At 61.3% G+C, this 56,069-nt stretch carries 54 protein-coding genes (2 of these 54 only partly in view); 26 read left to right on the top strand and 28 right to left on the bottom strand.

The window, feature by feature from the left end; all coding sequences use genetic code 11:
• On the bottom strand, nucleotides 1-1,058 hold the 5' portion of the coding sequence (locus AC1Z36_RS07520; RefSeq protein WP_483561896.1) for a DUF7059 domain-containing protein. It extends 532 nt beyond the left edge of the window; 1,058 of the gene's 1,590 nt are visible here — the first part of the coding sequence; the start codon lies at nucleotides 1,056-1,058; the stop codon falls past the left edge of the window.
• 73 nt (nucleotides 1,059-1,131) lie between these two features.
• On the opposite strand from AC1Z36_RS07520, the gene AC1Z36_RS07515 reads away from it, so the two are divergent.
• Nucleotides 1,132-1,710, top strand: coding sequence for a GNAT family N-acetyltransferase (locus AC1Z36_RS07515; protein WP_105656964.1), 579 nt, complete (start codon nucleotides 1,132-1,134; stop codon nucleotides 1,708-1,710).
• Nucleotides 1,711-1,764: 54 nt separating this feature from the next.
• On the opposite strand, the gene trhO is transcribed toward AC1Z36_RS07515, so the two are convergent.
• Nucleotides 1,765-2,664, bottom strand: coding sequence for an oxygen-dependent tRNA uridine(34) hydroxylase TrhO (gene trhO, locus AC1Z36_RS07510; protein ID WP_105656965.1), 900 nt, complete (start codon nucleotides 2,662-2,664; stop codon nucleotides 1,765-1,767).
• Nucleotides 2,665-2,829: 165 nt separating this feature from the next.
• Between trhO and AC1Z36_RS07505 the strand changes: the two genes are divergently transcribed.
• Entirely contained in the window at nucleotides 2,830-3,486 is a 657-nt protein-coding gene (locus tag AC1Z36_RS07505; protein WP_105656966.1) for a GNAT family N-acetyltransferase, read from the top strand.
• Nucleotides 3,487-3,584: 98 nt separating this feature from the next.
• Nucleotides 3,585-5,915, top strand: coding sequence for a DEAD/DEAH box helicase (locus AC1Z36_RS07500; protein ID WP_133833579.1), 2,331 nt, complete (start codon nucleotides 3,585-3,587; stop codon nucleotides 5,913-5,915).
• A 15-nt stretch (nucleotides 5,916-5,930) separates the two neighbouring features.
• Here the strand turns inward: AC1Z36_RS07500 and AC1Z36_RS07495 are convergent, their stop codons facing one another.
• The 7 genes from AC1Z36_RS07495 to AC1Z36_RS07465 all read right to left on the bottom strand — a co-directional run bounded on the left by AC1Z36_RS07495 (nucleotide 5,931) and on the right by AC1Z36_RS07465 (nucleotide 10,550).
• Nucleotides 5,931-6,326 (bottom strand): Rv3654c family TadE-like protein, encoded by a 396-nt coding sequence (locus AC1Z36_RS07495; protein ID WP_133833578.1) that lies wholly within the window; start codon nucleotides 6,324-6,326, stop codon nucleotides 5,931-5,933.
• Nucleotides 6,323-6,658 carry a TadE family type IV pilus minor pilin gene (locus tag AC1Z36_RS07490; RefSeq protein ID WP_105656969.1) on the bottom strand — a complete coding sequence of 112 codons (336 nt, stop codon included), beginning with the start codon at nucleotides 6,656-6,658 and terminating at the stop codon, nucleotides 6,323-6,325. The genes AC1Z36_RS07495 and AC1Z36_RS07490 overlap by 4 nt, the downstream gene beginning before the upstream one ends.
• 3 nt (nucleotides 6,659-6,661) lie before the next feature.
• Nucleotides 6,662-6,844 (bottom strand): DUF4244 domain-containing protein, encoded by a 183-nt coding sequence (locus AC1Z36_RS07485; protein WP_105656970.1) that lies wholly within the window; start codon nucleotides 6,842-6,844, stop codon nucleotides 6,662-6,664.
• 126 nt (nucleotides 6,845-6,970) lie between these two features.
• Nucleotides 6,971-7,507 (bottom strand): type II secretion system F family protein, encoded by a 537-nt coding sequence (locus AC1Z36_RS07480; RefSeq protein WP_133833577.1) that lies wholly within the window; start codon nucleotides 7,505-7,507, stop codon nucleotides 6,971-6,973.
• A complete protein-coding gene (locus AC1Z36_RS07475) occupies nucleotides 7,504-8,184 on the bottom strand; it encodes a type II secretion system F family protein (protein ID WP_133833576.1) in 681 nt (226 codons plus the stop codon). The genes AC1Z36_RS07480 and AC1Z36_RS07475 overlap by 4 nt, the downstream gene beginning before the upstream one ends.
• A gap of 3 nt (nucleotides 8,185-8,187) precedes the next feature.
• A complete protein-coding gene (locus AC1Z36_RS07470; RefSeq protein ID WP_133833575.1) occupies nucleotides 8,188-9,429 on the bottom strand; it encodes a TadA family conjugal transfer-associated ATPase in 1,242 nt (413 codons plus the stop codon).
• Nucleotides 9,426-10,550, bottom strand: coding sequence for a CpaE-like family protein (locus AC1Z36_RS07465; RefSeq protein WP_483561895.1), 1,125 nt, complete (start codon nucleotides 10,548-10,550; stop codon nucleotides 9,426-9,428). The genes AC1Z36_RS07470 and AC1Z36_RS07465 overlap by 4 nt, the downstream gene beginning before the upstream one ends.
• A gap of 87 nt (nucleotides 10,551-10,637) precedes the next feature.
• Here AC1Z36_RS07465 and AC1Z36_RS07460 point away from each other — a divergent pair, with 87 nt between their 5' ends.
• Entirely contained in the window at nucleotides 10,638-12,287 is a 1,650-nt protein-coding gene (locus tag AC1Z36_RS07460; RefSeq protein WP_483561894.1) for a bifunctional 3'-5' exonuclease/DNA polymerase, read from the top strand.
• Nucleotides 12,288-12,293: 6 nt separating this feature from the next.
• On the opposite strand, the gene AC1Z36_RS07455 is transcribed toward AC1Z36_RS07460, so the two are convergent.
• Together AC1Z36_RS07455 and nth are read right to left on the bottom strand one after the other, a co-directional pair.
• On the bottom strand, nucleotides 12,294-12,971 hold the full coding sequence (locus tag AC1Z36_RS07455; protein ID WP_105656976.1) for an NUDIX hydrolase: 678 nt from the start codon (nucleotides 12,969-12,971) through the stop codon (nucleotides 12,294-12,296).
• Nucleotides 12,968-13,762 (bottom strand): endonuclease III, encoded by a 795-nt coding sequence (gene nth / locus AC1Z36_RS07450; protein WP_105656977.1) that lies wholly within the window; start codon nucleotides 13,760-13,762, stop codon nucleotides 12,968-12,970. The genes AC1Z36_RS07455 and nth overlap by 4 nt, the downstream gene beginning before the upstream one ends.
• A gap of 203 nt (nucleotides 13,763-13,965) precedes the next feature.
• Between nth and acs the strand changes: the two genes are divergently transcribed.
• Entirely contained in the window at nucleotides 13,966-15,942 is a 1,977-nt protein-coding gene (gene acs, locus AC1Z36_RS07445; RefSeq protein WP_105656978.1) for an acetate--CoA ligase, read from the top strand.
• A 130-nt stretch (nucleotides 15,943-16,072) separates the two neighbouring features.
• The gene (gene aroQ / locus AC1Z36_RS07440) at nucleotides 16,073-16,525 is read left to right on the top strand and encodes a type II 3-dehydroquinate dehydratase (protein WP_105656979.1); all 453 of its coding nucleotides are present in this window, start codon (nucleotides 16,073-16,075) and stop codon (nucleotides 16,523-16,525) included.
• 9 nt (nucleotides 16,526-16,534) lie between these two features.
• Here aroQ and AC1Z36_RS07435 read toward each other — a convergent pair whose 3' ends face one another.
• On the bottom strand, nucleotides 16,535-17,725 hold the full coding sequence (locus tag AC1Z36_RS07435; protein ID WP_286134139.1) for a MarP family serine protease: 1,191 nt from the start codon (nucleotides 17,723-17,725) through the stop codon (nucleotides 16,535-16,537).
• A gap of 204 nt (nucleotides 17,726-17,929) precedes the next feature.
• Here AC1Z36_RS07435 and AC1Z36_RS07430 point away from each other — a divergent pair, with 204 nt between their 5' ends.
• The gene (locus AC1Z36_RS07430; protein ID WP_022874282.1) at nucleotides 17,930-18,607 is read left to right on the top strand and encodes a Crp/Fnr family transcriptional regulator; all 678 of its coding nucleotides are present in this window, start codon (nucleotides 17,930-17,932) and stop codon (nucleotides 18,605-18,607) included.
• Nucleotides 18,608-18,676: 69 nt separating this feature from the next.
• Here the strand turns inward: AC1Z36_RS07430 and AC1Z36_RS07425 are convergent, their stop codons facing one another.
• The 3 genes from AC1Z36_RS07425 to sp36 all read right to left on the bottom strand — a co-directional run bounded on the left by AC1Z36_RS07425 (nucleotide 18,677) and on the right by sp36 (nucleotide 20,317).
• On the bottom strand, nucleotides 18,677-19,591 hold the full coding sequence (locus AC1Z36_RS07425; RefSeq protein ID WP_105656981.1) for an NUDIX hydrolase: 915 nt from the start codon (nucleotides 19,589-19,591) through the stop codon (nucleotides 18,677-18,679).
• 61 nt (nucleotides 19,592-19,652) lie between these two features.
• On the bottom strand, nucleotides 19,653-20,129 hold the full coding sequence (locus AC1Z36_RS07420) for a RidA family protein (RefSeq protein WP_105656982.1): 477 nt from the start codon (nucleotides 20,127-20,129) through the stop codon (nucleotides 19,653-19,655).
• 32 nt (nucleotides 20,130-20,161) lie between these two features.
• Nucleotides 20,162-20,317, bottom strand: a complete 156-nt coding sequence (gene sp36 / locus AC1Z36_RS07415) for a Sp36 family protein (protein WP_013349841.1) — start codon at nucleotides 20,315-20,317, stop codon at nucleotides 20,162-20,164.
• Nucleotides 20,318-20,354: 37 nt separating this feature from the next.
• Between sp36 and AC1Z36_RS07410 the strand changes: the two genes are divergently transcribed.
• The 4 genes from AC1Z36_RS07410 to AC1Z36_RS07395 all read left to right on the top strand — a co-directional run bounded on the left by AC1Z36_RS07410 (nucleotide 20,355) and on the right by AC1Z36_RS07395 (nucleotide 27,531).
• A complete protein-coding gene (locus AC1Z36_RS07410; protein ID WP_105656983.1) occupies nucleotides 20,355-22,655 on the top strand; it encodes a transglycosylase domain-containing protein in 2,301 nt (766 codons plus the stop codon).
• A 119-nt stretch (nucleotides 22,656-22,774) separates the two neighbouring features.
• Nucleotides 22,775-23,728, top strand: a complete 954-nt coding sequence (locus AC1Z36_RS07405) for a metallophosphoesterase (RefSeq protein WP_448937613.1) — start codon at nucleotides 22,775-22,777, stop codon at nucleotides 23,726-23,728.
• A 174-nt stretch (nucleotides 23,729-23,902) separates the two neighbouring features.
• Entirely contained in the window at nucleotides 23,903-25,726 is a 1,824-nt protein-coding gene (locus tag AC1Z36_RS07400; protein ID WP_133833570.1) for an ABC transporter ATP-binding protein, read from the top strand.
• Nucleotides 25,723-27,531 carry an ABC transporter ATP-binding protein gene (locus tag AC1Z36_RS07395; protein WP_400341982.1) on the top strand — a complete coding sequence of 603 codons (1,809 nt, stop codon included), beginning with the start codon at nucleotides 25,723-25,725 and terminating at the stop codon, nucleotides 27,529-27,531. The genes AC1Z36_RS07400 and AC1Z36_RS07395 overlap by 4 nt, the downstream gene beginning before the upstream one ends.
• An 85-nt stretch (nucleotides 27,532-27,616) precedes the next feature.
• On the opposite strand, the gene AC1Z36_RS07390 is transcribed toward AC1Z36_RS07395, so the two are convergent.
• Together AC1Z36_RS07390 and purD are read right to left on the bottom strand one after the other, a co-directional pair.
• A complete protein-coding gene (locus AC1Z36_RS07390) occupies nucleotides 27,617-28,522 on the bottom strand; it encodes a phosphoribosylaminoimidazolesuccinocarboxamide synthase (protein WP_332498200.1) in 906 nt (301 codons plus the stop codon).
• A 15-nt stretch (nucleotides 28,523-28,537) separates the two neighbouring features.
• Nucleotides 28,538-29,824: a phosphoribosylamine--glycine ligase gene (gene purD, locus AC1Z36_RS07385; RefSeq protein ID WP_133833567.1), complete on the bottom strand. Its 1,287-nt coding sequence runs from the start codon at nucleotides 29,822-29,824 to the stop codon at nucleotides 28,538-28,540.
• Nucleotides 29,825-30,126: 302 nt separating this feature from the next.
• On the opposite strand from purD, the gene AC1Z36_RS07380 reads away from it, so the two are divergent.
• The 4 genes from AC1Z36_RS07380 to purM all read left to right on the top strand — a co-directional run bounded on the left by AC1Z36_RS07380 (nucleotide 30,127) and on the right by purM (nucleotide 33,689).
• Nucleotides 30,127-30,507, top strand: a complete 381-nt coding sequence (locus AC1Z36_RS07380; protein WP_105656988.1) for a sterol carrier family protein — start codon at nucleotides 30,127-30,129, stop codon at nucleotides 30,505-30,507.
• Nucleotides 30,508-30,511: 4 nt separating this feature from the next.
• Nucleotides 30,512-30,838: a hypothetical protein gene (locus tag AC1Z36_RS07375; protein WP_105656989.1), complete on the top strand. Its 327-nt coding sequence runs from the start codon at nucleotides 30,512-30,514 to the stop codon at nucleotides 30,836-30,838.
• Between the two features lie 105 nt (nucleotides 30,839-30,943).
• The gene (purF, locus tag AC1Z36_RS07370; RefSeq protein WP_105656990.1) at nucleotides 30,944-32,467 is read left to right on the top strand and encodes an amidophosphoribosyltransferase; all 1,524 of its coding nucleotides are present in this window, start codon (nucleotides 30,944-30,946) and stop codon (nucleotides 32,465-32,467) included.
• 79 nt (nucleotides 32,468-32,546) lie between these two features.
• Nucleotides 32,547-33,689, top strand: coding sequence for a phosphoribosylformylglycinamidine cyclo-ligase (gene purM, locus AC1Z36_RS07365; protein WP_483561891.1), 1,143 nt, complete (start codon nucleotides 32,547-32,549; stop codon nucleotides 33,687-33,689).
• Nucleotides 33,690-33,934: 245 nt separating this feature from the next.
• On the opposite strand, the gene AC1Z36_RS07360 is transcribed toward purM, so the two are convergent.
• Nucleotides 33,935-34,825: a Sir2 family NAD-dependent protein deacetylase gene (locus AC1Z36_RS07360; RefSeq protein ID WP_133833708.1), complete on the bottom strand. Its 891-nt coding sequence runs from the start codon at nucleotides 34,823-34,825 to the stop codon at nucleotides 33,935-33,937.
• Nucleotides 34,826-35,016: 191 nt separating this feature from the next.
• Nucleotides 35,017-35,235, bottom strand: coding sequence for a DUF3073 domain-containing protein (locus AC1Z36_RS07355; protein ID WP_105657086.1), 219 nt, complete (start codon nucleotides 35,233-35,235; stop codon nucleotides 35,017-35,019).
• A gap of 222 nt (nucleotides 35,236-35,457) precedes the next feature.
• Between AC1Z36_RS07355 and AC1Z36_RS07350 the strand changes: the two genes are divergently transcribed.
• Nucleotides 35,458-36,099 carry a septum formation family protein gene (locus AC1Z36_RS07350; RefSeq protein WP_133833565.1) on the top strand — a complete coding sequence of 214 codons (642 nt, stop codon included), beginning with the start codon at nucleotides 35,458-35,460 and terminating at the stop codon, nucleotides 36,097-36,099.
• Nucleotides 36,100-36,172: 73 nt separating this feature from the next.
• On the opposite strand, the gene clpB is transcribed toward AC1Z36_RS07350, so the two are convergent.
• Nucleotides 36,173-38,761, bottom strand: coding sequence for an ATP-dependent chaperone ClpB (gene clpB, locus AC1Z36_RS07345; protein WP_105657087.1), 2,589 nt, complete (start codon nucleotides 38,759-38,761; stop codon nucleotides 36,173-36,175).
• A 170-nt stretch (nucleotides 38,762-38,931) separates the two neighbouring features.
• On the opposite strand from clpB, the gene AC1Z36_RS07340 reads away from it, so the two are divergent.
• From AC1Z36_RS07340 to AC1Z36_RS07330, 3 genes are all read left to right on the top strand, one after another.
• Nucleotides 38,932-39,426 carry a DinB family protein gene (locus AC1Z36_RS07340; RefSeq protein ID WP_133833563.1) on the top strand — a complete coding sequence of 165 codons (495 nt, stop codon included), beginning with the start codon at nucleotides 38,932-38,934 and terminating at the stop codon, nucleotides 39,424-39,426.
• Between the two features lie 30 nt (nucleotides 39,427-39,456).
• Nucleotides 39,457-39,924 (top strand): GNAT family N-acetyltransferase, encoded by a 468-nt coding sequence (locus tag AC1Z36_RS07335; protein WP_133833562.1) that lies wholly within the window; start codon nucleotides 39,457-39,459, stop codon nucleotides 39,922-39,924.
• A gap of 308 nt (nucleotides 39,925-40,232) precedes the next feature.
• Entirely contained in the window at nucleotides 40,233-41,417 is a 1,185-nt protein-coding gene (locus AC1Z36_RS07330; RefSeq protein WP_105656995.1) for a TerC family protein, read from the top strand.
• A 73-nt stretch (nucleotides 41,418-41,490) separates the two neighbouring features.
• On the opposite strand, the gene AC1Z36_RS07325 is transcribed toward AC1Z36_RS07330, so the two are convergent.
• Nucleotides 41,491-41,901 (bottom strand): YccF domain-containing protein, encoded by a 411-nt coding sequence (locus tag AC1Z36_RS07325; protein WP_105656996.1) that lies wholly within the window; start codon nucleotides 41,899-41,901, stop codon nucleotides 41,491-41,493.
• 126 nt (nucleotides 41,902-42,027) lie between these two features.
• On the opposite strand from AC1Z36_RS07325, the gene trmB reads away from it, so the two are divergent.
• Nucleotides 42,028-42,885: a tRNA (guanosine(46)-N7)-methyltransferase TrmB gene (gene trmB, locus AC1Z36_RS07320; protein ID WP_133833561.1), complete on the top strand. Its 858-nt coding sequence runs from the start codon at nucleotides 42,028-42,030 to the stop codon at nucleotides 42,883-42,885.
• A 50-nt stretch (nucleotides 42,886-42,935) separates the two neighbouring features.
• Entirely contained in the window at nucleotides 42,936-43,562 is a 627-nt protein-coding gene (locus tag AC1Z36_RS07315; RefSeq protein ID WP_400341976.1) for a GNAT family N-acetyltransferase, read from the top strand.
• Here AC1Z36_RS07315 and AC1Z36_RS07310 read toward each other — a convergent pair.
• From AC1Z36_RS07310 to dnaK, 4 genes are all read right to left on the bottom strand, one after another.
• A complete protein-coding gene (locus AC1Z36_RS07310; protein ID WP_105656998.1) occupies nucleotides 43,559-43,987 on the bottom strand; it encodes a heat shock protein transcriptional repressor HspR in 429 nt (142 codons plus the stop codon). The genes AC1Z36_RS07315 and AC1Z36_RS07310 overlap by 4 nt on opposite strands.
• A 113-nt stretch (nucleotides 43,988-44,100) precedes the next feature.
• Entirely contained in the window at nucleotides 44,101-45,075 is a 975-nt protein-coding gene (locus AC1Z36_RS07305; RefSeq protein WP_105656999.1) for a DnaJ C-terminal domain-containing protein, read from the bottom strand.
• A gap of 85 nt (nucleotides 45,076-45,160) precedes the next feature.
• The gene (locus tag AC1Z36_RS07300) at nucleotides 45,161-45,742 is read right to left on the bottom strand and encodes a nucleotide exchange factor GrpE (RefSeq protein ID WP_105657000.1); all 582 of its coding nucleotides are present in this window, start codon (nucleotides 45,740-45,742) and stop codon (nucleotides 45,161-45,163) included.
• Between the two features lie 13 nt (nucleotides 45,743-45,755).
• On the bottom strand, nucleotides 45,756-47,609 hold the full coding sequence (gene dnaK / locus AC1Z36_RS07295; protein WP_105657001.1) for a molecular chaperone DnaK: 1,854 nt from the start codon (nucleotides 47,607-47,609) through the stop codon (nucleotides 45,756-45,758).
• 249 nt (nucleotides 47,610-47,858) lie between these two features.
• Here dnaK and AC1Z36_RS07290 point away from each other — a divergent pair, with 249 nt between their 5' ends.
• On the top strand, nucleotides 47,859-48,077 hold the full coding sequence (locus AC1Z36_RS07290) for a PLD nuclease N-terminal domain-containing protein (RefSeq protein WP_332730904.1): 219 nt from the start codon (nucleotides 47,859-47,861) through the stop codon (nucleotides 48,075-48,077).
• Nucleotides 48,078-48,159: 82 nt separating this feature from the next.
• Here the strand turns inward: AC1Z36_RS07290 and AC1Z36_RS07285 are convergent, their stop codons facing one another.
• The 3 genes from AC1Z36_RS07285 to AC1Z36_RS07275 all read right to left on the bottom strand — a co-directional run bounded on the left by AC1Z36_RS07285 (nucleotide 48,160) and on the right by AC1Z36_RS07275 (nucleotide 52,870).
• The gene (locus AC1Z36_RS07285) at nucleotides 48,160-48,633 is read right to left on the bottom strand and encodes a small multi-drug export protein (protein WP_105657003.1); all 474 of its coding nucleotides are present in this window, start codon (nucleotides 48,631-48,633) and stop codon (nucleotides 48,160-48,162) included.
• Between the two features lie 191 nt (nucleotides 48,634-48,824).
• A complete protein-coding gene (locus AC1Z36_RS07280) occupies nucleotides 48,825-50,366 on the bottom strand; it encodes a DEAD/DEAH box helicase (RefSeq protein WP_133833560.1) in 1,542 nt (513 codons plus the stop codon).
• 305 nt (nucleotides 50,367-50,671) lie between these two features.
• Nucleotides 50,672-52,870 carry an MMPL family transporter gene (locus AC1Z36_RS07275; protein WP_483561889.1) on the bottom strand — a complete coding sequence of 733 codons (2,199 nt, stop codon included), beginning with the start codon at nucleotides 52,868-52,870 and terminating at the stop codon, nucleotides 50,672-50,674.
• Nucleotides 52,871-52,942: 72 nt separating this feature from the next.
• On the opposite strand from AC1Z36_RS07275, the gene AC1Z36_RS07270 reads away from it, so the two are divergent.
• From AC1Z36_RS07270 to AC1Z36_RS07255, 4 genes are all read left to right on the top strand, one after another.
• Nucleotides 52,943-53,455, top strand: a complete 513-nt coding sequence (locus AC1Z36_RS07270) for a MarR family winged helix-turn-helix transcriptional regulator (RefSeq protein ID WP_105657005.1) — start codon at nucleotides 52,943-52,945, stop codon at nucleotides 53,453-53,455.
• On the top strand, nucleotides 53,452-54,075 hold the full coding sequence (locus tag AC1Z36_RS07265; protein WP_105657006.1) for a LysE family transporter: 624 nt from the start codon (nucleotides 53,452-53,454) through the stop codon (nucleotides 54,073-54,075). The genes AC1Z36_RS07270 and AC1Z36_RS07265 overlap by 4 nt, the downstream gene beginning before the upstream one ends.
• Nucleotides 54,076-54,214: 139 nt before the next feature.
• Nucleotides 54,215-54,724: a low molecular weight protein-tyrosine-phosphatase gene (locus AC1Z36_RS07260; RefSeq protein WP_105657007.1), complete on the top strand. Its 510-nt coding sequence runs from the start codon at nucleotides 54,215-54,217 to the stop codon at nucleotides 54,722-54,724.
• Nucleotides 54,711-56,069, top strand: partial view of a chorismate-binding protein gene (locus AC1Z36_RS07255; protein ID WP_483561888.1) — the 5' portion only. Its footprint extends 651 nt past the window's final position; only the first 1,359 of its 2,010 coding nucleotides appear in the window; the start codon lies at nucleotides 54,711-54,713; its stop codon lies beyond the right edge, outside the window. Before AC1Z36_RS07260 ends, AC1Z36_RS07255 begins: the two co-directional genes overlap by 14 nt.

The following is a 56,069-nucleotide window of genomic DNA, read 5'->3' as shown; positions in this document are numbered from 1 at the left end:
GCGTCGCGCAGCCATGTCTCGGCGTAGCCGCTTGGCGTTGTTTGCTCGCGCTCGATCACCCATACGTCCAGCTGGTCGCCGAACCACTGGCGCACGCGGGCATCCCACGGCTGGTTGGATTCATCATCTAGGCGAGGAATCTCCCAGTTTGACAGCATTTGCATGCAGCCACCCGGCGCCAGGAAGCCAGGAGCCTGCTCGATCAAGGTGCTCACCAGCGTATCGCCGGCCATCCCGCCATCACGGTAGGTGAACCGGTCCTTGGCGCGCTCGTTGCTGCTTCGCGGGGTAATCACGAACGGCGGGTTGCTGGCGATCAGGTTGAAAGTGGATCCAGCCACCGGATCGAACAGGCTTCCCTGGAGCAGGGTGACCCGCGATTCGAGGTTATCCGGATCCAGCTCCAGGGCCTGGTAGTTGAGCATCAGGTTGAAGCGGGTGAAGCCCAGGGCTCGGGCCGACAGGTCTGTGGCCGTAACATGCTCCGCGTGCGATAGCAGATGGAACAGCTGGATGCCGCAGCCGGTACCCAAGTCCAGTGCGCGCTCGACCTTTTCGCGGATCGTGATCTGCGCCAGGGTCAGGGACGCCTGGCCAATGCCCAGCACATGGTCGGTGCGCAACACGCCGGGACGCTGGTGGGCACCCAGGTCGTGGGCCACCCACAATTCACCGTCAGCATCGGAGGAATGCAGCGCCAGGGCAATCTTGGCCCGGTAACCGGTAGCCCAGGACTCGATCAGGCCCAGCTTGAGCAATCCGTCGGTCTTCAATGTCGGGAAGGCGGCATTGATGGCCGCGTCTTCCTGGGTCTGGCCCATTTGGAAGAGGCGAACCACACAGGCAAGCGAGCTATCTGGCCTGCTACGATCCAGGTTTCGCAAGGCAGGGTGGAGCTGGTCGCGGGCAAATGCTGCCGCAGCTTCCTCACCAAGCAGCCCCGCAACATTTTCATAGTTGTACCCGACATCAGTGAGGTCTTTGGCTAGCGAGTCGATGAGCAGTTGATTGTAGCTCTGGGGAGCGTCATCAATGGAAGAAAATTCAGCAGCATTCACACCTCCAAGTCTACCGAGTAACTCAACGGGTGATAGCTAGGCCAGGCAAACTACGGCGACCTATGATGTGGGCATGACCCAAGTAACGGTGACCTATCTCCAGCAACTCGACTCCGCTGATGTCATTCGCTCGGCCAAGTCCTTGCCCGAGGACGCCCGGATCGAGCTGGCCAAGGAGATCACCCCGGAATTTTCGCGGTTTCTGTATCAGAGCGTGGGCAGCGAATTGAACTGGTCTGACCGCCTGGGTTCGACCCGAGACCAGTGGGACGAAGTGCTCCGACGCCCGGGCTCAGAAACCTGGGTGCTCTACCAGCACGGTGCTCCCCAGGGGTACGTGGAGCTCGTCACGGAAGTCGCGGACGCCGGCAGCGAGGTCGAGATCTTCTACTTCGGCTTATTTCCCGAAGCTACCGGCCGCGGCCTTGGCGGGGTGCTGCTCAGCGAAGCACTGCAACAGGCCTGGGCCCTGGGTTCACGATGGCCGCAGCTGCCTGAGGTCAGCCGGGTATGGCTGCATACCTGCTCACTGGACGGACCGGCGGCGCTACCGAACTACCAGGCGCGAGGGCTGAGAATCTACCGGACCGAGGTGGAACAGGTCGACGTCAAGGATGCGTCGCGCGGAATGTGGCCGAAGGTGACCGCATAGAAAACGCGGCCTGGACTTATGGAAAGTCCAGGCCGCGGTTGGTGAAAGCTGAAGTTAGGCGTCTACGGTGCTGCAGTCTGGGCAGCGGCGCAGTGCTTCGTCCTTTGCGCAGTCCTCGCAGAACAGGCGCAGGTTGCGGCAGGCCGGGTCCGAACAGTTCTCGAACTTGTTGGTTGGACCTTGGCAGCCCACGCATTCACCGATGGTGACAGCGTCTTCGGAGAATTCGGTATGCATGCGCTTATCGAAAACGTAGAGAGAGCCTTCCCATAGGCCTTCATCCCCGTACTTCTCGCCATAGCGGACGATGCCGCCCTGCATCTGGTACACCTCTTGGAATCCGCGTTTGACCATCAAAGCCGAAAGCACTTCGCAGCGAATGCCGCCGGTGCAGTAGGTGACCACCGGCTGGTCCTTCAGGTGGTCGTACTTGCCCGAATCCAGCTCGGCAACGAAATCGCGGGTGGTGTCCACTTCGGGGACAATCGCGTCCTTGAACTTGCCGATCTGCGCTTCGAATGCGTTGCGGCCATCGAAGAAATGGACCTTCTCGCCGGTCTTCTTCTTGTTGTCAACCAGCTCGTGAAGTTCTTCGGGGCGCAAGTGGGTGCCACCACCGACAACACCGTTCTCGTCAACTTCCAGTTCGCCAGGAGCGCCGAAGGTCACGATCTCGTCGCGAACCTTGACGGAGATACGCGGGAAGTCTTCTGCCGAACCTTCCGACCACTTGATATCCATCTTCTTGAAAGCTGGCAGTTCTCGCGTGGCCTTGACGTAGGCCTTGACTGCGGAGATCTCGCCACCAACGGTGCCGTTGATGCCGTCTTTGGAGATGATGATGCGTCCGCGCAAGCCCCAGCGCTCCAGCAGCGAGCGCTGCCAAAGGCGGATTGCCTCCGGGTCTGGGAGCGGAGTAAAAGCGTAATACAGAACAATACGATGAATGGCCACCCTACAATGTTAGTAGCTTTTGGCCGCGAAACGCCGAGGAAAAGAGCAATGTCACATTGATCTTTCCCGAAAATATCGGGCTCTCGGCCAGTGCAATAGTTCCAAGTAGGCAACGATTAGTTCAATGTCAGCTAATTCCTAGGAAAGACAAGGTAGGGTCAAATTATGGCATCAAACGCAAGCGATGAACTGATTGGCACCTGGGTAGCAGGCTGGGCTGGGGCTCGTGGTTATGAAACCCGCAACGAAGGACGGGTCCACGCTGCGCTGCGCCACGACACCACTGAAGACTGGGAATACGTCATCTATGGTCCCTCCAAAGAGGAACTCGCAGCAGTAGCCGAGACCCTGACGAAGCACCCGAACCGTCGGCTGACGGCTTTCGACGACTCCGCCGAGAATCTGGTTGCCATTGCGGCTGAAGTAGGCCTGCAGGTCACTGCCGATGACGAAGCACTGATGGTCACCGAACTAGCCGTGCACGACGTCGAGGTCCCACTGCCTGCAGACGGGTTCGTCTTCCAGATTGAACGCGATGGCACTCATGCCTACGTTTCGCTGCATCCCGAGGACAACCAGGAAGTCGTTGCGGCATCCGGCCATGTCTCAGCAGTTGGCGGATACGCAATCTTCGACCGCATCATCACCGGCGCCGATTTCCGCCGCAAGGGCCTAGGTACCCTGATCATGCGTGCGCTGGCTTCGCTGGCTCAAGAACACGATGTTGATGAAGGCCTGTTGATCGCTTCGGTCGATGGCCAGCAGCTTTACGCTTCGCTGGGCTGGACTTCGCTGGGCAAGGTTGTCATGTTCAAGGCCTAGGGCCTCCAAGATTACTCTTATCGCCGTGCTTGACGCTTCCGCGTCAAGCACGGCGATAGTCTTTAACTCCAGCAGTTCTCGGTCCGGAAGGCGTCCTCGTGAAGTCAGTGCGTTCTCTCTTAGATCCCTATGACCGGACCAATGATCCCGATGCTGTGGTGCACCGCCGCACCAGGACTGCCAAAGACGAGATCACCAGCCAATGGCCAGCGTGGCTCAGCGCTGAACTAGTTGGGATATTCCAGGGACTGGGCATCCAGCAGCCTTGGCTGCACCAGGCCCAAGCAGCCAACCTCATCCACGAGGGCCACCACACCATAGTTTCCACCGGTACCGCCTCAGGCAAGTCCATGGCCTACCTGATGCCAAGTCTGGAACAGTTGTACCAGGCGAAGGACAGCGGATTCAACGATGCTGATGCCGGTGCATCGGTGCTTTATATCTGCCCAACCAAAGCACTGGCAGCCGACCAGCTTTCCGCTGTGGAGTCCCTAGGCGTTCCCGGGGTCCGAGCCGCTCCCTACGATGGCGATACCGACCAGGCCACCCGTGCTTGGGTACGCCAGCACGCCAACTTCGTCTTCACCAACCCAGATATGCTGCACCGCGGCATCCTGCCCAACCATCCGGCCTGGTCCAGATTCTTCAAGCGCCTTCGCTACATCATTATCGACGAGGCCCATTCCTACCGTGGGGTCTTTGGCGCACACGTAGCCAACCTGATGCGCCGGTTGCGTCGCATTTGCGCCTATTACGGCAGCTGCCCGGTCTTCATCGGTGCGTCCGCGACGAGCTCAGACCCCGAAGCATCCTTCGGGCGTCTCATTGGGGCGCCAGCTCAAGCGGTGACCAACGATTTCTCCGCCAGCGGTGAACTGGTGATGGCCTTGTGGGAACCTCCGATGAGTGATCACCGCGGTGAAAACGGTGCGCCGGTACGGCGTACCGCCATCGCCGAGAGCGCTTCGATCCTCACCGATCTGATGGCTGATCATATTCGAACCATTGTCTTCATCAAGTCCCGCCGCGGTGCTGAAACAATCGCAACGCTCACCCGCAAGCATCTGGAAAAATTTGCACCGGATCTATCCGTCCGGCTTGCAGCGTACCGCTCGGGCTACTTGCCTAATGAACGCCGTGAGGTGGAAAAGCAATTGCGCAGTGGCGAGCTGCTGGGTGTCACCTCAACTTCGGCGCTGGAACTGGGTATCGATATTGCGGGGCTGGACGCGGTAGTGGTGGCTGGGTGGCCAGGCACCCGCGCATCGTTCTTCCAGCAAATCGGCCGTGCCGGACGTTCGGGCCAGGATGCGCTGGCGATCTTTGTCGCAGCTGAAGATCCGTTGGACACCTACCTGGCACATCATCCCGAAGCCATCTTCGATTTGGGTGTCGAAGCGACAGTCTTTGATCCGCAGAATAAGTATGTGCTTAGCGGCCACCTCTGCGCCGCCGCGCAAGAATCTCCCCTGCGCCCGGAGGAGTTGGAAATTTTCGGTCCGCAGACCGAACAGCTTCTGGATTCGCTGGTGCAACGCGGCTACTTGCGCCGGCGCCCGGCTGGATGGTTCTGGACGCATCCGCAACATGCGGCAGGGATGTTCTCCATTCGGGCCGATGGCGGTGGACCAGTGGACATCATCGATGCGGAAACCGGCGCTCTGCTAGGCACGATGGATTCCCCGCAAACGCATTATCAGGCGCATCCCGGGGCCATCTACGTCCATCAGGGTGCCAGCTACCATGTGGAAGAACTTGATGAGCAGAACCACGTGGTGATCGTGACTCGGGTGAATCCTGATTACTACACCACGGCGCGTGATCTCACCACGGTTGCCATTGATTCCGAGGAACGCAGCCGTAACCACCGAGAACTGACGATTCATTTCGGTGAAGTCACTGTGACCACCCAGGTCGTGTCTTTCCAGCGGAAGTCGGTGGCTTCTAATGAAGTGCTGTCCGAAGAACCGTTGGAGCTTGAAGCCCGGGATCTGAATACCAAGTCCATTTGGTTCACCCTGACCGAGCAGCGATTGCTTCGAGCTGGTTTGGAGGTAGATCAGTTCCCCGGAGCCTTGCATGCTGCCGAGCATGCCATGATCGGGTTGCTGCCGCTGGTTGCTACCAGCGACCGTTGGGATATCGGCGGAGTATCCACTGCGCTACACATGGATACCGGCCATCCGACAATTTTCGTCTATGACGCGCAGCCTGGCGGTGCTGGATTCGCCGAGCGTGGTTTCGAGCGCTTCACCGATTGGATCCGGGCCACCCGGGATGCCATCGAGGCCTGCGAATGCCAGCACGGCTGCCCAAGCTGCGTGCAGTCCCCCAAGTGCGGTAACCGCAATAATCCATTGGACAAGGCTGGAGCGATCTTGCTGTTGACGGCCGTGCTTGACGACGTGGAGCCAGCGCACCACCGCTAACCGCTTCCGCCATGCTCACCGCCCCGGTGCATCCAGTGGCGGTGCTCCCGCCCGTGCCTGGGCTTCGGCCAGATACAGTTCTATGCCCAGGGCACGGAATCCGACAGGAACGTTCGTCGTAACGCGCACCGACTGGCCGTCGGGTTCCACCGTGCATGCTGCCAGCAGTGCACCGTTGGATTCGGCCAACAACGCCGCAACTGTGCAGGGGTCCCCGGGGCGCAACCCGCGGGCCGTATCCGCAGCAGCCAGCGCCGACAGATCGGCGGCGCTGGCAGCCTGCATCGCGGCTCGGGTTGCTGCAACCCATGCCAAGACGGCACCGGCAATTAGCAGTGCAACAACCACGAGCGCTGTTGCCATGACCGTTCCGCTACCCTGTTCGCTTCGAAGGCTCCGCCGCTTTTTCATTCGACGGCCACACTGGCTTGTCCATGGATTTGAAGGCTGCCAACGATTGGAAGGCTCACCGATTTGCTGACGTGAACCTGCCAGTAGCCGTTGGCTGTTGAGAGCGAGAAACGGGCTTGGCTTCCTGCCAGCCTCACGCCGCTGGCGCGAGCGGTTGCATCGTCCTCGCCGCGGGCCAATTCCCTGGCCATGGCACCGGCTGCCTGCTGAACTTGGATCTGCTGGATCCCGACGACACCCAAGCACAAACCCAAGGACAGCATCATGGCAACCGCGGGTAGCAGCACCGCAAATTCGGCGGTACTGCTACCCGATTCGTCGCTGAAGCTCATGGCCTACAGCGACAGCGCTTTAGTAATCAGGCCCATCAGCATGCCACGTACGTCGCCGCTGGACAGGATGCTGATCAGCAAGCCGGCAAAAGCCACGGCAGCCAGCGTGACCATAGCAAATTCGGCGGTGGTGGATCCCTGCTCTTCTCGCAGCAGATCCCTGATTTCCCGGAACCGTCGGTTCATTGTGTTGTCCTTTCTAGACTGTCATCCCCGGCGTCGATACCGTGGATGTTGTGCTTCTACCATCGGCGAGCGCCGCGGGCAGCAACATGGGTTTCCTACGAGCTGGGCATAACCTTCGGCCGGGGATTACTGGTAGCTGGGGAATAGCGCGATGATCAGTGGAACCACGCCCAGGGCGATGAAAGCCGGCAGTGCGCAGGCCCCTAGAGGCAGTACGAGCCTGGTACCGAATTGTGCTCCGAGGCGCGCGACTTTCTGTGCATGTTCACGGCGTTGCAGAATCGCGGTATTTCGTAGCAGATTGGCTGCCGGCGCTCCGGTCATGTGGGCAAAGTGCAGTGCTTTCCGCAGCGGGTCGAGCCAGGGCGGAACGGCTTCCCAGGCTTTGTCCCACGCCATGTTCATTTCCAAGCAGCGCGCTACGCTGCGCAGCACCGCGCACTGTTCAATGCTGTGACCGAGCAGATCGAGGATCTCGGTGATGGGCATCCCCGAGTCCAACAGGCTGGCGCTCAGATCCAGGATCAGCTCGACAGGTTTTTCATCTTCCTGCCGTCTTTTCCCAAGGCACTGCGGCGCCTTGCCTTCTCGACTTTTCGAGTTGGGCCGTCCTAATGCCAAAGCGATGGAAAGCGCCCCTAGAAGCAGAATCAGAACGATCATGACAGTGCCTGGCTAGTGGTTGCCTGCATGAGCCGCCGGCACCAGATCCGGTTGGCGATCCACAGCAATGCTCCAATGAGCACGCTGAGTTGCGCCGCCCATGATCGGCCTATTGTGCCCAGAACATCAATGCCCACAAGCAGACCGAATCCAAACCCGACTAGTGGAAGCCATGTCAGCAACTTAGTCGTTGCTTTCGGGCCAGCCATAGCCGCCTCGAATGCTTGCTGGGCTACTAGGGCGCATTCGAGGTCTTCGGCTAGCCGTTCCAGCACATCGGCAAGGCTTGCGCCGCTGCGTTCGGAGAGTTCCAGGCACCAGTGCAGTCGTCGCACCGCTGGACCTTGTCCCTGCTCCGCCGGAAGACCGGGTCCGGGAGCGCTGTTGCTTAGCCGATGCGTTGCTTGGAGGTCTTTGAGCGCTCGGATGATGTTCCCGCTGTCGTCCTCGGCCTCCAGCAACGCATCAACTGCGGGATGGAAATCCAATCCGCTTCGGAGCAGCGCCGAGAGTTCACGAATGATGCGGGCATCGGTGCTCAGTACCTGGTCATCGTCCGTGTGGCGTTCCGCCCCGCGATCCCGGAGCCTGCGCAGGGAACCCGCTTTGATTTTGCTTGCCGGGTGCGCGGGGATCCACAGCCACAAGGCCAGTGCGCCAAAGATGAGGATCAGCATTGGTCAACGCTCCTTGGCGTGCTCATCGCCTAGCGCCTTGGCAATGGTGCACGTGAGCGATGGGCCAAATCTGTTCGCCAGGAAGTTGTGCCCGTAGTCGGCCAGCGGTTCGGCGGCGTCCAGGTCTATCAGGCGCCGCATGTGCATCTGGCCATCGCTACCGGTGTCCAGGCATCCAAGGGCCACCGGTCCGCGCTGCCCTTGGCTCCCCCTGTTCATGTGAATGACAAGATCCAAGGCGCTGGAGGCCTGCAACGAAGTCGCCTGCACGCTCCATCCGGCGAGCGCACCCAGCGCCGCCAAGCGGGCCGGAACTGACTGCGGGTTGTTGGCGTGCATGGTGCCTGCGGCTCCCTGATGCCCCGTGTTCATGGCTGCCAGAAAATCGCGTATTTCCTCCCCACGGCATTCGCCAACGACCAGACGGTCAGGGCGCATGCGCAGGGCTTGGACAACCAAATCCTTCAGCTGCACCTGGCCGGCAGATTCGACGTTGGCCGACCGGGTTTGCAAGGACACAACATGCGGGTGCGGTACATGCAGTTCTTGCGAGTCTTCCACGATGACCAGACGGTGCCGCGGATTGGCTTCGGCAAGCATGGCTTGCAGGAGGGTAGTTTTGCCGCTGCCTGTTCCTCCGGTAATCAGGAAGTTCATCTGGCGTTCCACGATGGCTTGAAGCAGCGGTAGCCAGAACCCGTTCGATCCTTCCAGGACGGTGCCCAGTTCGAGCTGGGCACTGCGCTTGACGCGAATCGAGATCAGCGGTCCGGCTGTGGCAATTGGAGGCAGTACAGCGTGGACGCGGTAATTCTTCAAGCTCATGTCCATGAACGGGCTAGCTGAATCGAGCCGTCGGCCCGCAAGGGTTGCAAGATGGACGGCCAGGGTCCGAACCTGCTCTGGGGAAGAAAACCGGAATTCGGTGGGCTGCAGGCCGGCCGGAGAATCCGTCCAGACCATCCCTTGCCCGTCGACCAGGACATCGGTCACCTCGGGCCGCTGTGCGAAAGGCTCGAGGATTGATAATCCTGCCACTTCGTTCTGCAGCGATTCCAGCGATTGTGCGGCACCTTGGGAACCCAGAGCCGCGCCGGAGTCGTGAACGGCTCCTGCCAAGGCAATCGCATCAAGCTGCCCGCCGGTGAGCAATGCGCGTTCACGCACGGATTCAAGGATTTTGGCATCCAGCACAGGCCCGCCCGTTGATGGGTTGGCGTTGTGGCTATGCCGGCCCGGGCTCATGGGTGCTGCTCCTTCATTTGCGGTATCAGGCAGAGGTTGGACAGGTGCTGGCGCAATGCCCGGGATTTGAAACTGTCGTATAATTGGCCGCGCTCGATCGCTTTGCTGATCCGGGGAAAATCGGGGAAGGCACCAAGAATCTGAGGAAAACCCGCAGGGGTGCTGCGTAGTTTCTGTTCCCCGCACAGCACCACTTCCCCAGAGGCTGGCACGGTCAGCGAACTGACAGTGGCGATATTCCGGTCTATGAATTGGTTCAGTGCCAGCCGTTGCGGATGCGGTGCGCGCCCGGCATCCACTACGACCAGATCGAATCCTTGCCGGGCGGCGGCCAGCAGGCGGATCACCAGCTGGTCCTCCAGCTCATGCGTTCTGCTTGCCTGGGACCAGGTCAAGATCGCGGTATCGCGAAGCTTCGGCAGCGTTTCAGCCAGTTGATGAGCAGCAAGCGCGCCACCGGATTGCCGCAATTCTTCCCATCCAATTCCCGTTGGCGGTTGGGTGCAAACCAGCGGCCAAGCGCCCTGGGAATGCGGATCCAGATCAATCATGGCGCTGCGAAGACCACTTAATGTCCCGGCATGCGCCAGCAACAGGGCCAGGGTCGTTGTTCCCAGCCCGCCTGCTGTGGAATGCAGTGCCAGTGTGTGTCCATGCCCTGCCCTCATGGCCCATAGACCCAGGTACTCGCCGAGCCATTGGCTGGCCGAGGGCAAAACTGCCACCCTTGCCTTGGGAATTCTGCTGGCCAAGCTCCACACGATGGCCTCGCCATCTTCCAGACCGACCAGGACATCCACCGGCCGGCTCGTATTTTCGGCTAGTGCTGCCATGTCGCTGCCCCACAGCACCGGCCCAGAACCATCGGCGGGCAGCAGCTGCGGGTCGGTGCATTTGTTGATTCTCACCGCCGCGCCGACCGCGATCACTGCGCATCGCTCAATAATCCGTGCATCGTTGCTCACGATGGTGCAGATCGGTTCATCTTCCGCCGTGCGGTCAGCCGCTGCCGGCCTCCTGGTGCTGTTCGGAGGCGCCTGCGCGAAATCCAGTTCAGTCATCACGAATCGTTGGGTGTCCTTCAGCGGTTTAGCCGATGAGGACTCTGATAGCCATTTCATGCATCGAGCGTGGCATCTGCCTAATCATTTGCGTGCCGCTCGCCAACCAACTGGGGATATCGGCCGCTGGCACGGCACAATAGATCCATGAGTGCCATCGCTTTCCTTGCTGCCGATCCTGATGGCTATGCCCTGATCGATCTTCGCGACCAGTATTCTGGCAACTCGCTGCAGCCGGTCGTCTCGGTATCCCGGGATGATTTTGCCGGATTTGTTGCCGAAATCGAAGCACGGCATTCGCCCCGATGGGCCATGCTCCGCACCACCCCGTGGATGCAGCCACTTGTTTCTGCGGGTGTTCATCTGGCCAAGGCCTGCATTCTCTCCTTGGCCCAACGCATCTTGCACCGCTCGCCGCTGAGTGAGGAAAAGCTCGAAGACTTCGATCTTGAACGACCAGTTCAGGCTCACGAAAGGGCCAACCAGGATGCGCTCTTTGCCGCCCCGACCTCCGGCGAATCCCTTTCCGAGCTCGTAGCCATGTACGTTGCCCAGCGCAAGGCGTTGCCGCAGGATCCCAGCACCCGTCAGCGTCTGGAATTATTGATCCACGCCGAATCGGTAGGTGCGTTGATTGCCTGCGAGATGGAAGCGGCCGGTTTGTCGTGGGATGAAGCCGGACACCGCGCCCTGCTGCGCGAGCAATTGGGCGAACGCGTATCCGACTATGGACGGCCGCCGAAACTCGCGGCCAAGGCCCAGCAATTGGCCAAGGCATTAGGCAGTCCCGGGCTCAACCCGGATTCGCCGCAGGAGCTGTTGCGCGCCCTGCATAAGGCCGGTTTCGCGGTGAGCTCGGTGCGGGCCTGGGAACTGGAGCAGATCAAGCATCCATTGATTTCTGAGGTTCTTGAATACAAGAAACTCTCGCGTCTTGCCAGCACCCATGGTGATGCGTGGTTGGATCAATGGGTGAAAGGCGGCCGTTTCCATCCGCATTATGTGCTGGGAACGGTGACTTCAGGACGCTGGGCCGCTTCTGGTGGCGGGGCGCTCCAATTGCCGCATTCCATCCGGCAGGTCGTGCGCACCCGTCCCGGCTCGACGTTTGTGGTGGCCGACGGGAGGCAACTGGAACCTCGAATCCTGGCAGCTATTTCCAATGACCAGCAATTGCAAAAAGCAGGCCAGCAAGATGACCTGTACCAGTGGCTGCTCGATGCCCAGCTCGTGGCTTCCCGAGATGAGGCCAAGCTGGGCATGCTCTCGGTCATCTACGGCGGTGGCGGCGGTGCTTCAGGTGCAGTGGGTGCGGCCCTGACCCGCAGTTTTCCCACCGCCATGCGTTTTGTCGAACAGGCAGCTCTTGCCGGCGAGCAAGGTGAAGGCGTGCGCAGTTTCCTCGGCCGCGGCTGCCCGCCAGCCGATGAGCAGTGGCTGCAGGCGCAGAAAGCTACCAACGATGAAGCATCGCAGCGGGCTGCTGACGGCGCGGCGAGAGCCCGCGGCCGGTTCACCAGGAACTTTGTCGTACAGGCGACCGCCGCGGAGTGGGCTTTGGTGTGGATGGGCCACGCACGGCACCTGATCCATCAGGCCGGGTGGAGCCAGACCTGCCGCCAGGTGTTCTTTGTCCATGACGAAATCGTCTTTGAATGCCCCACCGAATTGGCTGGGCAACTGCAGGAGCTCATCCGGCATGCGGCCATGCTCGCCGGGCGTTCCCTGTTCGGCCAGGCCTCGCCGCGCTTCCCGGTCAGTGTTGCGATCTCCGGGAACTACGCGCATGCGAAGTAGCCGGCTTCAGGCCATGCGCAGTTCACGGCGGTTGTTCCACGGCTGGGTCCAACCCAGCTCGTTGAACAGCCTGTCCAGCACGATCGCGGTGAAGCCCCAGATGATCCGGTCTTCAAAATCGAAGGCCGGGGACTTGAACTTCTGATTGCCGCGCTGCACCACGCCGGTCAGGCGATTCCTCGGCTCCAGCAGGTGCGCCACCGGGGCGCGGAATACGCCGGCGCTTTCGGCCGGGTCAGCCGGATAAACCCTGGATTCGGTATGCCACCAGCCAATCACCGGGGTGACCAGGAAGTTCGAAACCGGCAATTCGGTTTCCCCCAAGGTGCCCAGGACCTCGATCCCGGAGGTGTCCACGCCAGTTTCCTCCCACGCCTCGCGCAAGGCGGCGTCGGCAACGCTCGAATCCTCCTGGTCGATGCCGCCTCCGGGGAAAGCGATCTGGCCCGCGTGCTTGCGCAGGGTCGCGGCGCGCTCCACGAACAGCACGTCCAGATCGCCGGCCCGGGAGTGCGGCTCCAGGGCCGCTTCGCCGGCAGCACCGAACAGGATCAGTACCGCGGCACGGCGCGCAGCACCGAGCTCGATATCGCTCATCACCCATTCGCTGGGCAGTTTCTGCGTTGCCCCGACCTGTGCCGTGTGGCGGGCAATTACTTTTTCCAGTTCCAAGCGCGCGCTCATGCGTCCAATCCGTATCCTTCAGCCCTCAGCTCGCGGCGGGTTGCGCCGGCGATCATTTTCGCCAGCAATTCTTCCCGTCCTGGTGCGAGCTCATACTTGAGCAACGCTGTGGCCTTGGCAGGTATTTCCTCGCCGATGCCGAACGAGGGGCAAAGCTTGGCGATGGCGCAGGCCCCGCAGGCAGGTTTGCGCGAGTGGCAGACGCGGCGGCCATGGAAGACCACGCGGTGGCTGAGCATCGTCCAGTCGCGTTTTTCGAACAGTTCCCCCACCGCGTGCTCGACCTTGACCGGATCGGTTTCATCGGTCCACCCAAAGCGGTTGGCCAGGCGCCCGAAGTGGGTGTCCACGGTGATTCCGGGAACACCGAAGGCATTTCCCAGCACGACGTTGGCGGTTTTGCGTCCCACCCCGGGAAGCTTCACCAGCTCTTCGAGCTTGGCTGGCACTTCTCCGTCAAAGCGTTCAACCAAGGCGGCGGATAGCCCGAGCAGGGAGTCCGTCTTGGCGCGGAAGAAACCGGTGGGGCGGATCAGCTGCTCAAGCTCGCCCCGTTCGGCTTGGCTCATTGCGTGGGCGTCCGGGAAACGGGCGAAGAGCGCTGGAGTGATGGCATTGACCCGCACGTCGGTGGTCTGCGCGGAGAGCACGGTGGCTACCAGCAGTTCGAAGGGGTTCTCGAAGTCCAGTTCGGGCACCGCGTAGGGGTAGGCCTTCGCCAGTTCCCGGTTGATCTTGCGTGCCCGGCGCTTCAGCCCCAGCTCGGTTTCGTTGTCCAATTTCTTCGCCACGCTTTAGATCGTGTCATGAGGGCGTGAAGTTTTCACCCTTGGACACCACCTTGGCGTGCTGTTCATCGCGTGCAGCTAACCGCTCGGCGCACAAATTACCCCATTTCCCCTTTCCCGGTGACACAAAGCACACCGGCCCTGCTGGAGGATGTAACTTTGATCACAGGGAAATATTTGTGACTACGCGGAAGGACGCGAACCCAGTGAGTGATTCGAAAACCTTGGATAACCTGTCGACCGAAACCCGTTCCTTTGCCCCGAGCAAGGACTTCAGCGATCAGGCCATCGCAACGCAGGCCCGCTACGACGCAGCCAAGGCAGACCGCTTGGGCTATTGGGCGGACCAGGCACGCCAGGTACTGACCTGGGACACCGATTTCACTGAAACCTTGGACTGGTCGCAGGCACCGGTGGCCAAGTGGTTCGTCGGCGGCAAGCTCAACGCGGCCTACAACGCGCTGGACCGCCATGTGGAAAACGGCCTGGGCGACCGCGTCGCCATCTACTTCGAAGGCGAGCCGGGCGATACCCGCACCTACACTTACGCGCAGCTGACCGAAGAGGTCAAGAAGGCCGCCAACGCTTTCGAATCCCTGGGCGTGGCCAAGGGCGACCGCGTGGCCGTCTACCTGCCAATGATCCCGGAAGCCGTCATCACCATGCTGGCCTGCGCCCGCATCGGCGCCATCCACTCGGTGGTCTTCGGCGGCTTCTCCGCCGACGCGCTGCGCAGCCGCATCGATGATGCGGACGCCAAGCTCGTGGTCACCGCCGATGGCACCTGGCGCCGCGGCAAGCCGTCCTCGCTGAAGCCGGCAGTCGATGCGGCGCTGGAAGCACCGGGCCACACCGTGGAAAACGTTCTGGTGGTCAAGCGCAACGGCGAGCCCACCGAATTCGGCGCACTGGACAAGTGGTGGGATGACGTCGTCGGCACCGCCGCCACCGAGCACACTGCGGTAGCCCACGACTCCGAGCACCCGTTGTTCGTGCTGTATACCTCGGGCACCACTGGCAAGCCCAAGGGCATTGTGCACACCACCGGCGGCTTCTTGGCCCAGGGCGCCGTGACCCACCGCGACACCTTCGATTTGCACCCGGAAACCGACGTGTACTGGTGCACCGCGGACATCGGCTGGGTGACCGGCCATTCCTACGTCACCTACGCGCCGCTGGTCAACGGCGCCACCCAGGTGATCTACGAGGGCACCCCGGATACCCCGCACCAGGGCCGCTGGTGGGAACTGGTGGAAAAGTACGGCGTCACCATCCTGTACACCGCGCCCACCGCAATCCGCACCTTCATGAAGTGGGGCCGCGAGATCCCCGATGGCTACGACCTGTCTTCCCTGCGCGTGCTGGGTTCGGTGGGCGAACCGATCAACCCGGAAGCATGGATGTGGTACCGCGATGCCATCGGCACCAACAACGGCAAGAACGGCGAACGCAAGGAACACCCGGCCCCGATCGTGGACACCTGGTGGCAGACCGAAACCGGCGCGCACATGATCGCTCCGCTGCCGGGCGTCACCGCAACCAAGCCGGGTTCGGCCCAGGTGGCCGTGCCGGGCATCGCCATTGACGTGGTGGATGAAGCTGGCGAATCCGTGGCCGACGGCGAGGGCGGCTTCCTGGTCATCCGCGAGCCGTGGCCAGCGATGCTGCGCGGCATCTGGGGCGACATGGAACGCTACAAGGACACCTACTGGTCGCGGTTCGAGAACATGTACTTCGCTGGCGACGGTGCGAAGAAGGACGCCGATGGCGATATCTGGCTGCTGGGCCGCGTGGATGACGTGATGAACGTCTCCGGGCACCGCCTGTCCACCACCGAGATCGAGTCCTCGCTGGTCGCCCACCCATACGTGGCAGAGGCCGCCGTGGTGGGAGCGAAGGACGAGACCACCGGCGAGGCCGTGGTGGCCTTCGTGATCCTGCAGACCGAGCCGGCGGAAGGCGAGGATGTGGTGGCGACCCTGCGCAACCACGTGGGCAAGGACATCGGCCCGATCGCCAAGCCGAAGCATGTGCTGGTGGTTCCGGAACTGCCTAAGACCCGCTCGGGCAAGATCATGCGCCGCCTGCTCAAGGACGTGGCCGAGGGCCGCGAGGTCGGCGATGCCACCACGCTGTCCGATTCAACGGTGATGAGCCAGATCGCGCAGTCCATGGGCAAATAGCCTCAGCACGCCCCAGTGCAGCAAGCCGCCGTTCGTCCACACCGCTGGTGTGGACGAACGGCGGCTTCTTGTATTACGGGGCCAAAGAATTCGGGCGGGAATTTCCCGGTTGTGTAATAGATTTGAGTTCATGACTGAGAACGCATCGAACACCATCTTGCTGCTCAACGGCCCCAACCTGAATCTGCTGGGCACCCGGGAGCCGGAAATCTATGGCCACGACACCCTGGCCGATGTTGAGCAGCTGGCCCGGGAAACCGCTGCGGCCCTCGGCTTCGAATTGCGCGCCTTGCAGTCCAACCATGAGGGTGTGCTCATCGACGCGATTCACGAGGCCCGCACTACCGCAGCCGGCATCATCATGAACCCCGGCGCATTCACCCATACCTCTGTGGCTATTGCCGATGCCATCAGCGGCGTGCAGTTGCCAGCCATCGAGGTGCACATCTCGAACGTGCACAAGCGTGAAGCGTTCCGCCACCATTCCTTCATCTCGCCGGTAGCCAGCTCGATCATCATCGGTGCGGGCGTGCACGGCTACAAGCTGGCGGTTCAGCAGCTCGCGCATTTGCTGGGCAAATAGCCGCAAGCTCTAGCCGGTGACGCAGTCGCCTGTTTTGATGCTGGTGCGCCGATCGCCGCCCAGCTCCATGGCGTTCTCGATCTCTTCGAGGCTCAGGGCGAAGCCGACCTCGTCATCGCTGCGCGACTTGGCGAAGATCAAGCCCACCGCGTCGCCGGATTCATCCAGCAGCGGTCCGCCGGAATTGCCCTGGGCTACTTCCGCGGTGAGCTGGTAGACAGAGATTCGAGATGGGTCCGCGCCATAGATATTGGCAATGGAGACGAAGGCACGGGAAGCGATCAAGGCTCCGCGGATCTGCTGCGGGCCGCCCGCTGGGTGCCCGACAAAGGTTGCCGAGTCGCCGCGCATCAGGTCATCAGCGGCGAGGTCGATAGGCTCTGCCTCCAGCCCTTCGACGTAAAGCAGCGCGATGTCGGCCTTGGGATCGAAATAAACAACCTTTCCGCGGTGAACTTCGTCACCGCCGACCTCCACGGTTGCCGCGCTCAATCCGGCGACCACGTGCGCGTTGGTCATGACCAGTTCGTGGTCGACAACGAAGCCTGAGCCGGTCAGGTTCACACCGCATTGCACCGCGGTACCGGAGATCTTGGCGGCCGATTGGGCAGCGGCCAGCTGCAGGTCGTTAGCTGCCCATTCGGTGTTGGCCGGCGCCTGGACCGGGGGCGCGAAAGGCTCCAGGAATGCGGGGAGGGTTTCGGCGATCACCTTGGAGCGTGCGGTGGAAATCGCGGCATCGACAAACTCGGGTGTCAGGCCACGAATCGAGTCGATCATCTTGGACTTGCTGATCTCCAGCGAAAGCCTTGGAATACCCATGCTTGAAGTGGAAAAGGCCAAGCCACCGATGATTGTGGCGGTAATGAACACCGACAGCACGCCACCGGCAATGCGGTCCGCGGCACGCAGGAAATCGACATTCATCCAGTGGCGGATGCGAGTTGCAATCACCCGTCCCAGAGCTTGCCCGAGAATGATCAGCACGGCTGCGGTAGCTATCATCAGGCCGACCCGCCACCAGGGGTTCGTGGCGAAGGTGGAAACCAGCGGGATGGCGAAGAATGCGGCGACGCCGCCGACAATCAGGCCGAGCATGTCGCCAATGGTCAGCAGAAAACCTCGACGAACTCCAACAACGAAAAACGTCAGCAAAACAGCGCAGATGACTACGTCGAGCCAGCTGAAAATTCCGAGCACCAAGACCCCAGTTCATTCATAAAGTTCGTATAGACCCAAGGTACCCTTAGAAGCTGATGGATTTCTGCGAGCAGATTCGCGAGTTTTAGTCGAATGTGCGTGATTTTCAACATTTTCTTGGTTAAACCACGTGTGGAAACTGTCACATTGTTACCGAATACGGCACAATGAAGTAAGCGCCTACTACTGTTGACAGGAGATTTAATGGATATCGAGGTACTGCGTCGCGCGCCACTGTTTGCGTCGCTTGGTGATGAAGTATTCGCCGCGCTAACCGAAGAATTGACCGAGGTTGATCTCTCCCGCGGCGCATCGGTGTTCCGTGAAGGCGATCAGGGTGACCGTCTGTACTTCATCGTTTCGGGCAAGATCAAGCTGGGTCGCACCTCTTCGGATGGTCGCGAGAACCTGATTGCTGTTCTTGGCCCAGGCGAACTGTTTGGCGAGATGGCATTGTTCGATCCACACCCACGCAACGCAACTGCAACCGCCGTGTCCGAGACCCGCTTGGCGGGCCTGAGCCACGAGAACATGCGCAAGGCTATCTTGAACTCCCCTGAGGTCTCGATCCAGCTGCTGCAGGCTCTGGCTGCACGTCTGCGTCGTACCAATGAGTCCCTGGCCGATCTGGTCTTCTCTGACGTTCCTGGCCGTGTTGCCAAGGCTCTGTTGGATCTGGCTGACCGCTTCGGTCGCCCAGCTACCGACGGCATCCTGGTTGCCCACGAACTGACTCAGGAAGAGCTGGCTCAGCTCGTTGGTGCTTCCCGCGAAACCGTGAACAAGGCTCTGGCCGAGTTCGTGCAGCGCGGCTGGCTGCGCCTGGAAGCACGCGCCGTCGTGATCCTGGATATCCAGCGTCTGCGCCAGCGCTCGCGCTAAACCGCAGTGATGCAAACAGGCCGGGAATCCTTCAAGGATTCCCGGCCTGCTTTGTTTAAGTTTCTGCTCTCAGTGCCCGGCAGTAGTCTGCCATGGGCGGGAGGATTCAGCGCTCATGGAGCCAAGGACTTCCAGATAGTAAATGCCATCGCGCACCAGCAGGTCCGGATGCTTGAGATTCAACGAACGGGCCCGCGAAAGGTAGGCGACCACTCCATTGGCCTCCGCCATGGCTTCCAGGATCATTTCCACCGCCGGGTAGCTAATCTCCGAGAGCGCGAGGTTCACTGTGTTGGGTTGGCCAACGCTGTCCCCCAGCTCGCTGGTGCTGCGTTTGGCCAATATTTCCCCGGCGGCACACCAGCGCCCCCATTTGCCTTTGCCGCGCAGCAAGGCAGCCTCCTGGCGGTTGGGCACGGTGGCAGTGAAGTACCAGGTGTCGAAGCGGCGCAGGGCAAAGTTCGGGTTGAGCCAGTGGGATACCGGACGCAAAAGGTCTGTGCGCAAGCCCAGTCCGCGGCGGCGCAGGAATTCGTCGAAGGCCAGGTCCTGTCCGGCGATTGCTTCGCGGGCGGTCATCCAGTCTTCTGCATCGGTCATTTCGACCACGGATTGCTCATCGGTGCCGGCCAGCAGGATTCCGGTCTCTTCGAAAAGCTCGCGGATGGCGCAAACGATGTATGCCTGCGCCAACTGCTGGTCCAGCATGTCCATGCGCTTGGACCATTGGGACAGGCTCGGACCGAACCATTGGTAGGTGGCACGGTCGCTCGCCTCGTGGCTGCCGCCTGGAAAGGCCACGTTGCCCAGTGGGGAGCCCCCGGGGCGATAAGTCAGATAGGTCTCCACGCCGTGGGAAGAATCCCTCACAAGGCAGATGGAGGACGCGCGCCGCGGGGTGCGCGGCGTGCGCGAACCGAAAGAGAACCAGTTTTCGGCGGTGGCAATTTGATGCGGTGGCAAATCAAAGAGCCGGCGCACCATACCGCTGCGCGGCCCCGCCGGGAATGCCCGTCGGGACCGCGCAGCAGGAATCTGGCTTGAATTACTCAAATTCGGCGATGACCTCGACCTCGACAGGTGCATCCAGCGGCAGAACGGCAACGCCGACGGCCGAGCGTGCGTGCAAGCCTGCATCGCCGAGTACCTCGCCGAAGAACTCCGATGCCCCGTTGATGACGCCTGGCTGTCCGGTGAAGTCCGGTGCCGACGACACGAAACCGACAACCTTCACGATGCGCTTAATGCGATCTAGATCACCAATTTCGGCCTTGATGGCGGCTAGCGCGTTAAGCGCAGCGGTCTGCGCCTGGGCCTTCGCCTCCTCGGCCGAAACCTCGGCACCAACCTTTCCAACGGCTGTGAGTTCACCCTTAATCAGCGGAAGCTGGCCAGAGGTGTAGACATAGTTGCCGGTGGTAACGGCTGGCAGGTAGGCGGCTACCGGCTTTGCCACAGCTGGCAAGGCATGACCGAGCTCGGCCAGACGAGCCTCGACACGCGAGGAAGTAGCTTCTTGCATGGGATTTCTCCTTCAGTAAATGTTGTTGCTAGTTACGCTTTCGGACGCTTCATGTAGGCCACTGGAGATGAGCCGTTGGGGCCTGGAACCACGGTTACCAGCTCCCAGCCATCGTCACCCCACTGGTCCAAAATCTGCTTCGTAGCGTGAATCAAAAGCGGCAAAGTGGCGTATTCCCATTTAGTCATACTCGATACGTTAGCGCGTCCTTGTAAACTAGTGGGTATGGCAGCCAAGAAGTCCCCTTTTTTTGATACCGCTACCACCCTGGGAAAAGTCGTTGCATTCTTCGGAATCAGCGCCCTGTGTGGTGTGCTCGCAGCAGGCATGCTCGTGCCCATTGCAGCTATCGCAAAAACCGGTTTGACCACCGGTAACAACATCGTCAGCGCGCTCCCGAGCTCGTTTGAAAAGCTCCCCATCCCGGAGCCTTCCACGATCCTTGACGCTGATGGCAAGGCCATTGCGAACTTCTACCAGCAAAATCGCCAGCCTGTGAAGCTAGATGACATCTCGCCAAACATGCGCAAGGCGATCATCTCGGTGGAAGATGAGCGTTTCTACGAGCACAAGGGCATCGACCCCAAGGGCATCGCCCGTGCAGTAGTTGGCAACCTCACCTCTTCGAGCCGCTCTGGTGCTTCCACCCTGACCCAGCAGTACGTGAACAACCTGCTAGTGAATAACCAGGTGCTCACCGGTTCGGACGAATCCACTGTTTCCGGCCAGAAGGGCTACTCGGATAAGATCCGCGAGCTGAAGTACGCGGTGGCCATCGAGAAGGAAATGTCCAAGGACCAGATCCTGGAGGGCTACCTGAACCTGGTGCTCTTCTCGGGTCGCGAGTACGGCGTGCAGGCTGCCGCTCAGCACTTCTACTCAACCGATGCCAAGGACTTGAACGTGCAGCAGTCGGCCATGCTTGCCGGCATGGTCCAGCTGCCAAACGTCTACAACCCGATCAACAACCCTGAGCGATCCATCGACCGCCGCAACAAGGTGCTGGGCAACATGTACCGCACCGGCGCAATCACCAAGAAGGAATACGACAAGGCGGTGAAGTCGGACCTGGAACTGGATCCGCGCACGTCCCCTTCCGGTTGCACCGCGGCCAAGGAAAATGCCTACTTCTGCGACTACGTCACCAATCTGATCCTTTCCGATGACACCTATGGCAAGACCAAGGAAGATCGCGAAGGCCTGCTGTACCGTGGCGGCTTGACCGTCAAGACCACCCTGAACAGCAAGCTGAACAAGAAGGCCGCCAAGGACGCAGCGAAGGCTATCGATCCAAAGGCCAAGTCCAACACCGACATTTACTCCTCGATCGTTTCGGTCGAGCCGGGCACCGGCAAGATCCTGACCATGGCGCAGAACACCACCTACGGTCCGGAAGTCAAGAACTCGGGCGAGAACACCTATTACAACTTCGCTGTCGAGCGTTCCCTGGGTGGCGCTGGCGGGTTCCAGGGTGGTTCTACCATGAAGCCGTACACCACCTTGGGCTGGCTGTCCGAAGGCAACCGCATGTACGACAAGATCAATGCCAAGAAGCAGGTTTTCGTACCCGGCTCCAAGTGGCGGGCATCTTGCCTTCCCGGAGGAACGACAACTGTTGGTTCTAATTGGGAACCGAAGAATGCATCGCCTGGCTTCTACCGCTCGATGACCGTGGATACCGGCCTGTACTGGTCGATCAATACCGCGACCGTGCAGGAGGCCTACAAGACCGACCTGTGCACCATCGCCGATTACACCAAGAAGCTTGGCGTACTGGATCAGGGCGCCAAGGGCGGCCCTGCCCCGATCTCGCCTTCGAACCCTTCGTTCATCATCGGCTCGGCAGAAATCACCCCGCTGTCCCAGGCCGCCGCATTCGCTGCATTCGCCAACAAGGGCGAGTACTGCGAACCACGCGCCATCAACAGCGTGACCGACAAGGACGGCAACGAGTACAAGGTCAAGAAGGAATCCTGCTCCCAGGAAATCGACCCGACCTACGTTGCCGATCTGAACGGCACCCTGAAGAAGATCGCCACCAACCGCGTCTCCAAGGGCCGCGTCGACGGCCCAATCGCTGGCAAGACCGGTACCAACAACTACGCGTCCTCGACCTGGTTCGTCGGCTACACCACCGGAATTTCCACCGCCACCTGGGTCGGCCGACTCAAGGGCAAGGCCGGCGAAGAGAAGAACCAGATGCACGGCGCGATGGTCAACGACAAGAAGGCCCCTTGGATGGTCGATTCCTCGACCTTCGCCGCCCCGCTGTGGGTGGACTTCATGGAGGAGGCCGTGCACGAATACGAGCGGAACAACTTCGGTTCGGCCCGTCGCCAGCCGCCTCCGCCAAAGCCGAAGGAAGAAGACGATTCCAAGTCCGACTCGGATGAGAAGGACAATGACAAGGAAGAGTCGAAGGAAGATTCCAAGCCTAAGGAAGAATCCTCGCCGAAGCCCGACTCCGATAACAAGGGCAACGGAAACGGCAATGGAAACGGCAACGGCAAGAAGTCCGATGACTAGCTGAATATTCGAAAGGCCGCGTTCAACTTTGGTTGGACGCGGCCTTTCGGTTTAGATTGGCATAGGAGAACTCCACCAGAAGTTGCCTCCGGGCTTGAAAGGACGATGGCACAGAAGTCATGGTTGAACAGAATAATTTCGCTTCGGCATTACGTCATGCCAGCGGTACTGCGGCCCTTGCCGCCACCGGCGCTCTGGCCATCGGCGGAGCTCTGGTGGGCTATGGCATGCTGGAGGCCCAAAAGTTCGGGCTGCGCCACGAATCGATTAAGGTCCTGCCCCGCGGATACGGCGACATCAAGGTCCTGCACCTTTCGGACATCCACATGGTTCCAGGGCAGGAAGCCAAAACCCAGTGGCTGCGCGGTCTGGCTGATCTGAAGCCCGACTTTGTCATCAACACCGGGGATAACCTCAGCCACCGCAAGGCCGTGCCGGCTTTGATCAAGGCGCTGGAACCGCTGATGGCTTTCCCTGGCGCCTTCGTTCCCGGGTCCAATTGCTACTACGCTCCGAAGCTGAAGAACCCGTTCAGGTATTTGGCTCCTTCCACCGGAACTCCCAACCCTGCCCCGCGGGACCAGTTGCCGTTCGAAGAAATGCACCGGGCCTTCGGCGGAGCCGGCTGGATCAACATGTCCAACCGTGCGCATTCCACGGTGCTCAATGGCCTGCGCCTGGATCTTACCGGCGTGGATGATCCGCACATCGACCGGGACCTCTTCGCTGGCTGGCCGCGTGGTTCCTCCTCAAGCAGCCAGGCGCCCCACGTGCGCATTGCGCTCACCCACGCGCCCTACCAGCGGGTTCTTGACCAATTCACCGAGGCGAAGGCTGATGTCATTTTCGCTGGCCACACCCACGGCGGCCAGGTGTGCATCCCGGGCTATGGCGCATTGGTCTCCAACTGCGATCTGCCTACGTGGCGCGCCCGCGGCCTGAGCGATTGGGAATACAACGGCAACACCGTTCCGTTGAATGTTTCCGCTGGCGTGGGCACCTCGCGCTTCGCTCCGATTCGCTTCGCCTGCCCGCCGGAAGCCATCATGGTTACCCTGGCTGCCCGCGACTAAGCCACGAAATTTCTTCGGGTAATCCCCGGTCAAGCACCTTCTTGGTGCTCGACCGGGGATTATTTGCCTCCAATGTGAAGCACTTCTTTCCAATAGTTGCCTATTGATTGAATTATCCCAACTACTGCCGGTAGTCTGTAACTCTGTCAAACTTCTGGACGAATGCGGGGTACCGTGGCTCAAGCTCAACAGGCCGGTTCGAAAGATCCGGTCCCGCTCTCCGCAACACTGAAACGGCTTGCTCCATTCGTCAAGCCGATCTTCCCCCGGCTCTTTTGCGGTTTCCTCTGCGCGCTCGGCGCCGGAATTGTCGCGCTGGCCATCCCCCAGGTGCTCGCCTGGCTGGTCAATGTCGTCCTGCATCGTGATGGGGCAGCCTCGGAGGTGTGGCTCTCTGTTGGCATCGTTGCCGCATTGGGCCTTGTCGAAGCCCTGCTGATCTTCCTGCGCCGCCAATTCGTGCTGAATCCCGCAGCAGGCCTTGAAGCGCAGATGCGCATCCGCTTCTACAAGCACCTGCAGCGCCTGCCCGTGGCGTTCCACGAACGCTGGGGCTCGGGGCAGCTTCTCTCCCGCTCCATGTCGGATCTCTCCTTGTTGCGCCGCTGGCTCGCGTTCGGCGCGATGATGCTGGTTGTTGAAACCGTCACCGTCATCACCGGGCTGGTGCTGATGTTCACCCATTCATGGATCCTGGGACTGCTCTACCTGCTGGGATCTATCCCGATTGCCATCAAGGCCTACCGTTTCCGCAACGACTACCGGGCCGCCAGCCGCCGCAGCCAGGACCAGGCTGGGGACCTGGCCACCGCGGTGGAAGAATCAGTGCACGGCATCCGCGTCATCAAGGCCTTCGGCCGCGGGCCGCATGTCTACGCGGGCTTCAGCGCCCAGGCAAAGTCCCTGCAGGAAACCGAAATAACCAAGGCCAAGACGCTGGCCAGCTTCCTGCTCACCGTCGTTGCGGTGCCTGAAACCATTCTGGGCATCGGCCTGCTGATCGGCATTGCCCAGGTCGCCAACGGCACGCTGAGCGTCGGCTCGCTGGTGGCCTACTTCGCCATCGCCGCGGTCATCGCCGGCCCCGTCGAGGGCATGGGAATGCTGCTGGGCATGACACTGAGCACCAAAACTGCGCTGGACCGCCACTTCGAGGTCATGGATTCAATCAATGACATCGATTCCCCCGCGCAGCCCCGGGTCCCTGCAGAACGCGATGGCAGCGTGAAGCTGGAGCATGTGCGCTTCGCCTACCCGGATACCGCCGGTACCCACCGGCCGATCCTGGCCGACATCAATCTGGAGATCCGTCCCGGGGAAACCATGGCCCTTGTCGGCATCACCGGTTCGGGCAAGTCCACCTTGCTGAACCTGGTTCCGCGCCTGCATGAAGCGACCTCCGGCGAGGTGCTCATCCACGGACAGGACGTCAAGGACTGGGACCTCCAGGAACTGCGAACCGAGATCGCCGTGGCTTTCGAGGACACCACCTTATTCTCCACCTCCATCCGCGGCAACGTGCTGCTCGGCGCCCCGGAAAACCTGGATGAGCAGCAGCGCGAAGCCCTGCTCGCCGAAGCCCTGGACGTCGCCCAGGCGCAGTTTGCCTACGCGTTGCCCGAAGGGGTAGACACCTTGATCGGCGAGGAAGGCCTGTCGCTATCGGGCGGGCAGCGCCAGCGCATCGCCTTGGCCCGCGCCATCGCAGCGCGCCCGAGCGTGCTGGTCCTCGACGATCCGCTGTCCGCCCTGGATGTGCGCACCGAGGAACTGGTCACCGAGAGGCTGCGCGAAGTCCTGGCCGGAACCACCACGCTGATCGTGGCCCACCGGCCCTCGACCGTGATGCTCGCCGACCGCGTGGCGCTGCTGCGCGATGGCCGCATCGACGCGGTGGGAAGCCACGCCCACCTGTTGAGCACCAATGAGCATTACCGATTCGTCATCGCCAGCCTGGATGACGAAGACCAGCCAGCCACCGTGGAGGTCTCCCGATGAGCAAGCCACTGGGCGTCGCCAATGAAGACGCCATCAAGCTCTCTGCCGCCGAACGCAAGGTCGTGCGGCAACGTTCCTTCCGGCTGCTGGCCTCGCTGGCCGTGCCGCAGAAGAAGCTTTTCGTCCTCACCGTGGTGCTGGTGCTGTTCTCCAACGCGGCACGCGTGCTGCTTCCGGTGCTGATCGCCTTCTCGATCGACTGGACCCTGCCGCAGGTGCGCGAAGGCAACTGGGGTGCCCTGGGGATGACCGGGGCCGGATACATCGTGTGCGCCGTGCTCAGCGGCGTGCTGCTCTCCTGGTACATCACCAGCGCGGCGAAGATCTCCCAGGCGATGCTCCTGGATCTGCGCCAGCAGGTCTTCCGCCATACCCAGCGGCTGAGCCTCGAATTCCACGAGAACTACACCTCCGGGCGGATCATTTCCCGGCAGACCTCCGATCTGGAAACGCTGCGCGAGCTGCTCGATCAAGGCGTCTCGGAACTGGCCTCCTCCTGCGTGTTCGTGGTCTTCACCCTGGTCTCGATTTTCTTCCTCGACTGGCGCAGCGGCCTGGTGGTCTGCGTGGCCGTCCTTCCGGTAGCGATCCTCTTCTTCTGGTACCAGCGCCGCTCCGAGCTGCTCTACCGCGAATCCCGCGTGGTCTCGGCCAAGGTCATCTCCACCTTCGTGGAAACCATGACCGGCATCCGCGCGGTCAAGGCCTTCCGCCGCGAGGAAGCCAACGACGCGAACTACTCGGATCTCGCGGAGCAGTACCGGGTGAACTCGGTGCGTTCCTTCAACCTCTTCGGCGTCCTGCAGCCGGGACTGGTCCTGATCGGCAACCTGACGGTGGCGGCATTGCTCGCCTACGGCGGATTCCGCATCATCGACGGCACCATGCAGGTCGGTGCGATGGTGGCCATCCTGCTGGCCTCCAAGCGCCTGTTCCAGCCAGTCGAGCAGATCGCCATGTTCTATTCCTCGCTGCAGTCGGCCACCGCCGCCCTGGAGAAGGTTTCGGGGCTGCTGGAGGAAGAACCGACGGTGCGCGAGCCTGCGGCCCCTCGCACCATCCGCAAGGTGGCCGGCGAGCTGGTCTTCAAGGATGCGGTCTTCGGCTACGGCGAGGGCCCGGTGATCATGGAGGAATTCGACCTGCGGATCCCGGCGGGCCAAACGGTGGCCGTGGTAGGCCAGACCGGTGCCGGCAAGTCCACGCTGGCCAAGCTCATTGCCCGCTTCTACGACCTGCGTTCGGGCACCTTGGAACTGGATTCGGTGCCGATCAACGAGCTGTCGAACAAGGAACTGCGCCAGCACGTGGTGATGGTCACCCAGGAGGCGTTCCTCTTCTCCGGATCGGTGGCCGAGAACATCGCGCTGGGCCGGCCGGGCGCCTCGCCGGAGGATATCGAGTACGCCGCCCGTGCGGTCGGCGCCCACGAGTTCATCTTGGATCTGCCTGAGGGCTACGGCACCGACGTGAACAAGCGAGGCGGACGGGTCTCGGCCGGCCAGCGCCAGCTGATTTCCTTTGCCCGCGCCTTCCTTGCCGATCCTGCGGTGCTGATCCTTGATGAGGCCACCAGCTCCCTGGATATCCCTTCGGAACGGGCAGTGCAGCGCGGACTGCAAACCCTGCTGGGCAACCGCACCGCGCTGATCATCGCGCACCGCCTGTCCACCGTGCAGATCGCGGACCGCGTGCTGGTGGTCCACGATGGCAAGATCACCGAGGACGGCACCCCAGCGCAGCTGATTGCCGATGAGGGGCGCTTCGCGGCCCTGCACAAGGCGTGGAAGGACTCGCTGGTCTGATCCCGTCCAGGACAGCGCAAAGCCCTCCGCAGATCACTTCGATCAGCGGAGGGCTTTGCCGTGCGTGGTTGTTCTTCGCCTGCGCCTAGGCGCTGAAGACCTGGCCGGTGAGCCGTTCGTAGGCCTCGATGTAGCGGGCACGGGTCTTCTCGATGATTCCGGCTGGCAGCTGAGGCGGTTCTTCGCCCGAGTTCTTGTCCCAACCCGATTCGGCGGAGGTCAGCCAGTCGCGGACGAACTGCTTGTCGAAGCTGGCCTGCGCCTGGCCCGGCTTGTAGGATTCGGCATCCCAGAAACGCGAGGAATCCGGGGTCAGCACCTCATCGCCCAGGGTGATCTCGCCGGTGGCCGGATCAGCTCCGAACTCCACCTTGGTATCGGCCAGGATGATGCCGCGCGCGCGGGCGATCTGCTCGGCCTGCTCGTACAGGGCCACGGTCTTCTCCCGCAGCGCCTCGGAAACTTCGGCGCCAACGCGTTCCACGGTCTGCTCGAAGGAGATGTTCTCGTCGTGCTCCCCCACCTCGGCCTTGGCCGATGGGGTGAACAGCGCCGGTTCCAGGCGCGAGCCATCCACCAGTCCTGCCGGCAGTGGCAGCTCGCACACGGTCTGCGAGGCCTTGTACTCGGCCAGGCCCGATCCGGTCAGGTATCCGCGGGCGATGCACTCGATCGGGTACATCTCCAGCTTCTTGCACACCATCGCGCGTCCGGCCACCTCGGCTGGAACATCGGTGGAGATGACATGGTTGGCGAAGTCGCCCAGCTGCTCGAACCACCAGAGGCTGAGCTGGGTCAGCACCTTGCCCTTGTCCGGGATTTCGCTGGCCAGCACGAAGTCGTAGGCGCTGATGCGGTCGGAGGCCACCACGAGGACACGGTCGGTGCCTTCGAAGCTGGCGCCCGCAGGCACGTACAGGTCGCGTACCTTGCCCGAGTAGTAATGGTCCCAACCTTCTAGGTCGAGCACTTCAGTCTGGAATCCTGCCATGAGTTCTGTAGTCCTCTACTTGCTTTCGTTGGCGATGGCGATTTCGCCGCGTTCGGCCTTCAACGCAATGTCGGTGCGCGACTGGGCACCGTCCCAGCTGATCTCGGCAACCCCGGCGTACGCTGCGGCGCGGGCCGCGGCGAGGCCATCGCCCAGGCCCACCACGGCCAGTACGCGGCCACCGGAAACAATGATGTTCCCTTCAGCATCCGCGGAAGTTCCGGCATGCATCACGTGCACGCCGTCAATTCCGTTGGCTGCCTCCAGCCCGGAGATCACCGCTCCCTTGACCGGGGTGTCCGGGTAGTTCTCGGCGGCGATGACCACATCAACTGCGGTCTGCGCGGACCAGGTCAGCTGCTCGGCATCATCGAGCCGGCCCTTGGCGGCAGCCAGCAGCACACCGCCCAGCGGAGTCTTCAGCCGGGCAAGGACAGCCTGGGTTTCCGGGTCGCCGAAGCGGGCATTGAACTCGATGACGCGGATGCCGCGCTTGGTGATCGCCAAGCCGCAGTACAGCACGCCGGTGAATGGGGTGCCGCGCTTTTCCATTTCGCGCAGGGTCGGGTAGGCGACGCGGTCCATGACCTCGTCGACGAAGCTCTCCGGCAGCCATTCCAGCGGCGAGTAGGCACCCATGCCACCGGTGTTCGGGCCTTCGTCGTTTTCGAAGATGCGCTTGAAGTCCTGTGCCGGGGCCAGCGGAACAGCATGCTTGCCATCGCAGATGACAAACAGGGAAACTTCTGGGCCATCGAGGAATTCTTCGATCACTACGGTTCCGCCGGCGGCAAAACAGGCTTCTGCGTGCTCCAGCGCTTCGTCGCGATCGCCGGTGACCACGACGCCCTTGCCGGCGGCCAGGCCATCGTCCTTGACCACGTACGGCGCACCGAAGTCATCCAGCGCGCTGGCGGCTTCCTCGCGGTTGGTGGCCACATGGGCCATGGCGGTGGGAACCTCAGCGGCAGCCATGACGTTCTTGGCAAAAGCCTTGGACGCTTCGAGCTGCGCGGCAGCCTGGGTCGGGCCGAAGACCGGGATCTGCGCTGCGATCAGCGCATCGGAAACACCGGAAGCCAGCGGCGCTTCGGGGCCGACGACCACCAGATCGCTGCCCAGTTCCCGGGCGAGCGCGACGACTGCGGCAGGATCCTGCGCATCGATCGCGTGGGTAGTGACGTCCTGTGCGATACCGGCGTTGCCGGGGGCGCAATGAACTTCGTTGACGTAGGGGTCTGCACTCAGTGCACGGACAATTGCATGCTCACGGCCGCCTGGGCCAATAACCAGTACCTTCACCCGGTCGAGTTTACCGGAGATCCAGCGGGTCAACCGCGTCTATGACGCGCAGGCATTAGCCGCAGGCCCCGTCCATCTGGCCGCCCGCCTGGCACCGGGCCGAGGGGCGAATTCGGCGCCAGCAAGCCCAAAGCGCCCCATGGAAGTCTTCGGCACAGCATCATGCCGGCATCCAACCGGCGCTGCGTTGGCTGAACTAGAGTTGGCATGGCTGGATTTCTCGGTTTTCCAGATCCACAGTAGATGCCCAGCGCACGCAAATATGACGTTTCTCCGTCATTGAGAGAAAGTGGAATCGACCCATGGCAATCAAACGGCGCGTTGATGAAACCGCTGGCCGAGCGGCCCTGCGCGAATGGTCCGGAACCACGCAGGGACAAGGAAAAATAGCCCGCCCGGTGCTCGCCACCGCGGTGCGCTTTTCGCTGGAGGAGCTGGCCTCCCGCGCCGAGGGCAACTCGGTCGAGGTACGCGTTCCGCCCTTCGGTGTGACTCAGTGCATAGCGGGTCCCCGGCACACCCGCGGAACACCTCCGAATGTAGTCGAAATGCCTGCTGAGCTCTGGCTTTCCCTTGCTACTGGGCGTATCGGCTGGGCCGAGGCCTTGCAGACTGGGCAATTGCATGCTTCGGGACTTAGGGCAGACTTGTCAGCGCACCTACCACTTATTGAGTACCCTTAAGGGTATGGAGCAACACCCCGCTACCCCGTCTTCTGCCGATCAGAGTGTTGAAGTGCATATTCACTCGTCGCCCAAGTTCTGGCCGTTCATTTTGACTTTCGCGGTCCTTGGCGCGCTAGCCGGTCTCATCATTGGCCTGCTTGGCGAACCATCGCAGGATTACACCCGCACCTCGGCGTCCGGATTCTTCGCCATATTCGGTGCAGGCCTGGGCGTAGGCATCGGCGCATTGGCGTATGTGATTGTTGATCGCGTGACCTCACGCAAAACCACCAAGCATCTGGCAGTTCCTCTGGCCGAGGACACTGACTCCAGCGGACTACAAGGCTAGGCAGCTTTTCTCCTGAATTAGAAGAGCAGGCGGCCGCGCACCTGGCCGCCACCCACCACATTTTTGGTCGGTGTCGACCAACTGGAACATGAGAGAATAACCAACATGGCGCGTGGCGATGGATTCTTAAATCACGACCTGCTTCCAAACGAAAAGGGGCCGCAGGATGAATGCGGCGTTTTTGGCGTTTGGGCTCCTGGCGAAGAGGTCGCAAAACTCACCTATTACGGCCTGTATGCCCTGCAGCACCGCGGACAGGAATCCGCTGGTATTGCCACGAGCGACGGTGCGCGTATCAACGTCTACAAGGACATGGGCCTGGTCTCCCAGGTGTTCGACGAGAATACGCTGAACTCCATGGCCGGCCAGCTGGCTATCGGCCACTGCCGCTACTCGACCACCGGTGCCAGCCACTGGGCCAATGCGCAGCCGACCTTGGGCCCGACCCAGGCCGGTACCGTCGCCCTGGCCCACAACGGCAATCTGACCAACTCCGCTGATCTGGCCGATATGGTCTCCGCCAAGCAGCAGGCCGAAGGCGGCAAGGTCCGCGGCGAACTCGCCCAGGGCAACACCACCGACACCGCCTTGGTCACCGCCTTGCTGGCCGGTTCCGAAGGCCAGTCGCTGGAAGAAACCGCGCTGGAGCTGCTGCCGAAGATCGAAGGCGCCTTCTGCTTCGTCTTCATGAACGAGGACACCCTCTACGCAGCCCGCGACCCGCATGGTGTTCGCCCCCTGGTCCTGGGCCGGCTGGACCGAGGCTGGGTTGTTGCTTCGGAGCAGCCTGCACTGGCTACCGTTGGCGCCTCGTTCATCCGCGAAATCGAACCCGGCGAAATGATCGCCATCGACGAGAACGGCGTGCGTTCCACCCGCTTCGCCGAAGCCACCCCCAAGGGCTGCGTCTTCGAGTACGTCTACCTGGCTCGTCCCGATGCTGCCATTGCCGGCCGCTCGGTCTACGAATCCCGCGTGGAAATGGGCCGCCAGCTGGCCCGCGAGAACAGCGCGGACGCGGACATCGTGATCCCGGTTCCGGAGTCCGGCACCCCGGCCGCCATCGGCTACGCCGAGGAATCGGGCATTCCATTCACCCACGGCTTCGTGAAGAACGCCTACGTGGGCCGTACCTTCATCCAGCCATCGCAGACCCTGCGCCAGCTGGGCATCAAGCTCAAGCTCAATGCGCTGGAAACCGTGCTGCGCGGCAAGCGCGTCGTGGTGGTGGATGATTCGATCGTCCGCGGCAACACCCAGCGCGCGGTGGTGCGCATGCTGCGCGAGGCCGGTGCCGCCGAGGTGCATGTGAAGATCTCCTCGCCTCCGGTCAAGTGGCCTTGCTTCTACGGCATCGACTTCGCCTCGCGTGCCGAGCTGATCGCCAACGGCGCTGCCGTGGCTGAGATCGCGACCTCCATCGGCGCGGACTCCTTGGCCTACATTTCCGAAGACGGCATGATCGAAGCGACCCGCCAGCCGCGCGAGCGCCTGTGCACCGCGTGCTTCACCGGCGAGTACCCGATCGCCTTGCCGAACGAGGAGCGCCGCGGCAAGAACCTGCTGGAGCGCAGCAACCAGGGCGGCTGCGAGCCAGGTCCTGATGCCGAGTTCGAAACCAACAGCTAATCCCCTCCACGATCCCAACCATCTCGTTGCAAAGGGCGCCGGAAATGCGGCGCCCAGAACAGAAAAGGAACCGACTGCCATGAGCGGCAATGATCAGCAGCCAACTTCCATCACCTATGCCGGTGCCGGCGTTGACGTTGAGGCCGGTGACCGTGCCGTTGAGTTGATGAAGGGCGCGATCAAGGCAACCCACACCGCGGGCGTTGTCGGAGGGGTCGGCGGCTTCGCCGGGCTCTTCGATGTATCGTTCCTGACCGGTTACAAGAAGCCGTACTTGGCTACCTCCACCGACGGGGTAGGCACCAAGGTTGCCATCGCCCAGAAGCTGGACATCCACGACACCATCGGCCAGGACCTGGTCGGCATGGTGGTCGACGATATTGTCGTGGTGGGCGCCAAGCCTCTGTTCATGACCGACTACATCGCCACCGGCAAGGTCGTCCCGGAGCGCATCGCGGATATCGTGCGCGGCATCGCGGAAGGCTGCAAGCTGGCCGGCACCGCGCTGGTTGGCGGCGAAACCGCGGAGCACCCGGGCCTGCTAGCCGAGGACGAATACGATGTTGCCGGTGCTGCTACCGGTGTCATCGAAGCTGACCAGCTGCTGGGCCCGGAGCGCGTGCAGGCCGGCGACGTCGTCATCGGCATGGCGTCCTCGGGCATCCACTCCAACGGCTACTCGCTGGTGCGCCGCGTCATCGCCCACGCCAAGTGGGAGCTGGAACGCGAAGTTGCAGAGTTCGGCAAGACCTTGGGCGAGGAACTGCTGGTTCCGACCCGCATCTACACCACCGCTTGCCTGGATCTGGTGGGCGAGCTGAACGACGGCGAGAACTTCGGCGTGCACGGCTTCAGCCACGTCACCGGTGGGGGCCTGGCTGCCAACCTGGCTCGCGTGCTGCCCCAGGGCCTGATGGCCCGTGTGGACCGCTCGACCTGGTCCCTGCCAGCAGTCTTCTCCACCATCGCCCAGCTGGGCAACGTGCCACAGCCTGACCTTGAGCGCACCCTGAACCTGGGTGTGGGCATGGTTGCTGTTGTTGATCCAGCTGTAGCTGATCGTGCCGTAGAGCTGCTGAACAAGGCTGGCATGGGAGCTTGGGTCATGGGCGGCGTCGAGAATATCGATCCAGCGGCAGCCGATGCCGGACTGGACTACGTCCAGGGAGCCAAGGGCGTTGACGGCGGCGCAGTGCTGCTGACCGGCAACTACGCCAAGTAGTACTCGCAGGATCCGCTTCCTTGCCGATGCGCCGCACTGATCCCAGTGCGGCGCATCGGTTCTTTAACGCCATCGCCATGCGAATGGGGATGCAGGGTTGACCGGAGCCCTCTTGCCCGGCTTCCAGGCGCCAGGCAATGCTGCCGGTGGTGCTGCACCAGTGCGAGCTTCCTGCCGGGCTAAGTGCCCAGAGCAGCATTTGGCACGCTTCATTGGTGTCCCTTGCGGGACGAAATACCGGCCTGCTAGTCCAGTTGCTTCAGGGCGTGCTCCAAAGGCACACGCCAGCGCCAGGTTGCTTTTTGTTCACCGCGGACGTGGCCGTTGGTAATCAGCGCCACCGGCAAATCCCGCTTGACGAAGTTCAACAGGATCTTGTACCCGCTCATCACTGCAAGGGAGGAGCCCAGCACCAAGAGCGATGTGGATTCCGCTTCCAGTGCCGCAATGCGTTCCTTGCGTTCAACCGGAACGTTCTCGCCGAAATACACCACATCAGGCTTCAGGGCCAGCGAGCCGCAGCTCAAGCAGGCCACCATGTTGAACCGGTCAACCAGATACTGGGGCAGCTCCACATCCCCATCGGGGTTCACCGCGCTGGGGTCGATTTCCACGGCTTCCAAATAGCCTTCGTTGGCCGCCTGCAGGCGCAGATCAAAGTCATTGCGGTTCTCGCTGTACCCGCAGTCCAGGCAGCGGACGATCGACAAGTCGCCATGGACCGGAATGACCCGTTTGGATCCGGCCTGCTGGTGCAGCCCGTCAACGTTCTGCGTAATGATTCCACTGAGTTTCCCGTGCTCTTCCCACTGCACCAAGCGCTGGTGAATGTGGTTAGGCTCGGCTTTGTCCATATGGCGCCAGCCGACGTAGCCACGGGCCCAATAGCGCTGCCGGGCTTCAGGACGGAATCGGAATTCTTGATAGGTCATCGGCCGGTGGCGCTGCAATGAACCGTTGGGTCCCCGGTAGTCGGGGATTCCGGAATCGGTAGAAACACCGGCTCCGGTGACCACCAGGACCCCGCCAGCGGAAAGCATTTGGCGCACCCCGGCACGCGCTTCAGCTTCCGGGGATTCAGGTGCCTGCTGCTCGACAATGCGCTGCATCGACCGGATGGCCGAATGATGCGCCATCTGGATGGATAGCTCTTCTGGAGTGCTCACGTTCCACCTAACAATTACTGGGCACGACAAAGGCCGCAACGACTAAAAGCTAATTTAGCTTAGTCGCTGCGGCTTGTCGCAAAATGTACTGAAGAGCTGTACCACTCAATGCTTAAGGTGTGGCACTCTGAGCCAAGGACTCCCGGCGTCAGAAGACGAGGCTACTCGTCTTCGTCATCTCCCGAGTACTTCTTAGTCAGCTCGTCGTATTCCGAATATTCTTCGTCATACGATGAATCATTACGCTCAGTGTTCTGAGCATGATGATCGGACTGAACGCCCAACTCGCGTTCAAGTGCCGAAAGGTCAGTGGACGGCGAGTAGTACTTGATATCTCGCGCCTGACGCTGTGCTTTAGCCTTTTGACGGCCGCGCCCCATGGCGTGACCCCCTCTTTTCAGTAGAGTCGGGAGGTGGTCCACCTTGAAAAGATGAAGGCCCCCGAATATGTGATCAGTTCTTTCGTAATTAAAGGTTAACACGATTCACCGGCGAGCGCTGAATGCAACACCCTCCGAAACCGCTAGACTGTCGATTAGTCCAACGACTATGTATTGAGCCGGCGAGCGATCGCCCGACCCAACCACGAAGGAGCTCAACAGGTGGTGGAAAACAATCTGCCCGAGCCGCAGGCGGCTTTGCCGCCATTGCAGCCAGAACCGGAGAAGCCCAAGCGTCAAAGTGCCCAATGGGCCTTGATGATTGTCGCCGTTCTCGCACTGGCCGCGGCAGTGGTTTTCGTGGTGTTGAGACTAGTGGATCCCCCTGCTTCGCCAACTGCGAACAACGTGGAGCGCAACGAGAATCCAGGCCTCGACGGCATTGTTGCCACCGAGATGCCTCCAACCCAGTTGGAGCAAGGCGACTGCCTGCGCGGATTCAATTCACCACTGGATCCGCAGACGGTCGTAACCTGTGATTCCTCCCACAATGCCCAACTGATCGGCATCTTCCAGGTCACTGGCGAGGAGTACCCGGGAGCCAACGTGCTGCTCACCCAATCCGAAGACCTGTGCAAATCGGTGTCACTGGATCCTCGTGCAGGGCTGGACTCCACCTGGACCTATCACTTCTCGCGTCCCTCGGAGAGCACCTGGGGCCAGGGCGACCGCACCGTTTCGTGCTTCCTGAGCCTGTCCGAGGGCGACGTCCGCAACTCATTGCTGCCAGAGGGCTCTACGGATGGAGAATCGGAGAACTCCGAAGAGGAGCCGTCCAAGGCACAGGAGACCACCGACAGCTAAGTCTGCGTTCAGGAAAAATGGCGAGGGCATGAACGGGATTCCATCCGTTCACGCCCTCGCCATTGCCAGGCTCCTAGGCCTTCTTGGCAACTTTGAGCTTGTCGCCAACTTCGTCCAGGGTGACCCCTACAGTATCCCCGTCCTGCACCGTTCCAGCCAGGATCTCCTTGGCCAGCCGGTCTCCGATCTCGCGCTGCACCAGGCGGCGCAGCGGACGAGCGCCGTAGGCAGGATCGTAACCGGTCAGGGCCAGCCAATCGCTGGCGGCCTGATCCACCTCCAGGTTCAAGCGGCGGTCGGCCAAGCGCTGTGCGAGCAGGTCGATCTGCAGCTTGACGATGCTGCCCAGCTCTTCGATGCTCAATGGGTCGAAGAGGATGACCTCATCGAGACGGTTCAAGAACTCCGGCTTGAACGATGCATTGACCACGCTCATCACCGCTGACTTCTTGGCCTCGTCTTCCATGCTCTGGTCCACCAGGAACTGGGAACCCAGATTCGAGGTGAGGATCAGAATGGTATTCCTGAAGTCCACGGTGCGGCCTTGGCCATCGGTCAGCCGCCCGTCATCGAGCACCTGCAGCAGGATATCGAATACTTCCGGATGCGCCTTTTCCACCTCGTCCAGCAGAATCACCGAGTACGGGCGGCGGCGCACAGCTTCGGTCAGCTGCCCGCCCTCTTCATACCCTACGTAGCCCGGAGGGGCACCGACCAGGCGCGAAACCGCATGCTTCTCCGAGTATTCGGACATGTCGATCCGCACCATCGCCCGTGGATCATCGAAGAGGAAGTCAGCCAGGGACTTGGCCAACTCGGTCTTGCCGACACCGGTAGGACCCAGGAACAGGAAGGATCCGGTAGGCCGGTTCGGGTCGGCAATGCCGGCGCGGGTACGGCGAACGGCGTCAGAGACAGCGGCAATAGCCTGCTTCTGCCCCATCAGGCGCTGCCCGATGATTTCTTCCATATCCAGCAACTTCTGGCTTTCGCCCTGCAGCATGCGCCCGGCCGGAATACCGGTCCACGCCGAGATGACTTCTGCAATGTCATCCGCGGTGACTTCCTCGGCAACCATGGTGTGCGTATCGGCCTTATCGGCTTCGGCAGCTGCCGCCGCATCCAGTTCCTGCTGCAGCGTTGGGATCTCCCCGTAGAGCAGGCGAGAGGCCTGCTCCAGGTCGCCCTCGCGCTGGGCCTTGTCGGCCTGGCTGCGTAATTCGTCGAGCCTGACCTTCAGGTCGCCGACGCGGTTCAAGCCAGCCTTCTCGGCTTCCCACTGGGAGTTCAGCGCGTCCAGCTGTTCCTTCTTGTCGGCCATGTCCTTGCGCAGCGCATCCAGGCGTTCCACCGAAGCTGGATCCGTTTCATCGGACAGCGCCAGCTCCTCCATGGTCAGCCGGTCCACCTCGCGGCGCAGCTCATCGATTTCCTCCGGAGCCGAGTCGATCTCCATGCGCAGGCGGCTAGCGGCCTCATCGACCAGGTCGATGGCCTTGTCTGGCAGCTGGCGGCCGGAGATGTACCTGTTGGACAGCGTGGATGCTGCCACCAAGGCGGAGTCCGCAATGGAAACCTTGTGGTGCGCCTCGTAGCGCTCCTTCAACCCACGCAGGATGGCAATGGTGTCATCCACGCTGGGCTCACCGACATACACCTGTGCGAAGCGGCGTTCCAGGGCGGGATCCTTCTCGATGTTCTCGCGGTACTCGTCCAAGGTAGTAGCACCAATCAAGCGCAACTCGCCGCGGGCGAGCATTGGCTTGAGCATGTTCCCCGCGTCCATGGCGCCTTCGGAGGCTCCGGCGCCGACCACGGTGTGGATCTCGTCAATGAAGGTGACAATCTGGCCGTCCGAAGCCTTGATCTCTTCCAATACCGACTTCAGCCGCTCTTCGAATTCGCCACGGTACTTGGCGCCGGCGACCATGGCGCCCAGATCCAGCGAGATCAGGGTCTTGCCACGCAGGGATTCCGGCACGTCGCCCGCGATCATGCGCTGGGCAAGCCCCTCAACTACAGCGGTTTTGCCAACGCCTGGCTCGCCGATCAGCACGGGGTTGTTCTTGGTTCGGCGGGAGAGCACCTGGACCACGCGGCGGATCTCGCGGTCGCGGCCGATGACTGGATCCAGCTTGCCCGAGCGCGCCAGGGCGGTCATGTCGGTGCCGAACTTCTCCAGGGACTGGAAGGTGGCCTCCGGATCCGGATTATCGACCTTGCGGTCGCCGCGGATGGTGGGCAAGGTGCCCACCAGCAGTTCGCGGGTGGCCCCGAATTCGCGCAACGCGTCGCCGGCCTTGGTCTGGTCTGATGCCAAGGCGATAAGCAGGTGCTCGGTGGAGACATAGGTGTCCCCCATTTCTGCGGCAGCCGCTTGGGCGTTGCTCACAACCTGCAGCAGCTGTCGGGAGTACTGGGCTTGGGCCACTGAACTGCCGGAGCTGGAAGGCAATGCGTTGATGACAGCGCTTGCCTTGATCGAAAGCGCGTCGACATCCAATCCGGCGGTCTTCAGGAGGGCGACTGCGACGGAGTCGCGCTGGTCCAGCAAGGCCTTCAGCAGGTGCGCAGGTTCAATCTGCGGATTGCCTGCGGTTGAAGCGTTCATCCCGGAAGCCGAGAGGGCTTCTTGGCTCTTAGTGGTGAGTTTGGTGTCCACGCGCATCCTTTCTCTAATTGGGTGAACCCATAAACTTGAGTGTACTTAACTCAACTCTACTCGCACTCTTCGTATTCCAGCTAGAGCAAGATTTTCGAAAGATTTTCCATTTCACTTGCCCCAGAGGCAAAATACCTTGTCACTGACGATTTGCCGACTTAAGATAAGGCATGGCCAACCCGGATTCCAAAGACATTTTTTCACTGACCCACGATGATATGGTCCAAGTTTTCATCGATCAGCACCGGCAGATGCTGCTTTCCTGCACCGGCGGACTGAGTGAAGCCGAAGCCAGATTGAAGTTGGTTGAATCCAAGACCACGCTGCTCGGGCTGGTGAAACATGCGATCTTCGTGGAACGGGTCTGGTTCGGTGAAGCAGCCACCGGCCGGAGCCGTGCAGAGCTGGGCATTGCCTCTTCGCCCAGCAAATCATTCGACTTGGAGGCTTCCGACACCATCGATTCGATTCGGCACGAATATGCCCAAGCCATCGAACTGTCGCATCAAGCAGTCGAAGGCAAAACAGGAGATGACGTCTTCTCAGGCAACCGGCGTGGACCGCTGCCGCTGCGCTGGATCCAGCTGCATATGCTGCGTGAACTGGCACAGCATTGCGGACACGCAGATATCCTGCGTGAACAAATCCTGGCCGCGCGGAAATAGCGTGCCGCCCTCAACCGGTAGACTCCGGGCATGCCATTAGAACTCCACCCGCTTCCCGCTGAAGAATTCCATTCGTGGATGGCACGAAGTACCGCCGAGTACGTATCGGACCTTGTTGCCGCTGGCAGTTCCCAGCACAAGGCGCAGGAAGATGCAGACCGGGCCATGACCCGGGCCTTTCCCACCGGATTGCCAAGTTGCACCAATGCGGTATTCACCCTGGAGCATGGCATTTTCGGCGATGTGGGCTATGTCTGGATCGGCCACGACACCTCAGGCGATCCGGCTTCATGGTGGGTTTGGGACATAGTTGTCGACCCCGGGCACCGCGGCAAGGGGTTCGGACGCCAGGCCATGAATTTGGCCGAAGAATACGCCCGTGCCCACGGCGCACGTACCCTGGGGCTGAATGTGTTCGGATTCAACCAGAGCGCTCGCGGCCTCTATGAATCGCTTGGATATGAAACCACCAGCATCAAGATGCACAAGTCGCTCTAGCAGCGCCTAGTTCCTGCCCCTAGCCCACGTTGCTCCAAGCAAAGTGCATTCTTCGAATTGCTATTGACGCCTACCCAACTGCACAAAGACAAAGTACATTACAGATCATCATGACATCCACGGACCAAGATTTTTCCAGAAGCATCGCATCAGGATAAGCTGGTAGAACGTAAGGGAGTATTCATAATCGTTGAATCCGTCAATACGCAGGACTTCATGGTCCTGCCGGGTTTTGCGGCCAGCCCCGGGGTCGGTGAAGAGACTTACTCAGATGCGTTCGCGCGCTACTTACGAAAGCAGGAATCCCTATGGGAGTTTCCCCTATGATTTGGGGCATCACGATTGTCGTGATTCTCGCCCTTCTGGCCTTCGACTATTTCTTCCACATCCGCAAGGCCCACGTTCCATCGCTGCGTGAAGCAGCGATCTGGTCCAGCATCTATGTTGGCTTGGCCCTCGTTTTCGGTGTGCTGGTGCTGGTCTTCGGCGGAATCGACATGGGTGCCGAGTACTTTGCCGGCTACATTACCGAGAAGGCCCTGTCGGTCGACAACCTGTTCGTCTTCCTGATTATCATCGCCAGCTTCCGCGTACCCCGCGAAGACCAGCAGAAAGTCCTGCTCTTCGGCATCGTCTTCTCGCTGATCGCACGTACCGCCTTCATCTTTGTCGGCGCGGCGCTGATCAACCAGTTCGCTTGGGTCTTTTACCTGTTCGGCCTGATCCTGCTGTTGACCGCAGGCAACCTGCTGAAGAAGGATGACGAATCCGATGAGGCCAACAACTTCATCATCCGGATCGCCAAGAAGCTATTCCACACTACCGACAACTATGACGGCGACAAGCTGTTCACCAAGATCGATGGCAAGAAGGTCCTGACTCCGATGCTCCTGGTCATGGTGGCCATCGGCGGTACCGATATTCTCTTCGCTCTGGATTCCATCCCTGCGATCTTCGGACTCACCCAGAACGTCTACATCGTGTTCACGGCTACCGCCTTCTCGCTCATGGGACTGCGCCAGCTCTACTTCCTGCTCGACGGATTGCTGGACCGCTTGATCTACCTGTCCTACGGGTTGGCAGCAATCCTGGCATTCATCGGCGTGAAGCTGATCCTGCATGCACTACACGAGAACAACTTGCCATTCATCAATGATGGTGAGCACGTGATGGTCATTGAAATCAGCACCGGCCTGTCGCTGAGCGTCATTATCGGCGTCCTGGTGCTGACAATTCTCGCTTCGCTGTTCAGCAAGGCAGGCAAGGCCCAGACTGCCATCGGCAACCTGCGCCGCCATGCCAACAGCTACAACGACCTGAGCTACACCTCGGACGCGGTCGAACGCGAACGCATCTACCGCGCCTTGGTGGAGGAAGAAGCGTATGTGAAAACCATGGAAAAGAAGTACCGCGACAAGGCCAAGGACGTGGACAAGATCCGTGTCGAGGTCGCCGAAGCGCACCGCCAGCACGATGAGTACCTCAAGAGCTGATCAGGTTCGTACATAAAGCGAATGGCTGCCAACCCCATCAAGGGTTGGCAGCCATTCGCTGTCTTGGCGCAGCCTAGCGGCGAACACCGCCGATGAAATAGTCCGAAGGCACAATGACCTTGCCCAGAGGCATCAGGGAAACCGGGATCATCTTCAAGTTTGCGATCCCCAGCGGGATGCCGATAATCGAAATGAACATCGGGATCGCGGTTACCACGTGCCCAACGGCAATCCAGATACCAGCAAAAATGATCCAGATGATGTTGCCCAGGGTGGAGAACGCGCCTACCGGGCCGTTGTCGACCACGGTGCGGCCAAACGGCCACAGCGCATAGCCGGCAATGCGGAACGAGGCGATGCCGAATGGAATGGTCACGATCAGCACGCAGCAGATGATGCCTGCCAACACGTAGCCCAAGGCCAGCCACAGGCCGCCGAAAAGCAGCCAAATAATGTTGAGAATACCGCGCACTAAATCAGTCATGGTTATATTCTCTGTCTTTTGCCTGTTTTACTCCATCGGGGATCCCCCCGATTTTCTTCTAGGGGTGTCCAATCCCCTACCGTTCGGCAAGCATCGAAGCAGCTTGCTCGGATAGGATTAATCATCATGAGCGAATCGAGCGAGCAGCAGCGCCCAGCCCACGGCACTGCCCCTAGGAACCCAGACCTTTTCCGTGCCGAGCCGGTATCCTTCGTGCGCCGCGGCAACCGCCTGCAGGGCCGCCGTGCCAGCGCCTGGGAGCGCAATGCCGATCAGTACGTCATTGAGCCGCCCCGCAAGATCGCCGACACTTCGGTTGCCGATGACTTCCAGCTCGATCCTGCCGAGGCTTTCGGACGCACCGCACCGCTGATCGTGGAGATCGGCACCGGCCTGGGCGAATGCATCGCCAACGCCGCCAAGGATGATCCCGAGCGCAACTACCTCGCCGTTGAGGTCTACCGTCCGGGCCTGGCCCAGCTGATGCTGAAGGTCGAGTCTTTCGGCATCACCAACGTCCGCGCAGTGCAGGCCAATGCCCCAGAGGTTCTGGATGTCATGCTGGACGAGAACAGCGCCGATGAGATCTGGATCTTCTTCTCAGATCCATGGCACAAGCCGCGCCACCATAAGCGTCGCCTGATCAAGGCCTCGTTCCTGGACAAGGTCTCCCGCGTGCTCAAGCCGGGAGGCACCCTGCGCTTGGCCACCGACTGGTCCAACTACGCCGAGCAAATGCGCGAAGTCCTCGAAGCCCATCCGGACTTCGAGAACCAGCATCATGGCAATCTGTCCGGCACTGAGAGCAACCTGACCAAGGTGCGCCGCGAGGGCATGGAAGGCTTCGACCCCGAGCCAGAATTCACAGATGCCCAGGGTGGCTGGGCCCCGCGTTTCGAGCGCCGGATCCTGACCAGCTTCGAAGGCAAGGCGCTCAAGGCTGGTCGTCTGGTCTTCGATCTGGCGTACACCCGCATCGGCTAGTCGCCGAAATAAAGCATTGAAGAGGCCATGGAATCCCTAGGATGGATTCCATGGCCTCTTCTTCTGCGCAAAGTCTGCACTACGCCCAAGCTCCGAGAATGGACTATGCCGGGGTGCGGCTAGAACAATTGTCAATGGACCACGCCCCGGATCTGATCCAGCTCGCAGCCAACGGCCAGTTGGATGAAGCGTGGTTTGCTACCACTCCATCGGCCGAATCCATGCGCTTGGATATCCAGCGCCGCTTGGCATTGCAGGAAACTGGCGAGATGGCTCCCTTTGCGATCATCGACCTGTCCACCGGCAAAGCGGTGGGGGCCACGACTTACTTGAATATCGACGCGGCAAATCACCGCGTGGAAATCGGCTCAACGTTCCTGGCCATGCCAGCCCAAGGCACCGGGATCAATCCAGCTGCCAAGTTCATGCTGCTGCGCCGGGCTTTCGAGGAACTGGATTGCTATTCAGTGGCTTTCTGCACGCACTGGCACAATGCCGCTTCACGCGCCGCGATTGCACGGCTCGGCGCTAAGCAGGATGGCGTGCTGCGCAATCACAAATATGATCCAAAGAGCGGCACCCTGCGCGATACGGTGGTGTTCTCAATACTCCCGCACGAATGGCCTGCCGCGCGCACCCAATTGGAAGCGCGCTTGGCCCGGCACGGACGGATCTAGCGTCCGATAGCGCGGCGCGCGGTAAACAGCGTCACGGTCGGTTCACGGCGTTCAGGGCGCATGCCCCTAGCCAACGAAACGATGTCGCCTCCAGCGGTGCCCGCAGCGAAGATGCGAGATTGGCCCTGGCGTACGGCGGAAAGTTCTTGGCGAAGCCCATTGACTTCGGTTTGCAGATAGGCGACTTGATCTTGCAGGTCCAGGATGCGCTTGATGCCCTCGAGCGAGACGCCTTCCTTGCTCAGGGCCTGCACCTGGCGCAACAGTGATACGTCGCGCTGCGAGTAGCGGCGTTGCTTTCCGCTCTGGCGGCTGGGCGAAACCAAACCAATGCGGTCATACTGGCGCAGCGTCTGCGGATGCATGTCTGCAAGTTGCGCGGCGACGGAAATGACGAAGACAGGTCGCAGGTACTCCCCGTTCACGTTGCTTCTACCACCTTTCTGCAAGGACCTTGGATTCGGTCCCTATTGCCTTCGAGTCTATCTTCCCTGCCCAGCCAATTCGATGACGGGGCAGGGAAGACAGCCTATTGGGTTCAGAGCTTGGCTTTGGCAGCCAAATCCACTCGTGGATCCTCGCCCTCGGTGGCTGATGCGAAGTCCTCCACGGCCTTCTTTGCAGCATCCGAGAGGTTCTGCGGAATCGCGACATCCAGGACGATCAGCAGATCGCCGGTGGCCTTGGAGGTCTTCACGCCGCGGCCCTTCAGACGCAAGGTGCGCCCGGAGTTGGATCCAGCGGGAACCTTCACCGCAACGGAATCCCCGTCCAGGGTCGGTACGTGGATCTTTGCTCCAAGCACCGCTTCAGCGAAGGTCACCGGCACGTGGATGCGGATGTTGTTCTCTTCGCGCTTGAAGAACGGGTGCTCGCTGACCTTGACCTTGACCAGCAGGTCGCCGTTGCCGGCAGCACCAGGCTGGCCCTTGCCGCGCACGCGCACCGACTGGCCATCCTTGATGCCCGCCGGTATGCGCACGTCAATGACCTCGCCATTCTGCTCGCGCAGGCCAATGGTGGTGCCCTTAATTGATCCGGAGAAGGAAATCGTGGTGCTCGCCGTGCGGTCAGCACCCTTGCGCGGTGGTGCGCTCTGGCCGAAGCCGCCGCCACCGAAACCGCCGCCACCACCGAAGAGGTCGGAGAAGTCCGGCTGCCCGCCGCGGCCACGTGGGCCCGCTCCGCCGCCTCCGAAGAGGTTGGAGAAGATGTCCTCGAAGCCGGCTTGCCCGCCGGGGCCGCCCGGTCCGCCACCAGCAGAGAATCGCGCTCCGCCGCCCATGGCGCGGATCGCGTCGTACTGCTCGCGCTCTTCCTTGTCCGAAAGCACCGAGTTGGCTTCGGAGATGTCCTTGAATTTCTTTTCAGCGGCCGCATCACCCTGGTTGGTATCCGGGTGGTACTTGCGCGCAAGCTTGCGGTACGCCTTCTTGATGTCCGCCTCGCTGGCGTCCTTGGAGACGCCCAGAATGGCGTAAAAGTCTTTTTCGATCCAGTCCTGACTTGCCATCAGGGCCCCATCCTTTCAGTGCCAATTCGACACTGCCCACTGTCGAAGACTCGGCAGTGGGCAGTATCGATTGTGCTATTCGTGGCTATTCGCCGGTTGCTACCAGCACCTGAGCTGCACGCAGGATGATGGTTCCCTTGCGGTAACCGGTGCGCAGCACCTGTCCCACGTGGTCGGCTGGAATCTCGTCAACAGCCTGGCGAAGCAGGGCTTCGTGGATGTTCGGGTCGAATTCCACGCCGGCCTCGTTGATGCGCTCCAGGCCATGCTGAGCCAGAATTCCATCCAGCTTGTTGGCGATCGATGCGAACGGGCCGTCGGCGAGGTCGCCGTGGGCTCGCGCCGCATCGATGTCGTCAAGCACCGGAAGCAGGGTGTTGAGCACGGACTGCACGGCGTTTTCACGCGCTACGGCCCGGTCGCGTTCCACGCGCTTGCGGTAGTTGACGTATTCGGCCTGCAGGCGCAGCAGGTCGTTGCGCAGTTCGGTTTCCACCGCACCGGCCTCTTCCGGCTGCGCCGAATCGGCTTCAGCGCCAGCAGCAGCTTCGTTCAGGATCGCCTCGGCCTGACCCAGGGCGTCAGCGGTTGGCTGCTCGTTGGCGGCCTCTGGCTGGTTCTCCGGCTCCTGGCCGGAGTTCTCGTTCTGGTCCTTTGCCTCGGACATATTCCTAAACTCCTTACTTCTTGTCGGCTTCGTCTTCGTCGATGACCTCGGCGTCGACGATGTCTTCATCAGCGTTCGGTGCCTGCTCGCCCTCAGGAGCCTGGGCGCCCTCGGCCTGCGCGTTGGCGTAGATTGCCTCGCCCAGCTTGGTCTGCGATGCCTGCAGCTTCTCGAACGCGGCCTTGACCTCGTCGTCGTTGTCCTGCTTCTCCAGGGCAGCCTTCAGGGCGTCGACGTCAGCCTGGACCTCGGTCTTGACCTCTTCAGGCAGCTTGTCTTCGTTGTCCTTGATCAGCTTGTCTACGGAGTAGGCAGCCTGCTCAGCGGCGTTACGGGTCTCAGCGGCCTCGCGGCGTGCCTTGTCTTCTTCGGCGTGTGCTTCAGCTTCCTGGACCATGCGCTCGATGTCTTCCTTGGACAGCGAGGAACCACCGGTGATGGTCATCGACTGCTCGGTGCCGGTGCCCTTGTCCTTGGCGGATACGTGCACGATGCCGTTGGCGTCGATGTCGAAGGTGACCTCAACCTGCGGGATGCCGCGAGGAGCCGGTGCGATACCGGTCAGCTCGAAGGTGCCCAGCGCCTTGTTGTCGCGGGTGAACTCGCGCTCGCCCTGGAAGACCTGGATGGATACCGAAGGCTGGTTGTCCTCGGCGGTGGTGAAGGTCTCCGAACGCTTGGTCGGGATCGCGGTGTTGCGCTCGATCAGCTTGGTCATCACGCCGCCCTTGGTCTCGATACCCAAGGACAGTGGGGTGACGTCGATGAGCAGAACGTCCTTGCGCTCGCCCTTCAGCACGCCTGCCTGCAGCGCTGCGCCCACGGCGACAACCTCATCTGGGTTCACGCCCTTGTTCGCTTCCTTGCCGGCCAGGTCCTTGACCAGTTCGGCAACGGCTGGCATGCGGGTGGAACCGCCAACCAGGATCACGTGGGCGATGTCCGAAACCTTGACGCCTGCCTCGGCGATGACGTCGTTGAATGGCTTGCGGGTGCGCTCCAGCAGGTCCTTGGTCAGGTCCTGGAACTTGGCACGCGAGAGGTGCTCGTCCAGGTGCACTGGGCCTTCCGGGGTCACCGAGAGGTACTGCAGCGAGATGTTGGTGCTGGTAGCCGAGGACAGTTCCTTCTTGGCCTGCTCAGCAGATTCCTTCAGGCGCTGCAGCGCGATCTTGTCCTTGGACAGGTCCGCGCCCTTGGCCTTGGCCTGGGCCAGCAGCCAATCCACGATGCGCTGATCCCAGTCGTCGCCGCCCAGGCGGTTATCGCCTGCGGTAGAGCGGACCTGGATGGTCGAGAAGCCGTCGTCGTCCTTGCCGACTTCCAGCAGGGAAACGTCGAAGGTGCCGCCACCGAGGTCGAAGACCAGGATGAGCTCGTCTTCCTGGCCCTTTTCCAGGCCGTAAGCCAGCGCAGCTGCGGTTGGCTCGTTGACGATGCGCAGGACGTTCAGGCCGGCGATCTCGCCAGCTTCCTTGGTGGCCTGGCGCTCTGCGTCGTTGAAGTATGCAGGAACGGTGATCACCGCGTCGGTGACCTTCTCGCCCAGGTACGACTCAGCGTCGTTCTTCAGCTTCATCAGGGTACGAGCCGAGATTTCCTGAGCGGTGTACTTCTTCTCGTCAACGTCAATGGTCCAGTCGGTACCCATGTGACGCTTGACCGATGCGATGGTGCGGTCGATGTTGTTGACGGCCTGGCGCTTGGCGATATCGCCAACCAGGACTTCGCCGCTCTTCGAGAAAGCAACGATCGACGGGGTAGTGCGGTTGCCTTCCGCGTTTGCGATAACGGTTGGCTCACCACCTTCGAGCACGGAAACGACGGAGTTGGTGGTTCCTAGGTCGATACCTACGGCACGCGACATAATGACTCTCCTTTGCCTTGGTTGAAAGTACTAACGCTGAGGACATTTATCCTCATTGAGCGTTCTGCACTCAAGTTTACTCAGCCACTTTCGGCTGTCAAATCAACTTGAGCGAAGGTGACTCAACTTTGCGTTCTGCTCATTTCAACTGCGGTGGTGAGAGAATAATTCCCGTCCTGAAAAAATTTTTCGTTCATCCGCTTTCAACGCTTCCAGCGGGCGGGAAAAGCGGCAGCTAGGAGCCACCTCATGGAAACGAAGCGCAAGTTCCAGGATCTGCCACCGGGCGGAAAGATCGCGGTCGCCTCTGCGGCAATTGCCGAGCTGACCTTGATGGTTGCGGCACTGCGGGATTTGCACAAGCGCCCTGCCGAACAAGTCAAGGGTCCAAAGCCGGCATGGGCAGCGGCCAGCATGATCAATTTCCTTGGCCCCATCGCCTATTTTGCTTTTGGACGCCGCAAGTAATCCCTTGGCATTCCATAGCCACTGGAAAGCAAGCCGTCCTCGTTGGTTCGAGGACGGCTTGTTCGCTTTCAGCGAGTTCCGGTTAGCCCATCAGGCTAATTCCCCGGGCAGCCAGAACGCCAAACGCGGTGCCCCACAAGATAATCGAGATGATCTGCCAGATGATCACCTTCTGCTTATTGGCGCCGAAGGAGACCAAGGCAGCCGAGGTCACCTGCGAAGGCAGGATGGTCTGCCCCAGAAGGCTCACCCCGGCAATGCCGTATTTATCGAAAGCTCGGCGCAGCTTCTCGAACTTGCGTTCCTTCTTCTCCGAGTCCTTGCCCTTGCGAACCTTGTTGCGCACGGCGTGGGCGCTGTTGACGAACAACAGCATGGAAATCACGTTGCCGATCACGGCGGTGGCGATGGCAGCAACCACCGGAACACCGATGACCACGCCAATGGCCGAACCAAAGTAGGACTCGATCAGCGGAATGGCAGCTAGCAAAGCAACAGCCAAGAATTGCAGTGGCTCTGGGAAGGACGCGGCGAAGTTCTGCAGGGATTCAATCATGGCTGGTGCTCCTGAAGCGGTGAAGGTTAATCGGCGACTCGTTGCTTCAATCCTATGTATCGCCTAGTCGAGGAGGGATCAATCAGCGGAGCTAAACTTTTGACGCGCAATTTCCCGGGTATAACGCAAAACTCCCCCGCATCCATTGGGATGGATGCGAGGGAGTACTCCGCAAGGATTAGTGCCAGCGCCTAGTTGCCACGACCAGCTGGGCTCGATGCGCGACGCGGGCCACGCGAACGGCCACCGGTTGCACCGCCAGCGGCATTGCGGCCGCCGGTTCGCGGTGAGCGCGAAGGGCTCGACGGGCGTTCAGCGTTGGCACCTCGTGCGCCGCGGGCTGGACGGTCGGAGTTCGCACCGCGGGCGCTGCGCGCTGGACGCTCGCCCTGGCTAGCGCCGTCACGTTCCGTACGGCGGCGTTCGCCGCCACGGCCCTGGGCTTCGGCAGCTGGCTTGGCGCCACGCGCCGGGCGCTGGCCGCGGCCACCGCGGCCGGCACCTTCACCGGCAGGCTTGCTCTTGGCAGGATTGCGCTTCTGCTGAACCGGAGCAACGTAGGCAACCGGCTCGGCAACTTCGCCGACGACCTTGGCCACAACCGGAGAATTCAGGTTGACCTTTTCGAAAGGCACCTTCAGTCCGGCCTGCTTCAGCAAAGTCGAAACGTCGCCCTGCTGATCAGGGGTGCAGATGGTCACTACAGTTCCATCCGAACCCGCACGTGCGGTACGGCCGGAGCGGTGGGTGTAGGCCTTGTGCTCTGCTGGTGGATCAACGTGGACAACCAGCTCCACACCATCAACGTGCACGCCACGAGCGGCTACGTCGGTGGCGACAAGAACCTTCGCCTCGCCTGAAGCAAAAGCAGCAAGGTTGCGGTCACGGGCATTCTGCGAGAGGTTACCGTGCAGGTCTACCGCCGGAACGCCAGCCTTGGACAGGGTAAGCGCCATCTTCTTGGCGTGGTGCTTGGTGCGCATGAACATGATGCGACGGGCAGTGCCCTGGGCCAGAACGCGGATCAGGTCCTTCTTATCATCGTTGCCGATGACGAAGACGTGGTGCTCCATGGTGTTCACAGCGGCCTTGGGTGCATCCACCGAGTGAATGGTCGGGTTGCTCAGGTAGCGCTTGACCACCTTGTCCACACCGTTGTCCAAGGTAGCGGAGAACAGCATGTGCTGGATGCCGGTTGGCATGCGGTCCATGATGCGGCGAACTACAGGCAGGAAGCCCATATCGGCCATGTGGTCGGCTTCATCCAGCACGGAGATTTCCAGCTGGGACAGGTCCACGACCTTCTGCTTGATCAGGTCATCCAGGCGGCCCGGGCAGGCGATGACAATGTCCACGCCCTCGTTCATGGCCTTTTCCTGGCGGCTCTGGGCCACACCACCGTAGATCACGGTGGTACGCAGGCCTGCGGCCTTTGCCAGCGGGTCAACGGTCTTGGCAATCTGGGTCGCCAGTTCACGGGTTGGAGCCATGATCAGCGCGCGTGGGAAACGGGCCTTGCGGCGCTGTGGGCGATCTGCCAGCCGAGCTACCAGGGGCAGCGAGAAGGCCAAGGTCTTGCCGGAGCCGGTCTGGCCGCGGCCCAGGACGTCGCCGCCGGCCAAGGTCGACGGCAAGGTGGCTTCCTGGATCGGGAAAGCGGCTTCGATCCCGCTGGCAGCAAGGACCTTCGACAGGTATTCGGGCACGCCGAGGGCGCTAAAAGTTACGGACATATTCAAACTTTCTCTCTGATTCGCACGCCTGCTTCAGGCGTTGGGTTTCGCCGAGCCAGGAGGAAGTCCGCAACATGCAAGGCCAAGGAAGGCCTGCTGCCAAAAGTGGACCGGCGGAGGTTTTCCGGGCGATCCACAGGAGGGAAATCTAAACTGTCGACGCATGCGCCACAGAATTTTCCGGTGACGCACAAGTACCCATACTACAGTGCGAAAGCGGGGCCCGTCTGTGAGCGGCCCCGCTTTGCACTGCTGCCCCGGGAGACGTTCACCACTAGGGCTCCCGGGACAGGCCGCCGCGCTGCCTAATTCAGCTCGAATTCCTTCTTCGCCAATTTCGAGGGCCACCAGACCTTTGGTCCGATTTCTTCGACCAGCGCCGGCACCAGCAGGCTTCGCACGACGAAGGTATCCAAGAGCACCCCGAAGGCCACGATGAAGCCCAACTGGCCCAGGAACATGATTGGCACCACACCCAGTGCGGCGAAGGTAGCGGCAAGCACCACGCCGGCGGAGGTAATCACGCCGCCGGTGACCTTCAAGCCCACCCGCATGCCCTCACGGGTTCCGCGCTTCAAGGATTCCTCGCGCACACGGGTCATCAAGAAGATGTTGTAGTCAACGCCCAGCGCCACCAGGAAGACAAAGCCGAACAGCGGTACGGATGGATCGGCACCCACGTAGCCGAAGACATTGTTGAAGACCAGCGCACTGACACCCATCGCCGTGCCGTAGGACAGCACGGTGGTCAGGATCAGCAGCACCGGAGCCAGAATGGAACGCAGAAGCAGCATCAAGATCAGCAAAATGGCCAGGAGGGTAATCGGAATGATCTTGAACAGATCCGCGATGGCCGTCTCGTTGGTATCGAGCTGGGTCGCAGTGGTGCCGCCGACCAGCGCGTCGGCGTCGACCGCATGCAGCTGCTCGCGCAGCTCGACCACGGTCTGCTTGGCGGCATCCGAGTCCGCTGCATCGGCCAGCGTCACCGACATCAGGTTGCGGCCATCGACGCTCATTGGCTCGGCCCCGCGGGCGGCCATGGCCGGTCCGCCGTCTTCAGCCTGCAAGTAGGCCGAATCCACGCCGGAGACATCAAGGGCCTTTTCCAGGGCCGTCTGCGCTTCGGCTTCATCGACAATCACCGTGGCCGGGGATCCCGTGCCGCCAGGGAAGTGCTCGCCCAGGGCGATCTGCCCGTCACGCGACTCCGAACCGCCTACCACCAGCTCGCTCTGCGGCACGCCATGGGCCTTGAGCTGGGTCATGCCCAGCGCTCCCACGGCGAGAACCAGAGCGGTGATGATCCAGATCGGGCGCGGATGGCTGGCAACGAACCGCGCAATGCGGCCCCACAGGCCTTCCTTCTCCTGGCCTTGGGCGTCCACGGCCACCGGCTTGGGCGGGAAGGGCCAGTAAGCGGCCCGTCCCAGCAAGCCGAGCACCGCCGGCAGGAACGTCAACGCGGCAATGATCGAGAAGATGATGCCCGAGGCGCCAATGGGTCCCAGTGCCTTATTGGAGTTCAAATCGGAGAACAGCAGGCACAGCAGGCCCACCGTCACGGTGCCGCCCGAAGCGACAATCGGTTCCAGCGAGCCTTTCCATGCGGAAGCCACGGCCTGCCACTTGTCCTGGCCGGCCATGAGCGCTTCCTTGTGCCTGGCCACGAACAGCAGCGAGTAGTCGGTAGCCGCACCGATGACCAGGATGGACAAGATGCCCTGGGCCTGGCCGTCGAGCCGGATCCAGCCTTCGAATGCCATGAAGTACACCGCGACAATTGCCGCGCACAGCGCGACGACCGAGGTGAGCAGCACCGTGAAGGGAAGCAGGATCGAACGGTAGACCAGCAGCAGGATCACCAGCACAGCTACCAGGGCCACGCCCAGCAGCACGCCGTCGATGCCGCCGAAGGCCTCGACCAGGTCGGCGCTGAAGCCTGCCGGCCCAGTGACATAGGCGGTGGTACCTTCGGGCTTCTCGGCGGCCAGGAGCGAACGCAGCTCTTCGACTCCGGTATCGGCCTCCACCTCGCCGGAGACCGGAACGATGAATTCAGCGGCCTTGCCGTCTTCGGAGAGGAAGGGCCCGGTGATCTGCCCGTCCAGATGCGTGAAGTCCTTCAGCGCCTCGCCGATCCCTCCAGCAGTTTCCTTGCTGACCTCGCCATCGCTGGTGAGCAGGACCACCGCTGGGATTGCTTCGGTGGAGCGGAATTTATTCTGCCATTCCAGGGCTTCGGTTGCTTCGGCGGTGGCCGGGAGGAAGGAGGTCTGGTCGTTGGTCTGGACCTCGGAAAGCTTGCCGAAGGTCGGGCCGCCGATTCCTGCTACACCCAGCCAGAGGATGATCAGCAGGGCGTAGATTCCTGCCCTGATGCCGATACCCTTCTTGTCCAATCGCTTCTTGCCCGATGGCTGGTCGGTTTTCGCTACATGCGCCACTGATCCGTCCTCACTCATGATTGCTGGCGGTGGATCAAAGGGCGATCCGAATGCCATACTACAAGACTTACTTCCATCGTAGAAATACTTCCCAGGCTATTAAATGCTTTTCCGACTAGGATTGCGCCTATGAGCGCAAGAGAACAGCACAATTTGGTCATGCTCCTGCAGGAATTCGGCCAAGCCTCGGACCGCTACGTTGAGTCCACCGGAGCACTTTACGCAACGCACCGTACGGATATGAATGCGCTGTCGATCATCATGAAATACGAGCAGCGCAGCCTTCTGCCTTCCCCGCGCGACCTGAGCCGCGACCTGCAACTGAGTTCCCCGGCTACCACCGCCATGCTCGACCGCCTGGAAAAACTGGGAATGATCGAGCGCCAGCGCTCGGACCGGGATCGCCGTGTCATCCGCATCGCCATGACACCCAAAGCCCGCGGCAAGGGCATGGAAATGTTCATGCCGCTAGGTGCCAAAATGCGGGAAGTGATCAGCCACTACGACGAGCAGCAGCTGCAGGTCATAGCCCGCTTCATGGCAGAAGCCGTCGCCGGCGTGGACAGCGCGCGCGAAGAAGTCGTAACACAGCGGGCAACGAAACCAGCCAAGAGCGCGACGGACACTAGCCTTAAGCAGTGACCCTTTCACTCTGGATATCCCTTCTCAGCGCCTGCATCGTCATCAGCTTCACCCCCGGCGCCGGAGCCATCAACACGATGAGCAATTCAATGCGCCAAGGCTGGCGTGCTTCCATTTGGGGCGTGCTCGGGCAGCAGATCGCCTTGCTGATCCACGTGGTGATCGTTGCCGCAGGAGTCGGTTTGCTCGTGGCCAGCTCGCCGTTGCTGTTCGCCATCATCCGCTACGCAGGCGCTGCCTATCTGGTGTATCTCGGTATCCGCATGCTGCTTTCCAAGCCGGAGGTCGCCTCCGATGGAACCAGCACCGGGCACCGTCTGACCCGCTGGTCCATGCTCAACCGGGGCATCCTGGTCAACCTGCTCAATCCGAAGGCCATCGTCTTCTTCTTGGCTTTCACCCCGCAGTTCATCCGCACCGATCAGCCGCTCCTGGCGCAATATGCCATCTTCATCGGCACGGTCATCGTGGTGGACATCGCGGTGATGTTCTTCTTCTTTGCCGGCACGGCCCGCACCTTCCAGCGCTTCACCGCGACCTACCGCGGCGCCAAGCTGCTGAACGTCCTCTTCGGCGTACTGTTCATCCTGGTCGCCGCGCTCCTGCTGCTCATGCACTAGCATTTTCGCCCCGCTCTTGCCGTAGAACTCCTAGCCGTGAACCGATTCCCGGGCCAATTTCCGAATCGTTGCCGATTTGTTGCCGGGAAACGGGCGCGTAGCTATCGATCGAATCGCCTTGTGCCCATAGACTGATGCCATGTTCCGGATAATGATCGTGTGCACGGGAAATATTTGCCGTTCGCCTATGGCCGAGTACATGCTCAAGAATGCGCTCAAGGATGCCGAGGTCTCGCAGGTCGAGGTCATATCGCGAGCCATCACCGACGGTGAAGTCGGCAAGCGCATCGATGAGCGTGCTGCCAGTACCCTGCGCAGCCATGGCCTTGATGCATCTGAGCACATTGCCGCCCAGATCGACTCGGACGAAATCGCCAAGATGGATCTCGTACTGGCGATGGACACCGACCACTTCGAGGAACTCGTTCCCGAATTGGCCGAAATCGATCCGAGCGAACGTCCGCAACTGCGGATGTTCCGTTCCTTTGATCCGGGAACCGCGAGCTCCCCGCACGACCAGCAGGGCATCTATGACCCCTGGTACGGTGATGCCGGAGACTTCCGCGAGACCTGGAAACTCATTTCTGCTTCCCTGCCTGCCCTTGTAGATTACGTGCGGAGTAACATCGCCTCTCGTGGAAACCGCTAGACCAACGCTGATTGCCATTGACGGGCGTTCCGGATCCGGCAAAAGCACCTTTGCAACAGACCTAGCGAAATACCTGGAAGCCACCGCCTCCGTAGCTATTTTGCGCCTTGAAGAGCTCTACCACGGTTGGGACGGGCTGCACCGGTCCTTCGATCTCTACCACCGGATCCTGCCTCAGCTCGCAGCAGGCAACACGATCACCTACCCCACCTGGGATTGGGCCGCGGGTGCCCTTGGCGCATCCAAGAGCTTCACTCCGGCCGAGGTAGTGATCATCGAAGGCGTAGGAGCGATCCATTCCGACGCCCGAGAATTCCTCGATATCGGGATCTGGCTGGAAGCACCCGAAAGCTTCCGCCGCGACCGGGCGCTGGCACGCGATGGACAGGCCTACCGTCCGTACTGGCAGATGTGGGCCGAACAAGAGGAACGGTACCTGCTGGCCCATCAGCCGCACGCCGCAGCAACCCTGATCATTGATGCCGCTGGCGACCACGACCCCATCGAGATCTGGGCGCGTTCCTGCCGCTACCTGCCGGCCATGATGCGCCAGCTTTGCCTCCCTTCCGACCAGTCCCCCACTGCCCCAACCTTCCGCCAGAGCTACGAGGCGCCAGCCGATACGGCGTCACTCTTCGAGGAACTGGCCCGGTCCCTTCCGCATGCCGCACTACTGGAATCAACAAGCCATAAGCTCAGCGACCCGTTGGGACGCAACCGCTACTCGGTGATCGCGCTTTCGGCGGCAGAACAGCCCCCGGTACTGAGCGCCACCAGCCACGGCACCACCGTCAGCTTGCCCGGAGCGCAAGTACGGCTGGGCGAGGATTTCTTCCGCGCGCTGGCAGGCCTCTGGCCTGCCGGAACCACCGCTAAAGTCGGCTACCCGCTGCCGGCATGGGTGGGGTACCTCGGTTATGAGCTCAAGCGCGAGCTCGGCGCCGCGGATCTGCAGGCAGTGGTTGAACCCGGGCGGGTGCGCCCCGATGCCCAGTTCTTTGCGCCGGATACCGTGGTGGTCATTGACCATCAAGAAGGCCAGATGCATCTGCACAGCATTAGCGAACCGGCAGCAGCGCTGAGCATCCGGTTGGGCAATCCTCCAGAACTGCGCGCCCACCACCCGTTGCCTATCCCGCAGTTCAGCTGCGCGGATACCGAAGCCGGCTACAAGCAGAAGATACGCCAGGCCCAACGCGAGATCTATGAAGGCAACACCTACGAAGTTTGCCTGACTACCGAACTGACGGCCCATGCCGAACTGTTCGATCCGTTCGAGGCCTACTGCCGGATGCGCCGCTCCAGCCCTGCACCGTTTGCCCACTACCTGCGTTTCACTGATCTC

This window comes from Glutamicibacter sp. BS14 (assembly GCF_056934375.1).
Note: the sequence above shows the minus strand (reverse complement) of the source record. Positions and strands in the feature narration are given on the sequence as shown.

Coding starts and splice junctions, on each gene's coding strand:
- trmB (WP_133833561.1), top strand. CDS start 42,028: ATGAGCGAATCGAGCGAGCAGCAGCGCCCAGCCCACGGCACTGCCCCT.
- AC1Z36_RS07305 (WP_105656999.1), bottom strand. CDS start 45,075: ATGGCAAGTCAGGACTGGATCGAAAAAGACTTTTACGCCATTCTGGGC.
- AC1Z36_RS07515 (WP_105656964.1), top strand. CDS start 1,132: ATGACCCAAGTAACGGTGACCTATCTCCAGCAACTCGACTCCGCTGAT.
- AC1Z36_RS07375 (WP_105656989.1), top strand. CDS start 30,512: ATGGAGCAACACCCCGCTACCCCGTCTTCTGCCGATCAGAGTGTTGAA.
- AC1Z36_RS07360 (WP_133833708.1), bottom strand. CDS start 34,825: ATGGCGCATCATTCGGCCATCCGGTCGATGCAGCGCATTGTCGAGCAG.
- AC1Z36_RS07325 (WP_105656996.1), bottom strand. CDS start 41,901: ATGACTGATTTAGTGCGCGGTATTCTCAACATTATTTGGCTGCTTTTC.
- AC1Z36_RS07430 (WP_022874282.1), top strand. CDS start 17,930: ATGGATATCGAGGTACTGCGTCGCGCGCCACTGTTTGCGTCGCTTGGT.
- dnaK (WP_105657001.1), bottom strand. CDS start 47,609: ATGTCGCGTGCCGTAGGTATCGACCTAGGAACCACCAACTCCGTCGTT.
- AC1Z36_RS07420 (WP_105656982.1), bottom strand. CDS start 20,129: ATGCAAGAAGCTACTTCCTCGCGTGTCGAGGCTCGTCTGGCCGAGCTC.
- AC1Z36_RS07465 (WP_483561895.1), bottom strand. CDS start 10,550: ATGAAATGGCTATCAGAGTCCTCATCGGCTAAACCGCTGAAGGACACC.
- AC1Z36_RS07410 (WP_105656983.1), top strand. CDS start 20,355: ATGGCAGCCAAGAAGTCCCCTTTTTTTGATACCGCTACCACCCTGGGA.
- AC1Z36_RS07390 (WP_332498200.1), bottom strand. CDS start 28,522: ATGGCAGGATTCCAGACTGAAGTGCTCGACCTAGAAGGTTGGGACCAT.
- purM (WP_483561891.1), top strand. CDS start 32,547: ATGAGCGGCAATGATCAGCAGCCAACTTCCATCACCTATGCCGGTGCC.
- AC1Z36_RS07330 (WP_105656995.1), top strand. CDS start 40,233: ATGGGAGTTTCCCCTATGATTTGGGGCATCACGATTGTCGTGATTCTC.
- AC1Z36_RS07475 (WP_133833576.1), bottom strand. CDS start 8,184: ATGCTGATCCTCATCTTTGGCGCACTGGCCTTGTGGCTGTGGATCCCC.
- AC1Z36_RS07340 (WP_133833563.1), top strand. CDS start 38,932: ATGGCCAACCCGGATTCCAAAGACATTTTTTCACTGACCCACGATGAT.
- AC1Z36_RS07455 (WP_105656976.1), bottom strand. CDS start 12,971: ATGAGCGCGCGCTTGGAACTGGAAAAAGTAATTGCCCGCCACACGGCA.
- AC1Z36_RS07280 (WP_133833560.1), bottom strand. CDS start 50,366: ATGTCCGTAACTTTTAGCGCCCTCGGCGTGCCCGAATACCTGTCGAAG.
- AC1Z36_RS07270 (WP_105657005.1), top strand. CDS start 52,943: ATGAGCGCAAGAGAACAGCACAATTTGGTCATGCTCCTGCAGGAATTC.
- AC1Z36_RS07300 (WP_105657000.1), bottom strand. CDS start 45,742: ATGTCCGAGGCAAAGGACCAGAACGAGAACTCCGGCCAGGAGCCGGAG.
- AC1Z36_RS07335 (WP_133833562.1), top strand. CDS start 39,457: ATGCCATTAGAACTCCACCCGCTTCCCGCTGAAGAATTCCATTCGTGG.
- AC1Z36_RS07480 (WP_133833577.1), bottom strand. CDS start 7,507: ATGATCGTTCTGATTCTGCTTCTAGGGGCGCTTTCCATCGCTTTGGCA.
- AC1Z36_RS07490 (WP_105656969.1), bottom strand. CDS start 6,658: ATGAGCTTCAGCGACGAATCGGGTAGCAGTACCGCCGAATTTGCGGTG.
- AC1Z36_RS07285 (WP_105657003.1), bottom strand. CDS start 48,633: ATGATTGAATCCCTGCAGAACTTCGCCGCGTCCTTCCCAGAGCCACTG.
- AC1Z36_RS07260 (WP_105657007.1), top strand. CDS start 54,215: ATGTTCCGGATAATGATCGTGTGCACGGGAAATATTTGCCGTTCGCCT.
- AC1Z36_RS07485 (WP_105656970.1), bottom strand. CDS start 6,844: ATGAACCGACGGTTCCGGGAAATCAGGGATCTGCTGCGAGAAGAGCAG.
- AC1Z36_RS07460 (WP_483561894.1), top strand. CDS start 10,638: ATGAGTGCCATCGCTTTCCTTGCTGCCGATCCTGATGGCTATGCCCTG.
- AC1Z36_RS07395 (WP_400341982.1), top strand. CDS start 25,723: ATGAGCAAGCCACTGGGCGTCGCCAATGAAGACGCCATCAAGCTCTCT.
- AC1Z36_RS07405 (WP_448937613.1), top strand. CDS start 22,775: ATGGTTGAACAGAATAATTTCGCTTCGGCATTACGTCATGCCAGCGGT.
- AC1Z36_RS07495 (WP_133833578.1), bottom strand. CDS start 6,326: ATGAAAAAGCGGCGGAGCCTTCGAAGCGAACAGGGTAGCGGAACGGTC.
- aroQ (WP_105656979.1), top strand. CDS start 16,073: ATGACTGAGAACGCATCGAACACCATCTTGCTGCTCAACGGCCCCAAC.
- sp36 (WP_013349841.1), bottom strand. CDS start 20,317: ATGACTAAATGGGAATACGCCACTTTGCCGCTTTTGATTCACGCTACG.
- AC1Z36_RS07505 (WP_105656966.1), top strand. CDS start 2,830: ATGGCATCAAACGCAAGCGATGAACTGATTGGCACCTGGGTAGCAGGC.
- AC1Z36_RS07315 (WP_400341976.1), top strand. CDS start 42,936: ATGGCCTCTTCTTCTGCGCAAAGTCTGCACTACGCCCAAGCTCCGAGA.
- AC1Z36_RS07355 (WP_105657086.1), bottom strand. CDS start 35,235: ATGGGGCGCGGCCGTCAAAAGGCTAAAGCACAGCGTCAGGCGCGAGAT.
- AC1Z36_RS07275 (WP_483561889.1), bottom strand. CDS start 52,870: ATGGCATTCGGATCGCCCTTTGATCCACCGCCAGCAATCATGAGTGAG.
- AC1Z36_RS07290 (WP_332730904.1), top strand. CDS start 47,859: ATGGAAACGAAGCGCAAGTTCCAGGATCTGCCACCGGGCGGAAAGATC.
- AC1Z36_RS07425 (WP_105656981.1), bottom strand. CDS start 19,591: ATGGTGCGCCGGCTCTTTGATTTGCCACCGCATCAAATTGCCACCGCC.
- purF (WP_105656990.1), top strand. CDS start 30,944: ATGGCGCGTGGCGATGGATTCTTAAATCACGACCTGCTTCCAAACGAA.
- AC1Z36_RS07380 (WP_105656988.1), top strand. CDS start 30,127: ATGGCAATCAAACGGCGCGTTGATGAAACCGCTGGCCGAGCGGCCCTG.
- AC1Z36_RS07470 (WP_133833575.1), bottom strand. CDS start 9,429: ATGAGCCCGGGCCGGCATAGCCACAACGCCAACCCATCAACGGGCGGG.